Genomic DNA, 46,210 nt, shown 5'->3' with positions numbered 1-46,210 from the left:
TTCGGCAAGGCGCCCGAAGTTTACGCCAGCGAGCTGCGCCCAAGGACGACTTAACGCGTCAGCTGCAGGATCGTTGCGCAGAAACAGAGCGTCAAGTTTATCGACCGTTAAGTCGAGACAGGCCCTGTCAACGGACCTCAATGACGCCATCAGATCGCTTGCGGATGCAAATCGCTGGGAGGCAAGAAGGCGCGCATCAGCATGCACCTGGCCGTCTGGAGCCAATGCCAACCGTCCGACCTCGACATACCAGACCTCGTGGCCCCTGCGATGGGCTGCGAGTGCAAGATGTGTTGTGGTGTAGTCGGTCAATTCGGTTGCAAGGTCGTTGATGACGAAGGCGAGCCTCATAGCGAACCTCGATCGATGAGTGCCAGTAAGTCCACCCCTTCGCGCAACGCCGTTAAGCGCTTGAGTGCTTCGGGGTCTTCCAGATAGCGCGGCTTAAGCGGGCCCGGCGAGATAACACCTCGCCAGCGCAATTCCGCGACAATCTCGATATGGTCAAGGGCGACCTTTCCGAGCATCAGATCATCGAAGCTGTGGCCCTTGGCCAGATGATCGAGAATACCAAGTAGGCCGCGCAGATAGACTGCATCTTTGGTCAGTCCACCACCGCGGTGCACCCGCATCGCGATGATGAAAGCTGCTCGCCTGCCGAACCCGTGGGCGACTTGAAGTAGTCGGAAAGTTTCGAGAAAGTCTGCACCCTCGACGACACTGTCGACGGCTATGACGCGTCCGGCTAGGAGACGCATTCGCTGTTTTGTCAGTCCGCCTGAAAGATACTCTGAAACAATGGCGATACCCTCTTGCGTCTGCTCATAACCCGGCATTCCCGTATGAAATTGGGAGAGCGGTTGCTGCAGGCCGTTATAGTAGGTGAGGATATGTGTTCCGATTTCATGGTGGAGTGTTGCACTGACACGAGTCTCGGACACCTCTGCAGAATTGCCGACAAGGAAATGGCCGCGCGAGACCATCAAACCGGGAACGTCACTTCGGAGCTCAACGCGCGCTGGAAGCTCGGGCCAGTCCTGGCGATAGTGTGCGAGTTCGCGTTCGGCCAGTCCAGCAAAGCACTTGGCACTAACCATCCGACCGCCATTGCCATGCGCTTCGGGTTGTAGGGTCTTGAGCAGCCGATGAGCTAAAGCAAGAAGTCGCTCGTCCGGACGACCGAAAACCTGCTGACTTTCAAGCAGGAAGTGTGGTGTGCCTCGGTCGGCGATCATAGTGATCATACGATCAAACTCGTCGCGCTGGGCAGCAAATAGATGATACAGCGCAGGGTCTTCGATACGCTCGATCGGAACTTTGTAGAGCGCAAGTTTAAGTGCTCCTGGATCGATCGTCTGTGGGCGATAAAGAAACTCAGGAATGGCCTGGCAGCCGGCGTCTACAAATTGCTGATATGCAGCGTCGGTGTTGACCGGCGTCGCGTGAAGGAGCAGGTCAAACGAGTCACCAACTTCGGCAAGACCCTTATCGGCGACGGACACGGCTCGGGTCATGGCCCTTTGTCCCAGCTCCTCGTAGTGCGCGGGCCTATAGCGCGCCCGAGCATGGACAAAGGTGAAGAAAGCCTGTCTGAGAGCCCGCCCGAGCCGCCCCGTGAAACGTCTCAGCTCGATAGGGATGACCTTTTCGGTTTCCGGATCGCGGTAGATCGGAGGAACTTCCAGGCCGACCAAATAAGCGTTCTGCTGCTTTTCCTCCTCGGGCGAAAGTAATGGTGGCAGCCCAGGAGATGTTGCACCCGAGGAATAATTAATCCTGATCTCGGGTGCCCTATCGCGTGTTGTCGCTATTAGAGAGTGTTCAAGAGACTCGATTGTTGCTTCCGGCACACCATGACGTGCTGCAACTATGCCGAACCGCGCGGGAGCAGGGGCTTCGTCTGGTGTGACGGGCAATTCGTCTGGCGCAGACCAAAGCTCGAGCACAAGAGCGGCGCCATAAGCTTCCACAATCACATCTAACAGCCTGGTGATGAGCGCTTTCAGAAGAGGTCGATACTCCTCCGATCCGCTGCTCAAAATATAGGATGCTTGCCCCAACAAGAGCTGCTCAGTGCCCTTATCTGGTCTGGTTTCGGGACGCCGATAAACACAAAGAAAAGGTTGCGGACGATCTATATGGATACGTCCGCCGCCAGGAAGCTTCTTACGCAGAAGCTCACCGGTTTTAAGCGTCAAGACCATTTGCTCAATTTCGTCAGTTGCTAGGAGCACATCCGAGTCGATATTCAGCGGGTCCACGGAACCTCCTCGATGCAGTCAAGCGCCCCCTGAAACGCTCTAAGCAGGGCGTCGAAAGCCGCCACGTTCAAAGTGCCGGTCCATTCGTCCATGAAAATCTTCTTTACCTCAATAGCGAGGCAGCAGCCGCTACGAGGAAAATGCGTATGGATGAAACGCGCGAGATAACGTCCACGAAAGTTCACGTTCTCGCGAACGTCGAGATGCCGCCCGAGATAATCCGCCTCTTGCAAGCTTCCCATAAATCGATCCACGAGCGGCGCCCAATGAGCGCGTTCCATGCTGCCGGTGCCGACATTAATTTCTGGGTTGCGCTCTGGATCAGCCGGTGGTTGGTCCGGACCGGCGCGTCGGTGATTATAGCTATGGCAATCGAGGACGAGAAAGCGGCCTTCTCGCTTCTCAATTTCTCTCAAAAGCGGAAGTAGCATCTCATAGAACGCCGCATGCTCCACCAGCGAGCGGCGGTACATCGTCTGGGTTAGCCCGTCATTCTCTTTCCAAACGCGCAGGTTCCAGCAATCTTCGGGCTGCACGCAGATGGCTTCATTGGCGTCGCGGTTCAGATCGACCTCAAAGCGTGACCGAAAAGTTAGGATATGCGTACCACAGAGCGCGGCAATTTTTTCAGTATACGGATCCTCTTCTCGCAAGCGAGTTTGGTCGTCGATCGCGAGCGCCGATCGTAGGTCGCATCGCATCTCATGGCCAGCATGGACGGCAAGACCCACGAAGGGACCAGAGCCGGTCTCAATCTTCCACAGCTCACCTGGATGGACTATCTCGGCATCGGCATAAGAGATATCGCCCCGAGCATTGTGCTTGGGTGTTTCAGCTCTAGAATTGCTCATTTACGACAACTAGGTCCGAGTTTCTCGATGCGTATAACTTCCAACCTTTCTTCCCAATGCTCAGAGCAAAAGAAGGCGTGTCCGCCCTAAGATGTCTTTGCTCGAATTAGACCCTGTAGAGGCCCTCGAGTGCAGCGCTGTAAGTGTAGGGAGCTTCCTTGAGTGGCTGGCGCTCGGTCAAAATCTGTTCGAAATCGGAAGCCGACGCTAAGCTGCACCCTCTTGGCGGTTCTTAGCTGCGGTTTGAATGAAGCTTGGCCAAAACTTTCGCAAATCGTGAGGAAACATCGTAGCGATCTTCACGGCCGCGCCGCGGTCGACATGTTTTGACAACACATCGAGGACCGCCAGAGCGCCTTGTTCCACTTCGCTCTCTGTGGCCCGGGGCAATTCCTGCGCGATACGCGCAAGAAATGCTTCTTGGTGGCGCTCTTTGGTCGGCTTGTTCGTCGGGTCCCAGCCTTCATAGTAGAGCCCGCGCAACAGCATGGGAAGCTGCGCGCCGAGATGCGCCGCGCTCTCTGGACCAATGCGGTCACGAAGAGCATGCAGAACAGCGCGCAAGGAAACATAAGCGCGATGGCGGTCTGCGGTCTCAAGCCGATCCATTACAGCCTTGAGCCAGAGATTGGATTCTTGAACGGTTCTGTCAAAGATATCGAGGCCAGTGCTCATCAGTGTCCTCCCTTGCTGCTATAAGTAATCTCCAGGTTCGGCGCATCCGAACCGCCTCTCGTCGTCAACTCCGACTACTGCAAAGGTCGAGCCCACAAGAGAAGTGCAAGTACGATCGCCCAAACAACGCCCCAACCGATCCAAGTGATTTTGGGATGATCAGCCTGCCACTCCAGAATGCGTTTGTGGAAAGTCATTGAGATGAGCACACCGTACTGTCGAGCCAACGAGAGATCGATCAACAATTCTGACAATGAGACTTTACGAAATCAGCGCGTGATCGAAATTGCTTTGGATCAAAAGCTCAGGACGTGGCGTGTTTTTCAAGCCAAAAAAGGCTCAGATTCTGGCACCTTCGTGCGATCTTAGCGCCATATCCGGAAAGTGATGTCCACGTTCACGGTGATGTATGTGAGTGGCGCAAAAGGTCTAGTGATGGGTAACGACTGCTAGGGCAGCCCAGGCTATCGCATGGAGCTGCTCTACTGACAGGATGTGCGCTGAGCCGCGGACGTGCTCAATCCAGCACGAACGAAATCTTGGCGTTGATACGGTATTTGCTGATTTTGCCGTTCTCGACGGATGCTTCAAAGTTCTTGATGTAAATCGAACGCACGTTGCGTACGCTCTCCTGAGCTGTACTGACGGCGGACTCCGCGGCATCCTCCCAGCTCTTATCGGACTCGGCGAGGACTTCAATAACTTTGAGCATAGACATAACAACCTCTTTTGGGGGCGCAGAGCTTTAAGTGAGCTCTCTTCATGGAAGGCTCTTGATACAAGTTTGCTGTGCATTTGGCCTTGATGAGGGTCAACAAGGTTCGCTGAGACAGTCCGCTTTCGGTCAGAAGCTGACAGGAAGCTTACACAGGGTACGTCCGCTAGATGCCATTTCCTGGGGCTTCTACTTCGGCACCAGCTTGGGCCTTAGCCTTTCTTGATCTGGATCTTCTTCTCGCGCTTCTTTGCGTCGTCCGACTTGGGCAGAAGGACCGTTAGGACGCCGTCCTTGACATTTGCGGCAATCTTATCGGCTTCGACGCCATCGGGGACGCGAAACGAACGTTGAAAGGCACCGAAGCGGCGCTCTGAACGATAATAGTCTTTCTGCTTCTCTTCGGACTCCTCCCTCTTCTCGCCCTTGATGGTAAGCACGCCGTCGGCGAACTTTACGTCAATATCCTTCTCGTCCATGCCAGGAAGTTCAGCTGTAACTTGATAGTTCTCGTCGTGCTCGACGATGTCGACGGCGGGCGCCTGTCCAAAGCCAAATTCGCCGCGCCAGAAGGGTTCGGCACTGACGACGCTGCCCGGTCGCTGTCCTGAAACAGCACTGAAATCATCGAATAGTCGGTCAAATTCACGCCTTAGGCTCGCTAGCGGATCCCATGCACTGACGTGATGACGGCTTTCCTCCGGCTTTGCCGGAGCTTTTGATGATTTGTCGGCCATCTGTTGCTCCTGTGTACAATTGGAGTAGGGGAGACAAATACTCATCGCGCCATTTGTCATTGAGTTGCGTCAAAGTCCAAGGCCTTATGATTGGAGTAGCTTAGAGACTTGGTAATCAGTCTGTCTCGCAAGGCCGACCTCGTAGCAAGCAACATGATCGCTACGGGCCATTAGCTGGGACCGGAACGCGAATGAGGGGCAGGGCGGCGTTGGCCCTTACGAAACATTTTTGGCCCGTGTTTAGGATCGGCTAAGTTCCAAGCGCAGGCAACCTGCCTCCTAGTTGATAGTGAAGCCGCGCTAAACTCGATTTGGTCTTGGGTCTCTCCGGCAGCGTACTATTGCTGGAAATCCCTTTTCGTTCCGCGCCCCAGAGCTAGGCCTATGCAAAATATGCTAGTATCAGCGTCGAGGTATTTTCTGGCCTTCGGCTTTAGTGTTCTCCTAGCTGTATTGGGAGCCAACGCAGCCGATGACCAAGTCACCAGGAATGCTGCTGTTTCTATAGAGATCGACGGTGCTATTGGCCCTGCCACTGCTGACTATGTGTCGCGCAGTCTGGAAGCCGCTGCCCAGCGGAGAGCGCCTATAGTCATCCTGGAAATTGACACACCCGGCGGTCTCGACGCCTCAATGCGCGACATCAACCGTGCCATCCTTTCCTCAAAAGTTCCTGTAGTCGCTTACGTTCATCCAAGCGGGGCCCGAGCTGCGAGCGCTGGGACCTACATACTCTACGCAAGTCACATTGCAGCGATGACACCTGGAACAAACCTTGGTGCTGCGACGCCCGTATCAATTGGCGGTGGATTGCCTTTCGCCGATCGCGATGGGGATAATGCAAAGAACGGCAGCGATGAAAAAAGGCGAGTTGACAAAAAAGAGCAAGACTCCACAGCGGGCACATCTGACCCCATGAAGGCAAAGGCGGTCAACGATGCGGTCGCATATATTCGGTCACTTGCGGAGCTAAGAGGCCGCAATGCCGACTGGGCTGAAAAGGCAGTTCGTCAAGCGGAGAGCCTGTCGGCAACCGATGCACTTGAGAGCAGCGTCGTCGATATCGTCGCCACAAATATTGATAATCTTCTCGCACAGACAGATGGCCGCAGAGTCAAAATCGACACGCAAGAAGTGACTTTGAACACGAAAGGTCTGCCGACTGAATACATCGAACCCGATTGGCGCACGCGTCTGCTATCCACGATCACCAATCCAAACGTGGCGCTGGTACTGATGCTTATCGGCGTCTATGGGCTGATCTTTGAGTTCATAAATCCGGGGGCGCTGATCCCAGGAATCGTTGGAGCAATCTGCCTACTTCTCGGCCTCTACGCTCTTGCGCTACTTCCAATAAACTATGCGGGCATCGGTCTCATAATGCTTGGCATCGGGCTAATGGTGGCAGAGGCCTTCGCGCCATCATTCGGTGCTCTTGGCATCGGTGGGGCGGCAGCCTTCGTGATCGGCGCCGCCATTGTGATCGATACAGAAGTGCCAGAGTATCAGGTCTCCTGGGCCTTAATCGGCACCATGGCAGTGACTAGCCTCGTCTTAGCCGCCGCCGTGACGCGGCTCGCGATTTCCTCGTATCGACGACGGGTCGCGACCGGCATTGAGCAGATGAGCGGCGCGCTCGGAGAGGTCACGGATTGGCACGGCGATCGCGGCCATGTCATCGCCCACGGCGAACGCTGGAAGGCCATCGCTGAAGCACCTCTCAGTACGGGTCAGCCGGTACGTGTGACTGGCGTTGACGGCTTGGTGTTGAGGGTTGAGCCAACGGCCATGGGCAAAAGCTAAAGGATCCCGATATGTTTATTGATCTGTCCTTCTACGCCGTCATCGCCATTCTGGTGCTGGTCTTTCTCAGCGCGGCAATCAAGATCCTGCGCGAGTATGAACGCGGCGTGATTTTCACGCTAGGCCGGTTCACCGGCGTGAAGGGGCCGGGGCTCATAATAATCATCCCAGTCATTCAGCAAATGGTGCGGGTCGATTTAAGGACGCGCGTTCTCGATGTCCCGACTCAGGATGTAATTTCCCGTGATAATGTCTCGGTACAAGTCAATGCAGTGATCTATTTTCGGGTCATCGATCCAGAGCGCGCCACTATCCAGGTCGAGAACTTTTTGCAGGCTACAAGCCAGCTGGCGCAGACGACGCTGCGCTCGGTTCTTGGCAAACATGATCTCGACGAGATGCTCTCGGAGCGTGACAAGCTCAATAACGACATCCAGGAGATTCTAGACACGCAGACGGATGCCTGGGGCATCAAAGTGGCTAACGTTGAGATTAAGCACGTCGACATTGACCAGACCATGGTTCGTGCTATCGCTCGCCAAGCGGAAGCGGAACGGGAACGGCGCGCTAAAATTATCAATGCTGAGGGAGAGTACCAGGCGGCGCAGAAGCTACTCGACGCGGCAGAAATACTTGCCAAATGCCCCGAAGCGATGCAACTGCGCTATCTCGGCACGCTTGGGGTCATTGCCGGCGAAAAGAACTCGACAATTGTGTTCCCTTTTCCTGTTGAAGCAGGAAAGTTCCTCGCCGGCCTTGATGAGGACAAATAAAGCAGTCCGGCATAATGTCTGCCTCTAAAAATGGCGGGAACGTCAGCCATCGATGCTCGTCTGTTCGCCAAGTGTCACAAGCGAACGATGCGCCGACATGGGGCCGACGGTTTAGTTGTTTGTGCGGCTTCTTCGGGGTTGAGGTGCGAATGCTTGACAGGAATCAACGTGCAACACGATTCCAGAAGGTAATTCTGTTCACTAGGGCGATGAGTCACGATGACCGGTGCGAGAACTCTTGACCAAAGGTCGTAACATGAGCGATCGGCGCGAATTCGTCCTTCCGCTCTCCGTCCTTCGCGGCAGCGATGTCGCGTGTGTCGGTGGCAAGAACGCCTCGCTCGGTGAGATGATCGGCACGCTAGAAGAGGCGGGCATTAACGTGCCTAGGGGATTCGCGACGACTGCCGCCGCCTATTGGCATTTCATTGAATCCAACAGCTTGCAGCCTCGTATCGCGCAAGCTATCGCCATACTCGACAAAAAGCTTGGCAACCTTGCCGACGTTGGCAGGTCAATTCGTGATCTCGTTCTCGAAGCTCCACTCCCGCCGGACCTCAAGGATGCAATCTACCAGGCCTACCGCGACATGAGTGCGGACGGCGCCAGTTCGGTAGCGGTTCGGTCCAGCGCCACCGCCGAAGACTTGCCCGAGGCTAGCTTCGCGGGCCAGTTGGAGACTTATCTCAATGTCAAAGGCGAGCAAGCGCTGTTCGAGGCGTGCAAGAAGTGCTTCGCTTCCCTTTTTACTGACCGGGCCATCGCGTATCGCGAGACCCACGGCTTCGATCACATGAGTGTCGCACTCTCCGTTGGGGTGCAAACCATGGTGCGCTCCGATCTCGCGTGTTCCGGCGTGATGTTCTCTATCGATACCGAAACCGGCTTTCCCCGTTCGGTTCTCATAACCGGTGCCTGGGGCCTCGGCGAGACGGTGGTGCAAGGCATGGTCGTCCCGGACGAGCTCCAGGTGTTCAAACCTTTGCTCGACGAGCCTTCGCTCGTGCCCATCATCGAGAAGTCGCTCGGCGCCAAGCGCCGCAAGATGGTCTATGGAGCAAAGGGTGCGACCGTCCTTACTGACACCACCAAGGACGAGCGCAGTAGCTTCGTGCTCACGGACGCGGAGGCGCTGACGCTCGCTCGTTGGGCCGTGCTGATCGAGCAGCACTACGGGCGCCCCATGGATATGGAGTGGGCCAAGGACGGGGAGACTGGCAGCTTTTACATCGTGCAAGCACGTCCCGAGACCGTGCAGTCCCGACGTGAGGCCGGAGCGCTCAAGACCTTCAAGCTGAAAGAAAAGGGGAATCGCCTTGTTTCGGGGCTGGCCGTTGGCGATGCGATCGGCACTGGCAAGGTCTGCCATCTCGATAGCCCCGAAGAGATCGAGCGATTCAAACCGGGCGCGGTCTTGGTTACAAAGATAACCGATCCTGACTGGGTCCCAATCATGAAACGCGCTTCTGCAATTGTGACTGATCATGGTGGGCGAACCAGCCACGCCGCCATTGTCAGCCGCGAACTCGGCCTTCCCGCGATCGTAGGCGCAAATGGCGCTACCGAGAAGCTATCCGATGGCCAAGACGTCACGGTGTCCTGCGCCGAAGGTGATGAAGGTCAAGTCTATGACGGCATCGCCGACATCGACGTAACCGAGATCGACATCGCGAAAATCCCGAGTACGCGCACTCGGGCGATGCTCAACATCGCGAACCCCTCAGCTGCGTTTCGCTGGTGGCGCTTACCTGCCGATGGCGTTGGCCTCGCACGTATGGAGTTTATCATCTCGAACCACATCAAGGTTCATCCCATGGCCTTGATCCGCTTCGATGATATCACCGACCAAGCAGCACGCGCAGAGATCGAGCGCCTGACGGCCGGCTACGACACCAAGACGGAATACTTCGTGGACAAACTTTCGCGTGGGATCGCGCGTATAGCCGCAGCCTACTACCCCGATCCGGTTGTAGTCCGGATGAGCGACTTCAAGACGAACGAGTACGCCAAGCTACTCGGCGGTGCCGCCTTCGAGCCCAAGGAGGAAAACCCCATGATCGGCTGGCGGGGCGCGAGTCGCTACTATCATCCCGGGTATCGTGATGGCTTTGGACTGGAATGCCGTGCCATCGCCCGTGCGCGCGAAGAGATCGGCCTTTCCAATATCATCATGATGATTCCGTTCTGCCGCACGCCCGAGGAGGCTGATCGCGTCATCGAGGAGATGGGGAAGCACGGACTAAGACGCGGGCGCTCTGGGCTCAGGGTCTATGTGATGGCGGAAATTCCCTCAAACGTCGTGGTCGCCGAGGCATTCGCGCAGCGCTTCGATGGTTTCTCTATTGGCTCTAACGACCTGACGCAGCTCGTGCTCGGTATCGACCGGGACAGCGAACGATTGAGTGGCCTGTTCAATGAGCGCCATCCAGCGGTCAAAGACACCATAGCCCGGCTCTTGGCGTCATCGAAAAAGACTGGCAGCCACACCGGGATCTGCGGTCAAGCCCCGAGCGACCACCCCGAATTCGCGCGATTTCTCGTCGAGCACGGCATCGACTCGATCTCCGTAACGCCCGATAGCTTCTTGCGCGTTAAAGCGCAGATCGCGCTTGCGGAGGCTGCTCTATCGCAGAAAACGACGGGAAGATAGTCGTTTCTGACTGATTATGAACGCCGCCGCAGGCGTATGGTGCTGGCCGCATGGGCCGGTATCGACAGCAAGATCAAGCCTGCCAAGGCGAAATATCGCATGATTCCAACGAGCTCCTTGTTCCACACCGGGGCGATCTAGCGCTGAACCTGGGCTTAAGTGGGGGTGCCGCTGAGGGCTGATTGGGAGACCTTGAGGCGGCAATGGCGCGCGAGATGGCGAGGTTGCCAGAAGCCTGCTAAGGGGGCGTGCCTATCAATCGCCGGGGTGGCGAGTTACGGGCTGCAAAGCGCGGCCGTCCTAGCCTATAAGAGCGCTTGATAGCGATGAAGTAGATTTTGGGAGGAAGAGACGGATGGACCTCGCGGCCTTACACAAAGTCGCCACTGCCATGACCCAGCCGGGCAAGGGAATTCTTGCAGCGGATGAGTCGAGCGGGACGATCAAGAAACGCTTCGACGCGATCGGCGTTCAATCGACGGAAGAAAATCGGCGCGACTATCGCGAATTCCTCTTTCGGACCGAGCCGACGATGAAGGATCGGATTTCAGGCGTCATCCTGTTCGATGAGACCATCCGGCAAAAGGCCGCCGATGGGACGCCGCTGGTCAAGGTCATCGACGCGGCCGGCGCCATTCCCGGTATCAAGGTCGATGCGGGTGCAAAGCCTCTGGCTTTCTGCCCCGGCGAGACCATCACCGAAGGCCTCGACGGTTTGCGCGACCGTCTGATCGGGTACCGCGAGCTTGGCGCCAAGTTTTGCAAATGGCGCGCCGTGATGGATATCGGAAACGGTATTCCGAGCCAAGATGCGATCAATTCCAACGCCCACGCGCTGGCTCGCTATGCCGCGCTGTGCCAGGAGCAGCAGCTCGTACCGATCGTCGAGCCGGAAGTCCTGATGGATGGCGACCACACAATTGAACGCTGCGAGGCGGTCACCATGTGGACGCTGAAGACCGTGTTCATGGAGCTTTACTACGCGAAGGTGCAGCTCGAAGGCATGGTGCTCAAGCCCAACATGACGCTGCCGGGAAAGAAGTGCGCAACGCAGGTTTCCGACGCAGAAATCGCCGAGAGGACCATCCGTGTGTTGAAGGACTGCGTGCCCTCCGCGGTGCCGGGCATCGCCTTCCTGTCGGGCGGGCAGGACGATGTGGAGGCGACTGCGCGCCTGGACGCCATGAACCGCATTGGCGGCTTCCCCTGGCATCTCACCTTCTCCTACGGCCGCGCGCTGCAGCATGCCCCGCAGGTCGCCTGGTCGGGTAAGACGGAGAACGTGCCGGCAGCACAGGCCGCGTTCTCTCACCGCGCCGAGATGAATGGCCTTGCGACCCTTGGCGAGTGGAGCGCCGACATCGAGAAGAAAGCCGCATAGGTTCGGCGCAGAAAGACACGTCAGAGATAACAAGGGCGGGGGCTTGGCTCCCGTCCTTTTTCGTATCAGGCGCAACCTCCGTCCTGCGCGACGGGCGCGCGCGCGCTATGCCTCGCGCCACCGCGTCCGCCAAAGAACGCGAAAATGACCTTTTCCAGCTCCACGAGGGCCAGCAGCGCCAAGCCGATCCCGACGATCAGCAGCCCGTCGAGCGGCCCGACGGGTTCGGTCGCGAACACCTTCTGCAGAAGCGGCAGGTAGGTGAAGGCGAGCTGCGCGAGCACGGTGACCGTGACACCGGCCAGCACCGCCGGGGTCCCCAAGAGGCCGCGCCAGGTGAGCGAAGCGCCATGGATGAAGCGCACGCTGAACAGATAGGCGATCTCCATCACCACGATTGTATTGACGACCATCGTGCGCGCCATGTCGACACTCAGGCCGCGCTCCATCGCATAGAAGAAGATGCCGAAGGCGCCCAGGACAAACAGGAAGGAGACGAACAGCGTTCGCCACAGAAGCGTGCCTGAGAGCAGGGAGTCTGTCGCTTTGCGGGGCGGGCGGGTCATGGTGCCCCGCTCCGTAGGCTCGAAGGCGAGGGTGAGGCCGAGCGCCACCACGGTGACCATATTGATCCACAGAATCTGGATCGCGGTCATCGGCAGGGTGAGGTTGAAGGCGATGGCGCCGATCAGGGCGGCTCCTTCACCGCCATTGGTGGGGAGCGTCCAGGCGATGACTTTGCGGAGATTGTCATAGACCGTGCGGCCTTCGCGCACCGCCGCGACGATCGAGGCAAAATTGTCGTCTGCGAGCACGATTTCCGCCGCCTCCTTGGCGGCATCCGTGCCCTTCCGGCCCATGGCCACGCCCACATCGGCCCGCTTTAGCGCAGGGGCGTCGTTGACGCCGTCGCCGGTCATGGCGGTCACGGCCTGCTCCTGTTGCAAGGCTTTCACGAGGCGCAGCTTGTGCGAGGGGGTTGTGCGCGCGAAAACCGTTGTCGTGCGAACGACATCCGGGAGGTCGGCGTCGTCGATGTCGTCGAGTTCGATTCCCGTCAGCGTCCTTGGCTCGGGCGCAAGGGCGAGCTCGCGTGCAATGGCGGTCGCCGTGGCGGCGTGGTCGCCGGTGATCATCTTCACGCCGATGCCGGCCGTGCGGCATTCCCGGATTGCCGGGAGAACTTCCTCGCGAGGCGGGTCGATGAAGCCAACCAGCCCGATGAAGGTCGCGCCGCTCGCGATGTCCGACACGGTCAAGTCCTGCTGCCCTTTGGGGAGGCGTTTCATCGCCAGGGCCAGCATGCGTTGGCCCTGACGTGCGATCGCTTCGGTCTGGGCGTGCCAGTGTTCAGTGTCCAGTGGCGCATCCTGTCCCGGGCCAAGCTCCCGGTCGCACATGTCCAGGATCTGCTCCGGTGCGCCCTTGATGAAGGCGACGCTGGCCCCGTCTTCGTGGCCGTGATGCAGCGTCGCCATGAAGCGATGCTCCGTATCGAACGGAATCTCATCGGTCCGCGGCAATTGCTTGCGGAGGAGCGCCGGATCGAGGCCGGTCTTCATGCCGAAACAGATCAGCGCCCCTTCCATCGGGTCGCCATTGACGGTCCACTCGCCGCCGCTAAGGCGCAGTTCGGCGTCGTTACACAGGATGGCCGCGCGTGCCGCCTCCATGAGCACGCCGCACACGGCGGGATCGACGGGCGCGCCGTTGACGGTGAAGCCGCCTTGCGGCTGGTAACCCACACCCGACACGCCGAATATGCCGTCGGCGGTCAGCGCACTGCGCACTGTCATCTCGTTGCGCGTGAGCGTGCCCGTCTTGTCCGAGCAGATCACCGAGACCGACCCCAGCGTTTCCACGGCCGGTAGCCTGCGAATAATGGCGTTCAGGACGGCCATGCGCTGAACCCCGATAGCCAGCGCGATGGTCATTACCGCGGGCAGGCCCTCGGGGATCGCCGAGACGGCAAGGCCGATCACGACCATAAATGCGTCCGGCCAGGGGTAGTCGCGCACATAAACCGCGAACGCGAAGACGGCCGCGCAGACGACCAGGATGAGTACGGTGAGGAGGCGCGCGAACTGGTCCATCTGCCGTAGGAGCGGTGTGGTGAGCTTTTCGACCGTGCCAACGAGGGCGCTGATGCGGCCAAGTTCGCTTTGCGGTCCGGTGGCGACAGCAACCCCGGTCGCCGTGCCGTTGGCTATAAACGTGCCGGAAAACGCCATAGACGTTCGGTCTGCGAGCGCAGCTTTGGGCGGGACCGGGTCGATGCTCTTGTCGACGGGAAGCGACTCGCCCGTCAGCGCGGCCTCGTCGACGCGGAGATTGCGCGCCCGCACCAGCCGCAGATCCGCCGGGACGCGGGTTCCGGGTTCCAGCAGGACGAGATCGCCCGGCACAATGTCCTCGGCCGCCACGTCCAGGCGCCCCCCATCGCGAACGACCGCCGCATGAGAATCGATCATGCCGCGAATGGCTTCGAGGGCGCGTTCCGCCCGCCCCTCCTGGATAAAGCCGATGATCGCGTTGAGGACGACGACCGCGACGATGACCGCCGCGTCGACAAGATTGCCGATTACGGCGGCGAGCAGGGCGGCGGCAAGAAGCACGTAGATCAGAAGGTTATGGAACTGCAACAGAAAGCGCATGAGGGCGCTGCGTTGCTGCACATCCGGGAGACGGTTCGGGCCGTAGCGCTCCCGCCGTGCAATCGCTTCGCCAGCGCTCAGCCCACGCTGGAGGTCGACATGTTGCGCGGCCAGGACGTCGGCAGGAGCCTGCGCAAACGGCAGGCGCGCAGCGGGCGGCGGCGGATCATCGCGTTTTGCGGGCGGTCGTGCCAATGGTCCTGCCAGCTTTTCCGGAGCCCGATCTCGTCAAAGGGCAATTCACGCCTAAGGTCGTACAAAGGGGCGCGGCACGGCTCGCCCGCCGCGCTTTGCTTAGTCAACCTTACCGTGTCGCGGCCGCGTTGACTCAAATCATGCAACGCACGGTCCTCGGCTCCATTTTCCTTCTACTGCGCGGTTACGTCCGGCTCCGGTGGCATGGCCATGTCTTCGAAGTCGGCGGGCGGATCTACAGAAGCAGCGTCGTCGGCCGGTACCGGTGCTGCAGCGAGTGTCTTCGTGGTCCATTCGAGAATGTCGTGCGCCACGACCTCGAAGGCGCCGCGCAGTGCCTCGACATAGTCGCGCGGTTCTGCCCCCTTTGCCGTCGCCGTCGCCTCGAACTTCTTGGACTCAATAATGCTTCCGTCGGGCCCCTGCAACTTCGCCAGAACAACAACTGTGGCTTCCGGATCGCCGCTCGTGGAGATATCAAAGCGCCGTATATCGATAGTGAGTTGGTCGCTGTCCGGAAAGTCGCCCAAAGTGCGGGTGATGTCGTTTGAGTAGCCCGCGTTCTCGAAGGTCTCGACCAGTTTGGCCTGCACCAATATGGGCAGGCTGTCGTTCCAGCGCGGCCCCTCCAATGCAAGACTCTCCCCGGGCGCGGGCCGGGTCATGATCTTATCCGTGTTGAGCGCCAAGAGCGTCGTTGGCTCGGGAACGGTGAGCTTCCAGCTCGGCGGCGTCTTCGGCGCGGGTGGTAGGTCTTTGGCTGGCTTGAGCGAGTAGAGGAGGCCGGCAGCCTTGCCGCCCCCCGTCATGCGCTCGATGCCTGCGAGGATGCCGTCGACCTTGTCCGAGTTCCGGGCGAGCGCGTCAGTGAACGCCTCAATGTTCTCGATCGACTCTTTGAACGACGTTTGGTTCTCATCCAGGATTTGTTCGACCTGCTGAAATGCGTCGCGAGCGCTTTGCGTCCAATCGCGACCCACATTGGCCGGCGCGACCAGCGTTGCAACGCCAGTCTCCGCTGCCAGCGGCGCGTTGGATTTGCCGCCTGTCAGAGTCACGGCGACACCACCGGTCAAGCCCTGCTGCTCCACATTTACGAATGTATCCTCGCGGATAGGCGTGTCTTTCATCACCGAGATCGTCGCCAGAACTTGCTGGGGTTGGGCGGGATTGAGGCTGACGCTGGTCACCTCGCCCACGCGGATGCCGTTGAAGAGGACCGCCGATCCCACATAGAGTCCCGGCACAGAGCTTTCGAACTGAATGCGATAGGTCTCGCGTTCGCCGAAGCCGCCTTTGCTCTCCAGCCAGTAGACAAAGCCGAAGCCCGCGCCGAAGACGGCGAGGATGAAAAATCCGATCAAGGCGTAACGGGCACGGGTTTCCATCGATCAGCGTCCTTCTCGTTCGGTCACGCGTTTATTGTGTCAGCTCACGGTCCGCGAGGCTGCTGCCACGCTTCCCTTGGAAATATGTCTTCACCCAGGGGTGCTCGGATTCCAGCATGGTAGCAATCGGGCCCTCCGCGGCGAGTTTGCCGTCGGCGAGAACTGCGATCCGGTCGCATGCGGTGTAGAGGCTCTCAAGATCATGCGTCACCATAAACACGGTGATCGCCAAGGTCTGTTGGAGCGTGCGGATCAGCTCGTCGAAGTCACCGGCCGAGATCGGGTCCAGGCCCGATGTGGGCTCGTCGAGGAATACGATCTCCGGGTCGAGGGCGAGGGCACGCGCGAGCGCCGCGCGCTTGGTCATGCCGCCCGACAGTTCCGACGGGTATTTCTCGCCGTCCCGGGGCGAAAGGCCGACCATCTCAAGCTTGGCGTAGGCCATTTCGTCCATGAGACGCTGGGAGATCTCGAGGTTCTCGCGCATGGGGAACTGAATATTCTGCTTCACCGTGAGAGAGGAAAAAAGGGCGCCTTGCTGGAACAGCACGCCCCAGCGGCGCTCCAAAGCGCGCCGCTCGCTCTCGTCCACGTTGTCGAGATCCTTTCCCAGCACATCGATCGAGCCCTCACGCCGCGGGATGAGTCCGATGATGGTGCGCAACAGGACCGATTTGCCGGCGCCCGAGGCGCCGACCACGCCAAGAATCTCCGCGGGCCGCACGTCCATGTCGAGGTGGTCGAGAACGATCTGCGTGCCGAACCCCACGACGAGGTCGCGGACCTTAATGACCGGCGTTGTCTCGCTCATGTGTGGATCACATTCCAATCGAGGCAAAGAAGATCGCGAACAGGCCGTCCAGCACGATTACCATGAAGATCGATTCCACCACAGATTTGGTCGTCTGGATGCCGAGGGATTCGGCGCTTCCCTTCACGCGCAAGCCTTCGGCGCAGGCCACGAGGCCGATCACCAGCCCCATGAATGGCGCTTTGATCATGCCGACCTGAAAATGAGTGAGCGAGATCGCATCCGTCAGCCGCGCGATATAGATGTCGGGGCTCATGCCGCCATAGAGCCAGGCAACGATCCCCCCGCCATAGAGCGCGGCCATTGACCCTAAGAATGTCAGGGCGGGGAGCGCGATGACGAGAACGATGATGCGCGGCAGGACAAGTACCTCGATGGGATCGAAGCCCATCGTGCGCAGCGCGTCGATTTCCTCGCGCATCTTCATTGAGCCGAGTTCGGCGGTGTAGGAGCTGCCCGAGCGTCCCGCTACCATGATGGCAACGATCAGCACACCGATCTCGCGCAATACGAGAATGCCTACAAGATCGACGGCGTAGAGCTCGGCGCCGAATTTCCGGAAGTGGAAGATGCCCTGCTGGGCAACAATGGCGCCGATCAAAAAGGTGATCAGCGCGATAATGGGGACGGCCTGTAATGCGACCCGATCAAACTGGTGAACGGTCGAAGTGAGCCGGTATTCGCTGGGACGGAATAGCACGCGGCCCAGGGCGACGCCCGTTGCGCCAAGCATCTGCGCGAACGTATGGAAGCTACCGGCAAAGCCCGTTGTCCCGCGCCCGATCGCGGCGAAGAACGACACGATGGGATTCATGCGCCTGGTCCGCGGCGGCGGCTCGCGGTTGACCGTATGCATTTCCTCGACGAGATCGGCGCCGTGCTGGGGCAAGCCCACGACGACCGCATCGCGGCCGGCGCCGGTCCATTGGCGGGTCAGGCGCTCGAGGAGCCAGGCGCCGAACGTATCGAGTTCGCGCACGCCGCCCATATCGATGGAAACGTCGTTGGTCTTGACTGGCTTCGCGCCGGAGGTTCCACCGGCAAGCCGATTGATCTCGGTCTCAAGCTCGCCCGCGTATGGGGCGGTCCAAGACCCGCCAGCGATCAGCTCCAGCCGGTCGCCCACCAGTTTTTGGGTCAGTAACGCTTCGCCCATTGCCGTCTGCTCCTCGATCCCCGGTTCGCGCCGCCCAACCTGCCGCCCGAGAGGCCCACGAGAAGAGCCTCCGCGCTCAGTACATTATAGGGAAATGTGGAAGGCGAGGTTGGCGAATCAGCCGCTGCGGTTCAGCGCCATGGAAACGCCCCGCAGCGATGTGCCCGTCATGGAGATCGAAACGCTCTGCCGGGATTTCGTGTAGTTGATCGTCATGCTTCCGTTGACCGTGCCGGAAATCCGAATGCTGAGCCGGCCTGGAGTGACGGAGCCGGAGGCGCGCCCGGCGGCATTGAAGGTGCGCTCCTCCCAACTGCCAGAAACCTTACTACCGCTCACGCGAAGGTTGCTTCGGATGTGAACCTTGGAGGTCGGTGAGTTGCAGATAACGGAGAGCCCGAGACTAGAGCCCCCGCCCCTAAAGTAGGCGTTGCAGCTGAGGCGCTCCGAACCAGAGGTATATTTGGCTGTGCCGCTGCCGCGCCAAGAACCGAGCAGTCCGTCGACCGCGCTGGCCGAGGCTAACTGTGAAGGGGTGGACATGAACACGCCCGCAAGCGCAGTGGCGAGCAGAACGCGGGCAGCTTTGCGAATCAGAGGTATCATGGAGTCAATGTCCCCGCAGTTTTGACGTCTGAAGCAAGTCAGGATGGTGTTACCAAGTGATGTTTGGCGCAAGCCCATTGTTGACCGAAACGGGTTTCATGAAACAGTGACGTTGCGCGCAAGTGACATCGCCTCCGAAGACACTATCACGGTGAGCCGATCGCCAGCATGGTTCAATATGAATGAGGCTGGGATCGGTCGCGTTGCCCAGTCTACAGTCTCCTGCAGCAGTTGGCATCACCTTGGAGCCTTTAGAATGGTCCCGCCTAGTCCAAATATCGCCATAACCTATTGTCGGCTCTGCAATTGGATGCTTCGGGCCGCATGGATGGGGCAGGAATTTCTCTCCACTTTCGCAGAGGAGGCGGGCTCGCTCACGCTGATCCCCGATGACACCGGCGGGGTCTTCGAGGTGCGCATCGACGGGACGCTGGTCTGGTCCCGGAGCGAGCAGGGCCGGTTTCCCGAGATCACCGAACTCAAACAGATCGTACGTGATCGGATTGCCCCGGCCCACGGTCTCGGCCACGCCGACCGCAAGTCATAAGCGTTTCACAGGTCCGAGACGTCCTAAAAGTCATAGGCGTTCCAAAGGATTGCGTGGCTCCCAGGTCCGCGGCGCGGGTCTATTACACGCGAACGCCGCCTAGACCACATTGAGGCTGGGCTAGGTCACGAGTTTGTGAAGTGGGGGCGCCGGTGGGAAACGTCGCCATAGGTTCCCGGCCTTCAAACGCCTTGGCGAAAGTCCGGTTCATCACGGTACGGACTGGTTTTGGGCCCTCGCAATGCCCCCCAGCAGATGCTGTGCTGTGGGGAAATCCCCCGTTTTGTGCCTGCGAGCGTGTAGGGACCCAGCGCCCCGTGTGCTAGAGACTTTGGCAACAACCTGTTTTTAGGCAGGCTGAACGGGGGAGGGACGCATGATCGACGCGGGCGATACCGCGTGGCTGATTACAGCCACCGCATTGGTTCTTTTCATGACTTTGCCGGGACTTGCGCTGTTCTACGGCGGCCTGGTGCGCGCCGAGAACGTGCTCTCTGTGTTAATGCAGTGTTTCACCATCGCCTGTCTGATGTCGGTGCTGTGGCTGATCGCAGGCTACAGCCTGACCTTCTCAGGCGACGGTCCCTGGATCGGCGACCTCAAGAAGGTGCTGCTGCTCGGGGTGCCACGGGACGCAGTCTCGGGATCGATCCCCGAGTCGGTTTTCTTCATGTTTCAGATGACTTTTGCGATCATCACGCCAGCGCTGATGGTCGGCGCCTTTGTCGAGCGCATGCGCTTCGGCGCGGTCGTGCTGTTCTGCTCGCTGTGGCTGTTTCTTGTTTATGTGCCAGTGGCGCATTGGGTCTGGGGCGGCGGCTGGCTCGCCGAGCGAGGCGTGATGGACTTCGCCGGCGGCCTGGTGGTCCACCTGACGGCGGGCGTCTCCGCCTTGCTGCTCGCAATCGTGCTGGGTCCGCGTATGGGGTTCCCCCGCGACGTCCGTCCGCCGCACGCGCCATGGATGACAATGACCGGGGCTTGCATGTTGTGGGTGGGCTGGTTCGGCTTTAACGCAGGCAGTGCGTTGTCAGCCGGCGCCGACGCCGGCATGGCCATGCTTGTCACGCATATCTCAGCAGCAACGGCAACGCTTGTCTGGATCGTTATCGAGTCGGTGAAGTTCGGTAAGCCCAGCTTGATCGGCGCGGTGACGGGCGCCATCGCGGGGCTCGCGTCCATTACCCCGGCTTCAGGCTATGTCGGGCCCGGTGGCGCGCTGGTCATCGGATTGGTCGGCGGTGCGGTCTGCTATCTCATGGTGATCGTGGTGAAACACCGCTTCGGCATCGACGACTCCCTCGACGTGCTTGCCGTGCACGGCATCGGAGGGGCGCTCGGGATCACGCTCACCGCGGTATTCGCCGCGGCGGCGCTCGGCGGCGTCGGGCTCGCCGAGGGGCAAACCATGGGGAGCCAGGCGATCGTTCAGCTGACCGGCATTGTCGCGGTCTTGATTTGGTCTGTTGTCGTGAGCTTCTTGATCATCAAGGTCGTCCAGGCGCTTCTCGGATTGCGCGTCAGCGCCGAGGTGGAGGAGCAGGGCCTCGACCTCAACGTTCATGGCGAACGCGGCTACAACATGTGAGCGGGGACTACACATGAAATACATTATCGCAGTGATTCAGCCGAACCGGCTCGACGCCGTGCGCGATGCTCTTTCAGGCATCGGCGTGCAGGGGTTGACGGTCAGCGAGGTGCGCGGCTTCGGCCGGCAGAAGGGGCAGACCGAAATCTACCGCGGCGCCGAGTACACGATGCAATACGTGCCCAAGGTGAAGCTCGAACTGGCCGTTGACGAACCCATCGTCGACTCTGTGGTTGCGGCGATCCGCGAGGGCGCTCTGACGGGCCGGATCGGCGACGGCAAGGTCTTCGTGCTCCCGCTCGAAGGCGCCATGCGCGTGCGGACGGGCGAAATGGGCGCCGACGCGCTTTAGTGGATGGTCACGCCTTTGGCCGCTCGGCGGCCACGGCGTCAGCAACCGCGCGCAGCAAGGGCTGTTCGTTCAAGGTCTCGATCGGAATCGCGATCTTGCGGCGCCAATTGGGGTGTTCGTCGACAGTGCCGGGAAGGTTGGCCTGTTCGACGGTGCCCAGCGCGTCGTCCAGTTGCACCGCGAGGAGGCGGCACGGGGTCGCGGCCAAAAACCGGTGGATGGCCACGATGACATCATCAGGCATCTCGGCCGCCTCGGCATAGGCGGGGTGGGGCGGGAGCGCTTGCGCGCCCATCAGGGCGTCTAAGAGGCGCTTGCGATCCTGCTCGCGGTCGTGCCGTTGAAGCGCGGCTTCGCCTTCGGTGGAGCGGGCGCATTTGACCCGCCAGTCGATATCGCTGCAAACCCACCATCCGCGAAGTGTGGGCAGGTCATGGGTGGACGCGCAGACCATCGCCTCGCGACGATAGGCATGGGGCGCCCGCCAGACGCCGCCTTCCTCGCTGAAGTAGAACACCTGGTAGCTCAACAGGCCCGCGCGGACCATCGTGTCTGTAAAGCCCGGCGGGACGGTGCCCAAGTCCTCGCCGATGACGACGGTCTGGGAAATCCAGGATTCGGCGGCGATGCCTTCCAAAAGTTCACGGAAGGGATAGGCGACATAGGCGCCATCGACGGCGGTGTTGCCTTCGGGAATCCAGTAGAGCCGCTGCATGCCCATGGCGTGATCGACGCGTAGCGCGCCGGCGTGCCGCATGTTTGCGCGCAGAACCGCTTTGAAAGGTTCCAAGCGTGCTTCGGCGAGTCCCACGGGAGAAAAGGGCACGAGGCCCCAATCCTGTCCTTGCGCGCTGAACAGGTCGGGCGGGCAACCGATGCGGGCGGACCGCGCAATCTCCGGGCCGTCCTGCCAACATGCCGATCCGTCGGGCGAGATGCCGACAGCGAGATCGAGATAAAGGCCGATGCGCATGCCGGCCGCGCGTGCCCGGGCCTGAGCATCCTCCAGCTGCGTCTCGGCCGTCCATTGGAGCCAGGCGTGGAAAGCGATACGCGTCTTCGCGGCGCGGGCGAAGTCGCGCACCTCGATGTTGGCCGGATCGTGATAGGCCTCGGGCCAGGTCGTCCAGGCCGCATTGCGCCCCTGCGCGACCATGTGCTCGGACAACGTTTCGTAGAGGGCGTGGATCTCCAGAGCCTTGCCCCGCTCGTAGCAATAATGTTCGAAAAGGTCCTTGGCTTCGGCACCCCCCGCCTTCAGGAAATGTGCGAACAGTTCCTCGAGGACCGGGATCTTGGCGGCGGCGACGCCGGGATAGTCTATCAGGTCCGTCTCTCGTAGAGACTCGCATTGGGCGGCAAGCGCTGGCTTCTCAAGTTCGGCAAAGCCCGGCACCTGGTCTGGCGCGATCAAAAGCGGATTGAGAAAGCTGCGCGACGATGGACTGTACGGGCTGATGCGCGCCGGTTCGGCCAGAAACAGAGCATGCAGCGGGCTGACACCAATGAAATCGGCGCCGAGCGTTGTGGCGTATTCGGCGAGACGCGCCAGATCCTCGAAGTCGCCAATACCCCAATTGCGGGCCGAGCGCAGCGCATAGGCTTGCACGGCGAAACCCCAGGCACGGTGCTCGACCAGGAATGGCGGCCAGAACGCGGAAGCCGATAGTCCGGCGATGTCCTCCATGCGCGCAGACTTCGGCAGTTTCCCGTCGCCATCGACCGGCACGCCCATCGCCTCGAGGACCTTGGCCTTGGTTGCGTCCGGCGTCTCAACCCAGTCGCCCTGTTCTCTGGTATAGCCCTCGGCAATACCGAATCGCTTCGCCAGTTTCTCGATCCGGTCCGTCATCGGGGCTCCTAAAAGGTCAGACTGGCAACAACCGACCACGGGGGCAGGGCGCCGGCGTCGGTGTCTATGCCTGGAGGGGTTGTGAAGAAGGGTTTGCCACCCGCATTCGAAGGAATCGTGACAGGGGCATCCGACAGATTAGCGGTTAAAACCAACGCGCTGTCGTCGTCGAGGTTCCACTGAACGCTGAAGGTGAAGCCTTTGAGTGCGGTCACCGCGCCCGCATGTCCGCCGAAGGACGTCAGGTGCGGAACGACATGGGTTTTGCGGGCTTCGAGGAGTCGCTTCACCAAGGCAAAGCGCGGCGTGTCCGCGGGCTCAAGAATGCTGCGCTCGAATGTCTCGATCGCATTGGGGTTCGGGATCTCCGCTCCCGTTGCAGCGTTGGCGTACGACTCGTGGCTGCCGAAATCGGCACGCCGGCCCTTGACGACGGCCTTGGCCAGGTCGCCGCGGAAGTCTGTGAAAAACAAAAACGGTCTGGTCTCGCCGTACTCGTCGCCCATGAACAGCATCGGGATATGAGGCGCGAGCAGCAACAGCGTCAGCGCCGCATCCACAGCCTCGGGTGGGGCGAGTGAGACGAGCCTGTCACCGTGCGCGCGATTACCTGCCTGGTCGTGGTTCTGAATGTAGTTGATAAAGACCGTCGGCGGCAGATGCGCGGATGGCTCACCGCGGGCCTTGCCGCCACGAAACGCTGACACCTCGCCCTGGTAGTCGTACCCCTCCGCCATGGTCCGTGCGAGGCGCGCGACTGGCTCGTCGACGTGATCCTTATAGTAGCCGGTTTCCTCGCCGGTCAGGATCACGTGCATCGCATGGTGCCAGTCGTCGTTCCACTCCGCATCGTACAGGCGTGGGGCGCCGCTCTCATCAAATTGGAACAGCCGTGTCGTGTTCTCGTCGTCCTCGATGGTGAGGTGAATATGCCGGTCTGGAATCCGTGTACGGATCGTACGCGCGATCTCGGCGAGGACTTCTTCTTCCGCCGTGTCCTTGATGTGGTCGACCGCATCGAACCGCAAGCCGTCGCACTGGAACTCCTCGAGCCAATAGAGGGCATTGTGCAGGAAGAACTCACGCACGGGCGTACGATCGAAGGCGATGGCCGCACCCCAGGGCGTGTTCCTGTCGGCGTCGAAGAAGTCCGGGGCGTATTGGTGGAGATAGTTCCCGTCCGGGCCGAAATGATTGTAGACCACGTCCATCAGCACCATGAGTCCGCGTTCGTGGCAGGCGTCGACAAGACGCTTCAGGCCATCCGGGCCGCCATAGGCGGTATGCGGTGCATAGAGCAGAACGCCGTCGTAACCCCAGCCGCGATTGCCGCCGAATTGCGCCACCGGGAGCAGCTCGATGGCGGTGATGCCGGCGTCTACGAGGCGGTCGAGGTCGTGTGCGATACCGTCGAAGGTGCCCGCGCGCGAGAACGTGCCCGTGTGCAGCTCGTAGATGACAGCCTCCTGCCAGGGCCGTCCCTTCCTGTCAGGGCATCGCCACGCATAGGATTTTGGGTCCACTAGGCGGCTCGGCCCGTGGACGTCGGATATCTGCGCGCGGGCTGCGGGGTCGGGAACGCGCATCCCATCTTGCAGGACGAATTGATAACCGCCGCCGACCGGCACGGCATCGGTGTGCAATTCGAACCAGCCGCCGTCCGCCTTCGCCATTGGAATGGTTGCGCCCGTTTCGGTGAGCAGCGATACCGACCCTTGCGCCGGCGCCCAAAGCCTGAACCGCGCGCCATCCTCCACGATCTCCGTGCCCCAAGGGAGCGTATGGGCGAAGCGCGATGTCATCGCTCGGTCATTTCGAACAGCAGTAACCCGCTTCCGGGAATGGATGTCTTGCCCGTCGCGATCGGCGCGTCCTCCGGACGGATGAGGCCGTTTGCGGTATCGCAAAGGAGCTTCCAGTGCAAATGGCGCTTGCCGAAATAGGGGAAGATGAAGTCGATGGGATGGGAATCGGCGTTGAAGAGCAGCAGCAGGATGCTGCCGCCCCCGGCAAAGGAGGCGCCGATGCACTTGGCGACCGGATCCTCCCAATGTTCGACCTGCTGTTCCTCGCCGTCCGGCTTGAACCAGGACACATTCTTGATGCGGGGGGCGACCGGCTCGCCGTGGAGAAATTTCGGGGAGCGCAAGAGCGGCAATTGCTGCCGCAACGAAGCAAGCCCGCGCACGAACTCCAAGAACGCCTGGTCGCGATCGGAGATGTTCTGCCAATCCATCCAGGAGATCTCTCTGTCCTGACAAAAGGTGTTGTTGTTGCCGTTCTGGGTGCGGCCAATCTCATCACCCATCTGCCACATCGGCGTGCCGTGGCAGAACAAGAGGCTGGCCGCCAGCGCCCGGCGGACACGGTCGCGCTGATCCAGAATAGCCTGATCGTCGGTCGGTCCTTCGACGCCCCAATTGTAGCTATAATTATGGGAATGGCCGTCCTCGTTGTCTTCCCGGTTGGCCTCGTTGTGCTTCTCGCTATAGGAAACCACATCGTTCAGCGTGAAGCCGTCATGGGCGGCGATGAAGTTGACGCTGGCCGAGGGCTTACGGCCGCGGCGGTCGAAGATTTCCGCCGAGCCGGATATCCGACGCCCAAGTTCCGACAGCCGCCCCATGTCGCCTTTCCAAAAGGCGCGCAAACCGTCTCGCCACTGATCGTTCCATTCGGTCCAGCCCGGGGGAAACGCGCCGAGCTGGTAGCCGTCCATGCCCAGGTCCCAGGGCTCGGCAATGAGTTTCGTGCGGGACAGCACAGGATCTTGGCCGATGGCATCGAGAAACGAAGAGCTCGGGTCGAAATTGTTGCCTTTGCGGGAAAGAGCAGGGGCTAGATCGAAGCGGAAGCCGTCGACACCGCATTGCTCGACCCAGTAGCGCAAGGAATCCATCACGAGCTGCAGCACGCGGGGGTGCCCGATATCCATCGTGTTCCCGCAGCCGGTGGTGTCGTGATAGTGACGGTTGTTCTCCGCAAGCTTGTAGTATGATGCATTGTCAATGCCCCGGAAGGAGAGCGTCGGGCCGAGTTCGTTGCCTTCGGCCGTGTGATTGTAGACGACGTCGAGCAGGACCTCGATGCCCGCATCGTGCAGCTGGTCAACCGTGGTGCGGAATTCGTCGATGTCCGCGCCGGGCGACACGTAGCGTTCGGCGGGGGCGAAAAATCCGACGCTGTTATAGCCCCAATAGTTGCTGAGCCCGTGCTCCACGAGATGCCGGTCGTCGACAAAGGCATGAACCGGCAAAAGCTCGATGGCAGTCACGCCGAGCTTCACGAGATGTTCGATCACGGCGGGATGGGCGAGCGCGCCGAACGTGCCGCGCACGGCCTCGGGAATGTCCGGGTGCTGCGCCGTCATCCCCTTCACATGGGCTTCGTAGATTACGGTCTCGTGCCACGGCCGATTGGGCCTATTGTCCATGGGGAGCTCAGTGCTGCCCCTAACCACACATTTGGGCATAAAGGGCGCGCTGTCCGTCAGGCTCTTGACGAGGTCACCGCGTTTAGCACCGATCTGGTAGCCGAACAGGCTGTCGTCCCAGCGTAGCTGCCCGGCATAGGCTTTGGCATACGGATCGAGAAGCAGCTTGTTCCGGTTGAAGCGATGCCCGTATCGCGGGACGTAAGGGCCGTGAACGCGGTAGCCGTAGCGCTGACCGGGCGCGATGCCCCGGACATAGCCGTGCCAGACCTCGTCGGCATATTCGGGCAGCGTTGTGCGGTCAGTCTCCGAACCGCTTTCGTCGAACAAGCACAGATCGACCCGCGTCGCATGGGCCGAAAACAGCGCGAAGTTGACGCCTTTACCGTCAAACGTCGCGCCGAGCGGATAGGGCGCGCCGGGATCGAGTTTCAAGGACATTGGCGGTCATCCTCGGTCAGGCGGAAAACGGACGAGGCAGTCACGCGCCATCCCCATCGGTCGTGGTGTCGAGTGGTGCAACGAGCTCCAGCGCGGCGCGCAAGGGCGTGGCCAGGTAGACCGGCCGATTCGCGCCTTCATACAGAATTTCCTCGAAGAGCTTGTCCGCCAGGAACAGCGGCAGGAGTTCGCCGCCGGCGAGATGCGAGCCGCCCGTGGAGTCGTCCCTGGCCATGCCATAGGAGCGCAGGAAGCGCCGTTCGGCAAGCGAGCGCCAGTTGAGGCCGCGGGTCTCGATTTCCTCGAGCTGGGTCGCGCCGCGTTGCCGCTGCCGATCCACCGCTGTGCGCGCCGCGTAGTCGAAGGACCGCAGCATCGTGGCGATGTCGCGAGAGGCGGGGGCTTTTTGCCGCCGCTCTTCCACGGGCCGGTCGGGTTCGCCCTCGAAGTCGATGATATAGATATCGTTCGCCGAGACGAGAATTTTAGCGAGATGGTAGTCGTTGTGCAGGCGCAGCTTGTTGCCGCGCGCGATCGTCGGGACGAGCGTTTCGATTCGCCTGACCATGGCTTCGCGTAGGGTCAGGAGTTTGTCCGCGAGCTGCTGCGTTTCCACATCTGTCGTGACCGGGAGCTTGACCAGGGAGTCGAAAGCCTCCTCAGCCCGCGACACCGCGCGCTTCAGCCATTCGTCAAGGTCGTCATCGGTGACGGGTTCGGGCGCGAAGTTCGGATCGATCGCGTCGGCGGCCGCAAGGGCGCGATGAAGTTCCCCAGTCCGGCGGCCAATCGTCTCGATCAAGGTCAGGGAGTATGGAAGACCCCGGTCATCGGCGTCTCCGGACAGGGTTTCATCTTCCAATTCCCTGTCGAGTGCATCGACGACGACGGACCAGCCATCGCCCTGGTTGCGGATGTATTCCAACGCGACGGCCAGCGCGGTCGGAACGCCACCCTCATTGATGTGCTCAAGCGTGCCGAGCAGCGCTGGGCTGTTGGTGAAGCCGGACCGCGACAGGAAGTGACCCATCTCGATGCCGGGATCGATGCCGGAGCGCAGGCGCCGTGCCATTTTCAAGACGACGGAGTCGCCAAGCGTGCGCACCGTGTGGGCATGCTCGCCCGTCGCCACGCGGCGAACCTCGAGCGGCTCGGACAAGTCCAGTGTGCGTAGTTTTTCGGTTGCGCCGAACCGGAACGTGCCACCGACCGCTGGCAACGTCGCGTGCGTTCTCATGGCGGCAAGCAGTGCGCGGGGGAAGGTGTCCCCATGTGCCGCATCGAAGGCGATGCCGGACTTCGAGCCCCGCCGGATCTTTCCGAGGACATAAGGCAAGAGCGGACTGTCGTGCCCCAGGCTCTCCTCTCCCCAGGCCAATTCCAGCGGAATGAAATAGCGCTGCGCCGGTCCGTCCTCCAAGGTCACGTTGCCTAAAAGGAGCAGGAAGCTTTCGCGTTCCTCGCGCGGAATCTCGCCGAGCCGTTCGGGGGCCGCGAAGGTAATCTTTGCGTCTTTCGGGCCGAACCAGCGTTGCCGGGCGATGTAGGTCGGGAGCATCTCTCTGACGACGCGGTCGATCCGCGCGGTATCGCGCCTCTGGCTCTCCACCACCGTCCACCCTTGGCCAAGAATGAATGTCTCGAGCTCGGGCAAGGATTCGGGTTCTTGTTCCGGGAGCGCAGGCACCTGTGCCGGATCGGCGAGTATGAACCAGTAGAAGCCGTAGGCCGGCAGGGTCAGAAGATAAGGCAGCGTTCCGATCGGCGGGAAGGGGGAGGCGCCGGTCAACTCGACGGGAACCTTGCCGCGTTGGTTCGACAGATCGAGCTCTACCGCTTGGGCCGAGCGGGAGAGGTTGAACACGCAGAGGATGACCTCGCCTTCGTGCTCGCGCAAATGGGCGAGAACCTTCCGGTTCGAAGGGCGCAGGAAGGTCATGTCGCCATTGCCGAAGGCCGTATGAGTCTGGCGTACGGCAATCATGCGCTTAGTCCAGTTGAACAGGGAGCTCGCATGCTTTTGCTGCGCCTCCACGTTCACCGTCTCATAGCCGTAGATCGGGTCCATGATCGGAGGCAGGTACAGGCGCTGCGGATCGGCGCGCGAGAAACCGCCATTGCGATCGGCGGACCACTGCATGGGCGTCCGCACGCCATCACGATCGCCAAGATAGAAATTGTCGCCCATGCCCAGCTCGTCGCCGTAGTACAGTACCGGGGTGCCGGGCATGGACAGGAGCAGGCCGGTGAGCAGTTCGATCTTACGCCGGTCGTTGTCGAGGAGCGGGGCGAGCCGTCTGCGGATTCCGAGATTGAGCCGGGCCCGTTCGTCGGTCGCATAGGTCTCCCACAGATAGTCGCGCTCCGTATCGGTGACCATCTCCAGCGTCAGCTCGTCGTGATTCCGCAGAAAGATGGCCCATTGGCAATAGTCCGGGATCGGCGGGGTCTGGCTGATAATATCGGTGATCGGGTAGCGGTCTTCACGCGCAAGGCTCATGAAGATGCGCGGCATGAGCGGGAAGTGGAACGCCATGTGGCATTCGTCGCCCTCGCCGAAATAGGGGCGCGTGTCTTCGGGCCATTGATTGGCCTCGGCCAGAAGCATGCGATCCGGATAGCGTTCGTCGATCTCCGCCCGGAAACGCTTCAGGATTTCGTGGGTCTCGGGCAGGTTCTCGTTGTTGGTTCCGTCGCGCTCGATGAGATAGGGCACCGCGTCGAGCCGCAGGCCGTCGACACCCATGTCGAGCCAGAAGCGCAAGACGCGCAGGATGTCGGACAACACACGCGGATTGTCGTAGTTGAGATCGGGCTGGTGCGAATAGAAGCGGTGCCAGAAATAAGCCTGTGCCACCGGGTCCCAGGTCCAGTTCGATGTCTCCGTGTCGAGGAAGATGATCCGCGTGTCGGGGAATTTCTGGTCCGAGTCGCTCCAGACGTAATAGTCCCGCCAGACCGAGCCGTGTTTGGCTTTGCGTGCCCGCTGAAACCAGGGATGCTGGTCTGAGGTGTGGTTGACCACCAGCTCCGTGATGACCCGGATGCCGCGGTCGTGCGCCGCCGCCACGAATTGGCGGAAATCGCGCATGGTGCCGTAGGTCGGGTTGATGGAGGTGTAGTCGGCGATGTCATAGCCGTCGTCGCGCAAGGGCGAGGGATAGAATGGCAGCAGCCAGACGGCGGTGACGCCAAGGTCTTGAAGATAATCAAGTTTCTTCACGAGGCCCTCGAAATCGCCGATTCCGTCATTGTTGGCATCGAAGAACGCCTTGATGTGCAGTTCATAGATGACGGCGTTTTTGTACCAGTGCCGGTCGTTACGATCGATCATGAGGCTATGGTGATGCGGTGAGGGTTGGCGATTGAGGTTTCCGGGGCGGGCCCTGATAGATCTTCGTGCCGGTCAAGGTAAGAGGGTTCCTCCGCCGCGAATAGAGACAAAGATGGGCCGCCCGTTGGTCGTTTCGTCCCACCGGGAGGGGCCGGACGATATTGGCGGCTCGATTGGCGCTCGTGTCAGGCAGCGCCGGCCTCTTTCGGGAACAGATTGACGGGGTTCGTGTCCGACTCGGCGAACGACTGAATGAAGCTATCGCGCCAGTTGAACAGGTCGTAGGTCTCGATGCGCTGCCACAGCCGGTTGTGGCGGGCCCAGCGTTCCTGGCGCGGCATGGTCAGGGCGCGATCGACGGCCCGGGCCGTCTCCTGGATGTCGTGCGGATTGATGAGCAGCGCCTCGCGGAGCTGCTCGGCGGCGCCGGCAAAGCGCGAAAGTACCAGCACACCCGGATCCTGGGCGGCCTGCGCGGCGATGTACTCCTTCGCGACCAGGTTCATGCCGTCGTGCAAGGGGGTCACTAGTCCCACATCGCTCCGCCGGAACAAGCGGACGAGTATGTCTTGCGCGACGCCGCGATGCATATAAATGACCGGCTGCCAGCCGAGGTCGCCGAAGCGGCCATTGATACGCCCCACCAGGCGTTCGACGCTCTCGCGAATTTCTTGATAGACGGGAAGCCCCCCGCGGGTCGGCGGCGCAATCTGAACCAGCCGGACCTTGCCATGATGCTCGGGAAATTGCTCGAGCAGAACTTCGAAAGCCCGCAGGCGTTCGGGCAGGCCCTTGGTGTAATCGAGACGGTCCACGCCGATAATGGTCTTCATGTCCTCGCCTGCGTCGGGAAGGAGCGGCCCCATGGCATCATCTTCCTCGGCGAGCGATTGGAAATGACCGACGTCGATCCCAACGGGGAACACGGAGGCCAGCGTCGTCTCGCCTTGCGCGGTCACCCGGTCGCCCTGAAGCTGCTCGCCGTCCAACGAGGCGGTGACGTAGCGGCGGAAATTGTCCCGGTCCGACGTGGTTTGGAATCCAACCACATCGTAGACCATCAGTGCGTTGCCGAGACGCTTCTGGCTGGGGATCGCCGCGAAGATTTCCGGCGAGGGAAAGGGCGTGTGCAGAAAGAATCCGATTCGGGCCGTGCAGCCGCGCCCGCGCAATTCCTCGGCCAGCGGGATCAGATGATAGTCGTTGATCCAAATGATGTCGTTCGGCTGGATCAGCGGCATGAGCGCGTCCGCGAAGCGCGCGTTCACCTGGAAGTAGATCTCGCTTTGCTCCTCGTTGGACTGGGCGAGATCGAGCCGGTAGTGCAGTGCGGGCCAAAGGCAGCGATTGGCATAGCCGAAATAGTAGCCCTCCGCTTCTTTGTCCGTGAGGTCGATCGTGGCGACGGTCAATCCCGCGATGTTCTCGACGTGAGGCGGCACGGAGACGGCGTCGTCGCGCGTTTCTCCGCTCCAGCCGAACCAGACTCCCTTGGAGGCTTTGAGCGCATCCCCGAGAGCAACGGCTAGGCCGCCAGTTTGGAACTTAGCGCTAAAATCCGCGACGCGGTTGGAGACAACAACAAGGCGGCGGCTATTTTCCATCTTCTCAGGCATCAGCTTCTGACTTCACCTTGGACGGCTGGGAGCGCCATCTAGAGCGGGCGCGCGGCCGAATCATTCGTCTCTGGACTTACGTATGTAATATCCTGTGCGGATGACGCGGCCATGTCCTGCAGCCATGACCCCTGGAGTTTCACAACCTATCGATTAAGAACCTTGCAGGTCAGTTCTCGTGCGTGCCGCGATGGCTACATGATATTACACCGGAATCGTCACAAAGAGTTCGGAACATTTCGAATATTGTTCGCCGATACGTGCGGCTTGCCGCGATGCTACCAATCCGTACCGCTTTGCCTGCTTGCTTCCGATCCAACGCCTTGTCGGTGGAGAACAATGACCGAGAATTTGCCGGATGTTCAGCGCGCGAGCGCCTTTTTCTTTGATTTCGACGGGACGCTGGTCGCACTTGCGCCGCGCCCGGACCTGGTTGCCGTCGAGCCGCACGTGCGCGAGGTGCTCGACGCACTCGCTGTGCAGTTCGATGGTGCGGTCGCCGTGGTGACAGGCCGTCCCCTCGATGTGGTGGACGGATTCTTGGCGCCGGTCGCGCTTCCGATTGCGGCTGAACATGGCTCGATTCGGCGCGATTCACGCGGCGCGCTTCATATTGACGAGGGGAACGAGGAGGCGGTGGCGGCAGCCCATGCTGCGCTAGATCCCTTCGCGGAAGACAATGCCGGGCTTATCCTTGAGCGGAAGCGCTCGTCCATTGCCCTTCACTACCGCCAGCGGCCGGAGCTAGCGGCCCTGTGCGAACGCGCCGTTCAGGACGTGGTGGCCGAGAATCCTGGCCTCGTCATTCTCCCGGGCAAGATGGTGTTCGAGCTGAAACCGAAAGGTATCGACAAGGGGGAGGCCGTGCGGGCCTTTCTGGAGGAGGTCCCCTTCCAGGGACGGACGCCCATCTTTATCGGCGACGACGTCACCGACGAGCACGCTTTCGAGGTCGTCAACGCGCTGGGAGGCCTCTCCGTGAAAATCGACGAGGGGGACACGCTCGCGCATTTTAGGACCGACCGTAAGGGCTTGTTTGAGTGGCTCTTTCGGGTGGTCGACAAAGGCTAACAGGCGCCTCGACAAGGCCGTCTTACATCGAGCGGTTTCGGTTCTTATATACCATGGGCTTGCGCGAAGGGTATGGGGACCCTTCCTTCAGTCGGTTCCAGGGTGTCACAGGAGAGGTGTCACAGGACATGCTTGACGACGGACAGCGCGGCACCGCCCTCGTACAAACCTACGACGGCGACGACGCGCAAGATATTGACGAAGTGTCTTCTGCTCCTCCTGCGAAGCAGGAGTCGTGGCTGTCGGGTGTCACGCGACGCCGGGGCGCACCTGTCAAAGCACGCGAAACGCGCGTCAAACAGAAAATGGTCAAGCCGGGCCCGCTCGGCATGTTCCTCAAGCCTATCGGAATGGCGATAGGGCTGATCCTGATCGCCTATGCGGTGCTATCTTTGGGGACCACATTCTATCGCAGCTATTACCGCCATTTGGATCACACTGCCGCCGTCCATCCCGACGGGAGCTTCTTCGATATTTTAACACCCAGCCGCACCTTGCCGCCCGACGCGGTTGATCTCGTGGTCAAGGATATTGACGGCAAGTTGCATAAGGTCGTCGTGGGTCAGTCGGAGGCGGACAAGTTCGTCAACGACACGATATTGATGCTCGACGAGGAACGCGCGCGTATCAAGCGAGCAGCCCATGAGGACATGGCGCGCAGCTTCGATCTCGCGTTCCAGGATCGCGACGAGGCCATCGAGGCCTATGCTGACTGGTTCTTTGAGTGGAAGCGCTCCTACATCGTGCTGAAGGAAACCGTGGCGTCCGCGGTCGGCCGTTTCTTCGAGACCGGGAAATACGAGTCGCTCGGCGAGGCGATCGAGGCGGATGTCGACGAGTATTTTCTAAGCAACTACACGGACCAGGTCCTGAAGCCCGAACTGCGCGATCAGACGATCACCAAGGGCGTGGAGCAGGCCGTGCGCCATGCTCATGACAGCTTTCGGCGCGTGATCGCTAACACCGACATGCGGCTGCAGCTGTTTCTCGCCAAGCACACGAGCACGATGGAGGACATTCCCAAAACCACCTCCATGACCAATGTGAACTTGGATTGGGATGCACAGAAATGGAAAGCGCCGACATATCTGATGGAGGACCGCGCCTTTGACGGTGTCGTAGGTGTCGGGGCTGCCGCTGCCGGCGGCACGGTCGGTGCGTTGACGCTCGGCCGTGCGATCAACGGTATTGCAGCGCGTAGTTTTGGCCAAATGTCCACGCGTCTTGCCACGTCGCTTGCCACGCGCGCCGGGCCAGCGATGCAGGGCGCGGCGGTCGGTACCGTCGTCGAGCCTGTGGGCGGCCAGGTGATCGGCGCCGCGCTTGGCGTCGCCATCGGCATCGCCATCGACTACTTCGTCAACGAGGCGAGCGAGGCGATCAATCGCGAGAGTTTCGTTGCCGCCAACGTAGAGGCGCTCGAGGCTACGATTGACGCGTGGCAGCTGGGGCTCGATAAGAGTGTCGACGATGCTATCGACAAATGGTTCGACGATGCGAGAGCTTCCGTTGTCCTCGCGAACCGGTAGGGGCGCGGCCGGGCCGCAGACGCATTCGTTCGGATTGGGCCCGGCACGGCGCGCACGTGCCGGCTCCAGCTGGTTCACGGTACAACGGGCGCGTGCGGAAGATGCGGCCGGAACGCCGTCGGACTCCGGCACCGGCGCGTTGTCCGAATCTAAGGAAAAGGTTTGCCAGCCGTGCGATCAAGCCTCACGGAAACCGGTTCTTGCAGGTCCGGTCCGCCGGACCCGGCTCTCGCGGGCCTGGCAGGTGGCCGAGGCTGCTTTGGCTGAAGCCGCATCGTCCGAGGCCGAGGCTTCCCCCACTGAGTTGGCGGCGTCCAGGTTCGAAGCGGCGTTCCGAGAAACGAACGAAGAGAAAGACAAGGACTTTTCAACGATGGATAATAACGTCAAGGCAATCGCGCGCCCGGCGGCGAGCCGCTCCTTGCGCGAGGCGATTGGCAAGGCAAGGCTCGAGGAAGCCGAACGGCTCGATCGCACCGCGTACCATCGCGATGGTGAGATTGCACGGCTGGAGCTCTTGAAGGCTGAGCTGGATGTGGTGTTTGCTGACATTCCAAGTCACGACGATCGCTTCAACTTGGCGCTGGTTCCGAGCCGCCCGGCGCGCCTTTGGGTCGATCTCTTCACCTATGTCACGGTCGATGAGGGCACGAATGCCTATCTTTTCATGCGCAACAGCGAGAACGGACGCCGCACGCTGTTTCGCGCGACCAACGTGGTCGAGGCGGCGGACCGCATCACCGACTATGTCGCCGGAGAGATTGTGCGCCGGGAGCGTATGGACGCGGCGTTGGTTCAGCCCGGCATTCGGCCTCAGGGTGCCTACTTGGAGCCAAATCCTCGGCTCAATACGCGTATGGTGGTCTTGGGCTTCATCGTCGGATTGCTGACAGGCGCGGTTGGGTTGGTCGCCGCGGTTTGGCTCAGCACGACCTAAGCACGCGTTTCTCGCATTCCAAGACCTGGCCATCCTTCGTGGCGGCGCGGCCGGTCATCTCCACATGCCACCCGTTTCCGGCGCGTTCAATGGCGTATTCATTGTAACGCGCGGCGGGGACCCTGCCGTCCACCGCTTCGGACGCGGACGGAACCCCTACGACAATTGCAGGACCGCTGATCGTTTCGCAGTCCAGGACGCTCTGTTCGTGGTTGTGGCCATGGAGCACGAGTTCGGCGCCATGGTCCCGCAGGATTTCTTGAACCTCGTGTGCATCCCGCAGGGCGCGCCGCCAGCTGGTCTGTCCCGGTAGCGGCGGGTGATGGATCAGGACGACGCGGCAAAGACCTTTCTGGCCGAGCCGGTCGAGGATGTCGGTGAGCGCGCGGCGCTGCGCCGAGCCAAGCCAACCGGCGGCCACAAGCGGCGCGGTTGGTACGGCCGATGACAGGGCGATGAGGGCGATGTCGCCGTACTGCCGCACAAAGGGAAAACCGCTGGGCGGAGTCTCAAAGAGCGCGCTACCGGCCTCGTTGGCCTCCATGAAGGGGCGCCAAAGGGCCGTGGCCTTGTCGGGATGGAGCCGCACATAGGCGTCGTGATTTCCGGGAATGACTGTGACGTCGTCCGGCGCCCCGAGCTGCCAGAGCCAATCGGCCGCGGGCGGGAATTCCTGCGGGAGGGCCAGATTGGTGAGGTCGCCCGTCACCGCGATGTGGTCAGGGCCGCGCTCTTTCAAATCGTCCGCGAGGAGGTCGAGGATTTCGCGCTTGTGCACGAACTTTCTCCCCCGGTGCCAGTTTACATAGCCAAGGAGCCGTTTGGACAGGAGCTGGCGCCGCCTCACCTTCGGCAGGGGGCTCAAGTGAATGTCGGAGACGTGGGCGAGGGTGAACACGCGCTGGGCCTCATTGGCGCTCATGCGCTCTGCCTATTGCAAAAAGCCGCTGCCGCCAAGAGAGCGTTCCGCACATCGCGGTGGACCGCCGCAGCACGCTGACTTCTGGACAAGGACCGATTGGTACCGTCATGGTGCGGCTCCATTTCATCACGATGACGGCGGAGATTTTGTGGTTGGGCAAGAACGGACCACGTAGCAAGCGCCTGTCCCGGGTTGTCTCGGCGGCGTTCCGGCCCATCTGGCGCATGAGCCGCGGCATGACGTTGGGCTCTCAGGGCGCCGTGATCGACGAAACGGGTCGCGTTCTTCTCGTGCGGCATAGCTATCGGGCAGGTTGGTTTTTTCCGGGCGGTGGCGTTGAATGGGGCGAGACGCTGGAGGATGCGCTCGCGCGCGAACTCGAAGAAGAGGTCGGCGTAACGCTGACGGGGCCGCCAAGCTTGCACGGGATGTTCTCGAACAACGCGAATTTTCCCGGCGATCACATCGCTCTTTATCTGGTGCGCGACTGGAAGCGAAACAGCGAGTACCGGCAAAGGGGCGAGATCGCAGAGACCGGAATGTTCGGCTTGGACGATTTGCCCGAGCCCTTGGACCCGGGAACAGGCAGGCGTCTTGCGGAGATCTTCGGCAGCGCGCCGCTCAGTCCCAGATGGTCCAGCTAGACAGGATATGTGGTCCTGCGAGACGAGCGTTGTGCGGTGGCCGCGCTATTCGTCGCCCGTCATCAATTTCTTGGTGATCTTCGCAACGTGGTGGCCCTGGAAACTCGCCAGGTTTAGTTCCTTTTGCGAGGGCGTCCGGGAGCCGTCGGGCGCGGAGATTGTGCCCGCGCCGTAAGGAGAGCCGCCCCTGACCTCGCTGATGTCCGGCAGGTCCGGCGCGGAATAGGGCAGGCCCACGACGACCATGCCGTGATGAATGAGTGTGTGGTGGACGGACACAATCGTCGTCTCGTTGCCGCCGCCTGTGGAGGTGGAGGTGAAGACGCTGCCGACCTTGCCGATCAGGGCCCCCGCCGCCCAGAGCGGACCGGTTTGATCGAAGAAGTAGCGCATTTGCGAGGTCATGTTGCCGAAGCGCGTGGGTGTGCCGAGGATGATGCCGTCGTACTCGGCGAGCTCGGCCGGCTCGGCGACTGGCGCGGGCTGTTCGACCTTCATGCCGGCTGCCGCCATGACGTCGTCAGGCATCAGCTCGGGAACGCGCTTCACAGTCACCCGAATGTCTTCAACGGCCCGCACGCCGTGCGCAATCGCGTATGCCAGGGTCTCTGTATGCCCATAGGATGAATGATAGAGAACGAGCAGCTTCGCCTTGTCTGCCATGAGTAACCCCGCTTAACCTTCGGATCGTGCGTTTGCGCCCCGCCTTGCCAGAGCCGAAGTCTAGCAATTCCAACGCTATACCGTGAGCCGATAACACTTAGTGAACTTGGGGCCGTTCGTAAACGTGCCGAGCGCTCTAGTTCCTCAATGGGGCTGGACCTCTTGGCGCCGTCCGTGATAAGGCCAGCGCCCATGATGTGGACGAGCAAGACCATAAAGCCTCTTCAGCGACGACGAGCAAGCGCCCGCTTTACGCGGAACGCCTGACCCTCGCCGCCGCCTCGTCCTTAACTCACGCAAGTCAGTTGGTCACGTTTGGCGCCCCGGTAGGGATTTTCCCTTCACCCTTGTTCTTGGTGCCAACGCTATGATGCCGTTTGAAATTCACCCCGAAACCGAAGCCGACATTCCGGCGCTCAATGCTCTTTCCGCAACGGCTTTTGGTCCCGGCCGGTTCGTGCGCAGTGCCTATCGCGTGCGCGAGGGCATCGCGCCCGTGTCTGGGCTCAGTCTGACGGCCTGGTGCGAGGGCCGGGTGGCGGGCGGCGTCCGGTTCACAGCCATTTGTGTCGGCGATCACGACGGGGGGCTGTTGCTCGGCCCGCTCGTGGTCGATCCGGCGCTGACGGGAAAGGGGTGCGGCAAAGCGCTGCTGGAGGAAGGGTTGGCGCGCGCGCGGGAAGCGGGATTCGGCTTCGTCCTGCTTGTTGGGGACATGCCCTATTACGGTCGCTTCGGCTTCAAGCCATCGGCACAAGGCGCGATCACCCTTCCGGGGCCTGTCGATCCGGCGCGCCTGTTGGGTGTGGAACTCGTCGAGGGCACGCTGGATGGCGCGGCCGGCCAAGTCAGGGCGTACGAGTCAGAATAAATGAGTTCCAGCCCGACGGACGGCGCTTAGCGGCCCTCGCGGTACCAGGCCGCGGCCAGGAGACCAAGCAGCAGAGCCAATGCCAGGAAGCCGCTGAAGAGCGGGAATAGGCGCACGCCCTTCACGTGATAGGCGTCCCGTTTATGGAGGCCCAGCCAGTCCGTGCCGTGCATGACATGGCCACTGCGGATCATGGCAAGACGGGGAAGATCACCCCCATCGGCGTCCTCGAGACCCATCCAGAATGCGCCGCCGCCCGTGCCCTCAAGGACCGGTGCTAGCGGTTCGCTGGACGCGGTGACGGCTGCGAACTCGCGAGTATTGGCCTTGCCAACGGTGGCGAGGCCTGCAAGGGCTCCGGACGCCACGCGATAGACGCCGTGTTCGTCGACTTGCAGCACCTTGCGCCATAGGCCGCGCTCGCCCTTATCGAGCTCAATGCTCATCTCCTCGCCCGACGGCGCGGTGACAATGATGGGGTCGACCTCGTCCTCGATGGAGCGCCGTTCTATAATGAGATTTTGGCCCTTGCTCGAGGCTTTCAAGGTTTCCTGCTCCAGTTCCGGCTCCTTCATCAGCCAGTGCGCCAGGCGCCGCAGCAGCTCCGAATAGGGGCCGCCGCCATCATAGCCGCGTGCCCAGAGCCAGGCCTGATCGGAGAGCAGCACCGCGACGCGGCCCGTGCCGCGCTCGCCGATGACCAGCAGAGGCCGCCCGTCGACACCCTTCATCAGTACGTCTGCATCGCGCGGGGACACGTCGACCACGCGGAACCAGCGGCCCCAGGTCGGGTCGGTCCCATCGGTGCCGCCACCACGGGCGCCCGCGAGGTCGCCGGTCACCGGGTGTTTGGCGCCAAGGTCTGACAGGGCCGGCCGGTAGGGCTTCTCGATCACACGTCCGGAGGGGGCCGCGGGCAGAATCTCGCCGAGCGGGGTGCGATAGAGACTCAAGGGCGATGCGTAGTCGTCGCCGGAGGACACCAGCACCGCGCCGCCGCGCTCTACATAGCGCGCGACATTTTCAAGATAGAGCAGTGGCAGCACGCCCCGGCGCTGATAGCGGTCGAAGATGATCAGGTCGAACTGATCGAGCTTCTCCTGAAACAGCTCGCGAGTCGGGAAGGCGATCAGCGAAAGCTGGTTAATCGGTGTGCCGTCCTGCTTCTCCGGCGGACGCAGGATCGTGAAATGCACGAGGTCCACGGACGCATCGGACTTCAACATATTGCGCCAGGTGCGTTCGCCAGCATGGGGCTCGCCCGAGACGAGAAGCACACGCAAATTCTCGCGCACGCCTTCGACGGTGAGAAGTGTCCGGTTGTTGATCGCGGTCAGTTCTCCGGGCGCGCCGTCGACTTCGATCTCCACGATATTCGGGCCGGCATGGTCAATCTCGACAGGAATCTCGACAGGGTCGCCCACGCGCACCGTCTGCGTGCGTGGTGCCTTACCTTGACGGGTCACGGTCAGCGTGGCGATGTCGTCTTCGCGGGGCTTTGACTCGCTGACTTTGACTTCGATCGTCTGGTTGCTGCCGACAATGCCGAACCGTGGCGCCGCGGTGACTTCGAGCCTGCGGTCGAATTCGTCTTCCTTGCCGGTCAACAGGGCGTGTACGGGTGCATCAAAGCCAAGGGCCGCTACCTTGTCGGGCACGTCGTGGACTTGGCCGTCCGTGATCATGACGACGCCCGCCATGCGGTCCGGCGGAATGTCGGCCAGGGCCTGGCCTAAATCGGTGAAGAGCATCGTGCCATCGCGCTCGATGTCTCCCGAAGCCGAGCTGGAGCGAACGAAGCGCGTTTCAAGCTTCGGGACTTCCTTGAGACTCTCTTCGAGCGCCTTGCGGAGTTCGGCGGTGCGGCCGGTGCGGCCCGCCAGTGTCTGGCTCTGGCTGTCGTCCACCACCACGGTGACGATATCGTTGAGCGGTTCGCGATCTTCCCGTTTCAGGTGCGGATTGGCGAGCGCCAGAAGGAGTGCTGCGAAGGTGAGAAGCCGCAGCACGGCGCCGCGCCGTGCGCGCCAGAACAGCAGCGCCAGGAGCACGGCCCCGATGGCGGCGATCACCCAAAGGGCGGGCCAGGGCACGAAGGGGATAAAAGTGATGGACCAGTTCAACATCTACTGACCCAACCTTTCGAGGAGGGCAGGCACGTGGACCTGGTCCGCCTTGTAATTGCCGGTGAGGGCGTACATCACCAGATTAACGCCCGCGCGGAATGCCATTTCTCGCTGCAACTCGCCGCCGGGCACGACGGGATAGAGCGGGCGGTTGGCCTCGTCGAGCGCCCAGGCGCTGGCTAAGTCGTTAGACGTGATGACCACGGAGCTCACGCCATCCGTGCGGCGGGACCGGGCGTTGCGCTCCGTCTCGTCCGAGGGCTCGGCCTCGACCCAAAGCGAACCGCCGTCCCAGCGGCCGGGAAAGCTGTTCATCAAATAGAACGACCGGGTCAGCACATGATTGCCGGGCACGGGCTCGAGCGCCGGAATGTCGAGCTGGCCGATCAGCCGGGTCAGCGCCTTGCCCTGGCTGCCGCCATAGGCCACGCGTTCCTGATCGCGGGTGTCGAAGACGATCATGCCACCTTGCTTCATATAGGCGTCGATCTTGGCGAGCGTTTTATCGGACAGAGGTTCGGCGTCCTCGCGCACCGGCCAGTAAAGAACCGGGAAGAAAGACAGGTCGTCGTTCTCGATGTCGACGCCCATCGGCGCGCCCGGCTCAAGCGCCGTGCGGGCGCCGATCACCTTGCTCAGGCCCATGAGGCCGTCCTCGCTGGTGCGGTCGATCTCCCCATCGCCCGAGAGCACATAGGCGAGGCGTGTCTTGAGTGTGGCCTGTAGCGCAAAATCGTCGGCGTTCGTGTCGGATGCCGTTGCGGCCGCATTGGTGTCGGACTCCGCCGCAATTGCTTCTTGCGGCGAGGCCGTGGCCGCGAGCAGTACTGCGAGGGCGATTGCCGCCGTGGCTTTATGGTGCCTGCGGAAGCCGAGGCCCGCGCTCAAAGCGAGCACCGCAAGAATGTCGAGCGCGAATATGCCGAGCGCCGCCAGATACAGCCAAGGCTCCAGGGCGAAGGGCTTCTTCAACGTATAGAAGCTGACCGTGCTGGCGCCCTCGACATCGGGGAGCGGCAAGAGCTTGGTGTTCGTCTTAACGATGTTGAGCGCGCGGGCTTGGCCGGACGGGCCGTAATAGCCTGGCGGATGATCGGGGCCGGCGACCGTCTTGTCGAACCCGTCGGGCGCGATCGGCGCCGCGCTCAAGGGCGGCGGGACGAGCTGACCAAATCCATCGAGCACTTGAACCGGGGCGAGCGCTGTCGTCGCCGAACTGCGCAAGGTGCTGGCCGCTTCATCGCCCGCCTCGCCGTTCTCATCGTTCGCGGCACCGACCTGGCTCGGCCCAAGGGTCATGGTCCGGCGGAGCATCTGCACAAAGAGGCCGGACAGCGGCAGGTTCGACCAGTCGGAATTCGCAGTCACATGGAACAGAACGATCCAGCCATCTCCTTGCCGCTTGGCTGTGACGAGCGGTGTCCCATCTACAAGGGTCGCCCATACTTCGGCGTCCATGGCGACGGCCGGGTCAGCCAACACCTGCCGGTTCACGCGGACATCCTCTGGAGTGTCGAGACCGCTGAACGGGCTCGCGTCCTCAAAGGGCGAAAGCTGTTGCGGGGTGCCCCAGGACAGGGCGCCACCCAGAGAACGGCCGCCGCGCCGCAGAGCTGCGGGTAGCAGTTCGTCGCCGCCTTGCTCGAGCCGGGGCCCGGCGAAACGAATCAGCATGCCGCCCTTGTCGAGCCAAGTCTCAAGCTCTTCCTGCGTGGCCGGCACGAGCTTACCGATATCGGCCAGTACGATGGTCGACACGCGCTGCTTCTCGATCAGATTGTTGACGGCGGTCGCGATATTGCGCTCGGTTGGTGTGATCACTTCCGAATAGGGCGACAGGGCGCGTTCCACATAATAGAGCGGCGACAGAAGCCGCTGGGCTTCCTCGCGAGATTCGCCCGAAACGATACCGACGCGATGCCACTGCGATTGCGCGTCCAGCAAGTGCACGGCGCCGGCGGAGCGCTGTCCTTTGATCTGAAGGCGCGCCACCTGGTTGCGGATCTCAAGCGGCAGGTTGAAGGGAGCGATGGCTTCCGTCTCGCCGGTTTTGATCGCGAAGGGTGCTTCGCCAAGCGGTTCTCCGCGTGCCGTCAGTGCACGGATGCTTCCCGACTGAGGGCCTTCCGCGCCGCTCACGACCCGGCCGGCAAGAACGCCGCCTTCGGCGCGCGCGTGTCCGACACCCAAGGGAGCTTCCTGAGCACCAGGTTTTAGGACGGTGAGACTGCCACCCTCGGCGATTTTCCCGAGCTTGTCCGCAAACTGTTCGGCATGGCCGTAGTCCAGGCCGTCGCTAAACCACATGACACTGTATCCGGATGTTGTTTTCAGAGCCTCGTCCAACGACGCGGCCAATGTCTCCCGGTCCGGTGCGAACGGTTGGGGCACGAGTCCGGTAATGCGTTCGCGGACCGCGTCCGCAGGCAGCGGTTCGCCTATCTCGTCGGCTGAAGCCGTCGGCACGATCAAGACGTTGCGGCCGCTACGATCGGCGCGGTCGATGGCGGCCTCAATGGCTTCGCGCCGTGCGTTCCAGTGCGCCGCGGAGGCCCAACCATTGTCGACCACGACAAGGAGCGTTCCTTCCCCTGCGAAGCGTCCCTCATCCGGATTGATGACGGGACGCGCAAGCGCCAGTATCAACAAGGCGGCCAGCAGCATCCGCATCAGGGTCAGCCACCAGGGGCTACGCGCCGGTGTCTCTTCGGTGGGCTTCAGCTCTTTCAACAGACGCGTCGGCGGGAACTCGACGAGCTTTGGGCTCGGTGGGGTAAATCGCAGCAGCCACCAGATCGCGGGCAGGGCTGCCAGCGCCAGCAAGATCCAAGGCTGCATGAAGCCGATGGGGCCGAGCGTCATCATGAGCCGGCACCTGTTTCCGTAGCTGCAGGCTCGGTGGCGCCGCGCCCGGCACGGTAACGGTAGTCGCGGTCCTGGCCGGAGAGCTGGCCGTGAATCGCCAGGAGCACTTCCTCGGCGGGTCTATCGGTGTGATGCAGGACGAAGGACCAGCCGAGCTGCCGCGCCACCTCTTGAAGGTCGAGGCGATGGCGCTCCATCCGCTTCTGGTATTTGTCGCGCAGATCCTCCGCGCGGCCGGCGATCATTGTTGCGCCGCCTTCGGAGGCCTCGAACTCAGTGCGCCCCGAATAGGGCAGGGTCTCTTCGGCGGGATCGAGAATTTGAACCAGATGTCCGCGCACACCCTGGCTGGCGATTTGATGGAAACGCGCAACGGTGTCTTCGATAGGCTCGAGAAAATCCGAAAACAGAATGCACTCGGAAAAGCGATTGAGGCGCGCGGGCGGCGGTAGGCTATCGTCCGCCGTTTCGCCGAGAAGGACCTCGGCCATCTTGCGGCTGGCAAAGCGGCCTGTGGAGGGAACCCGGCCCATGAGCCCGATCCGTTCGCCGGCGCGTGCCAAAAGCTCGGTGAGCGCGAGCGCCAGAATGACCGCACGGCTTTCCTTCGAGGTCTTTGACAGGAACGACTTGAAACGCATCGAGGGCGACAGGTCTAGCCAGAGCCAGACCGTATGGGCTGCTTCCCATTCACGTTCGCGGACGAAGAGCCGGTCGGAGCTCGCGGAGCGGCGCCAGTCGATCGCCGCCACGGAGTCGTTGACGTCGAAATGCCGGAACTGCCAGAAGGTTTCGCCAGGCCCGGGGCGGCGGCGTCCGTGGGTGCCGTGCGTTACGGTATGAGCGACCCGGCGCGCCTCGACGAGCAGCGAGGGCATCCGCGCCGCAAGCCCGTGGGCTTCGGCCTCTTCCGCCAAAAACGGTTGAAGCGCTGCGCGTTCGTTTGCCAAGGTAAGCCTACTTCAGCGGCTCGATGAGCCTTGCCATCATATCGCTCATTTCGATACCTTCCGCGCGGGCGGCGAAAGTCAGCGACATACGGTGTTTCAAGACAGGCTCGGCGAGGTCGATCACGTCGTCGACGGACGGCGCGAGGCGTCCCTCCATCATCGCTTTCGCGCGCACGGCCAGCATCAGCGCCTGACTGGCGCGCGGGCCGGGGCCCCAGGCAATCATCTCGTCCAATGTCTGATCGATGCCGGTGCCGGGGCGGGCGGAGCGGACGAGTTGCAGAATGGCGTCTACGACCTGATCGCCCACGGGAAGCTGGCGCACCAGCCGCTGGGCGACCATCAACTCCTCGGCCGTCAGGATCGTCTTGAGCTTGCGCTCTTCCGTGCCGGTGGTGGCGAACAGCATGCGCCGCTCGGCGTCGGCGTCGGGGTAGGAGACGTCGATCTGCAACAGGAAGCGGTCGAGCTGGGCTTCGGGCAACGGATAGGTGCCTTCCTGCTCCAGCGGATTCTGCGTTGCGAGCACATGGAAGGGCAGCGGCACGTCATGGCGGACGCCGGCCATTGTGACATGGTGCTCCTGCATCGCCTGCAGCAGGGCCGACTGAGTCTTGGGGCTGGCGCGGTTGATCTCGTCCGCCATCAGGAGCTGGGTAAAGATCGGCCCTTTGACGAAGCGAAAGTCGCGCTTGCCGTTCGCGTCTTCTTCCAAGACTTCCGAGCCGACAATGTCGGACGGCATCAGGTCCGGCGTGAACTGGATTCGCTTGTTCTCAAGTCCGAGCACGGCGCCGAGTGTCTCGACAAGGCTCGTCTTCGCAAGGCCCGGCACACCGATGAGGAGGGCATGTCCCCCGGACAGCAGCGTCACCAGCGCCAAGTCGATGACGCGCTCCTGGCCGAAGATGACGGTCCCGGTTGCGTCGCGTACATCCTGGATTTTGCTTCCAATTTCATCGAGTCGGTCGACGAGCTGAGTTTCGGATTCAAGTGTGGTCATGACTGTCTTATCTATGCTTCCGTTTTGCTCAATCCACAGGGTGGCGAAAAAATAGGGCTAAAGTCGTATGAAAGCAGAACACATTGTCCGGCAAACGGATCACAATCCCTTGTTCGTCTGTTTTAAGTTCTTTGTTGCGAACACTAGGTCGTTTTTGGCTGAATACGGCAATGCCTGACAAGAACACCACGCGACTGGTAGCATCTGACAGTGATGGCGGCAAACGAGCCGGGCCATCATTGCCAAAGCTTAATGTTTGCGGCGATATCGGCCTGAAAATCATGCGCGACGGCACGTGGTTCTATGAAGGCTCGCCCATTGGCCGTAAACCCTTGGTGAAGCTCTTTTCCACTGTGCTGCGGCGTGAAGAGGACGGATTTTACCTCGTCACGCGAGTGGAGAAGGTGCCCATCGAGGTCGAGGGCGAGCCGTTCATCGCGGTCGCGATGACCCGGGACGGTGAGGGGTCCGACCAGCGCCTGACCTTCACCACCAATGTCGACGACGAGGTGACGGCGGGTCCTGCACATGCCATCGGATTTCGCGCCGAACCCGAAGGCGGGCAGGCGCCATTCGTGGATGTGCGAGACGGGCTGCGGGCGCAGCTTTCGCGCGCGGTCTATTACGAGCTAGCCGATATGACGGTGGAGACAGAGGCGGGGCCGGGCGTGTGGAGTGACGGCGCGTTTTTTCCGTTCCCTATGGATGAGTAAGAAAGAAGGATGCGCGATGCCGGTGCAAGCGGCCGAGGGAAAGCGCGCTCGCATTGTGCGCATCGCGCCGCTAAGCTCCCGCACCAAAGGCGCATGA

The 46,210-nt window shown here is 61.4% G+C and carries 34 protein-coding genes and 1 pseudogene; 13 read left to right on the top strand and 22 right to left on the bottom strand.

Going from position 1 to position 46,210, the window contains the following annotated elements; translation table 11 throughout:
* The 6 genes and pseudogenes from WBQ77_RS00210 to WBQ77_RS00185 all read right to left on the bottom strand — a co-directional run.
* Positions 1-351: pseudogene (locus WBQ77_RS00210) on the bottom strand (glutathione synthase); the annotation flags it as partial.
* Positions 348-2,261 carry a flavohemoglobin expression-modulating QEGLA motif protein gene (locus WBQ77_RS00205; protein WP_424058383.1) on the bottom strand — a complete coding sequence of 638 codons (1,914 nt, stop codon included), beginning with the start codon at positions 2,259-2,261 and terminating at the stop codon, positions 348-350. The gene WBQ77_RS00205 and the pseudogene WBQ77_RS00210, both read right to left, overlap by 4 nt.
* A complete protein-coding gene (locus WBQ77_RS00200; protein ID WP_424058381.1) occupies positions 2,249-2,992 on the bottom strand; it encodes an N-formylglutamate amidohydrolase in 744 nt (247 codons plus the stop codon). Before WBQ77_RS00200 ends, WBQ77_RS00205 begins: the two co-directional genes overlap by 13 nt.
* Before the next feature lie 327 nt (positions 2,993-3,319).
* Positions 3,320-3,787 (bottom strand): DUF2267 domain-containing protein, encoded by a 468-nt coding sequence (locus WBQ77_RS00195; protein WP_424058380.1) that lies wholly within the window; start codon positions 3,785-3,787, stop codon positions 3,320-3,322.
* Between the two features lie 517 nt (positions 3,788-4,304).
* Complete coding sequence (locus tag WBQ77_RS00190; RefSeq protein WP_424042540.1) at positions 4,305-4,505, bottom strand: dodecin family protein; 201 nt, start codon at positions 4,503-4,505, stop codon at positions 4,305-4,307.
* Between the two features lie 209 nt (positions 4,506-4,714).
* Positions 4,715-5,239 carry an Hsp20/alpha crystallin family protein gene (locus WBQ77_RS00185; RefSeq protein ID WP_424058378.1) on the bottom strand — a complete coding sequence of 175 codons (525 nt, stop codon included), beginning with the start codon at positions 5,237-5,239 and terminating at the stop codon, positions 4,715-4,717.
* Between the two features lie 384 nt (positions 5,240-5,623).
* Between WBQ77_RS00185 and WBQ77_RS00180 the strand changes: the two genes are divergently transcribed.
* The 4 genes from WBQ77_RS00180 (at position 5,624) to WBQ77_RS00165 (ending at position 11,846) form a co-directional block, all read left to right on the top strand.
* Entirely contained in the window at positions 5,624-7,042 is a 1,419-nt protein-coding gene (locus tag WBQ77_RS00180) for an NfeD family protein (protein WP_424058376.1), read from the top strand.
* Positions 7,043-7,053: 11 nt separating this feature from the next.
* On the top strand, positions 7,054-7,815 hold the full coding sequence (locus tag WBQ77_RS00175; RefSeq protein ID WP_424044273.1) for a slipin family protein: 762 nt from the start codon (positions 7,054-7,056) through the stop codon (positions 7,813-7,815).
* A gap of 256 nt (positions 7,816-8,071) precedes the next feature.
* Complete coding sequence (gene ppsA, locus WBQ77_RS00170) at positions 8,072-10,465, top strand: phosphoenolpyruvate synthase (protein WP_424058375.1); 2,394 nt, start codon at positions 8,072-8,074, stop codon at positions 10,463-10,465.
* Positions 10,466-10,820: 355 nt separating this feature from the next.
* Positions 10,821-11,846 carry a class I fructose-bisphosphate aldolase gene (locus WBQ77_RS00165; protein WP_424044269.1) on the top strand — a complete coding sequence of 342 codons (1,026 nt, stop codon included), beginning with the start codon at positions 10,821-10,823 and terminating at the stop codon, positions 11,844-11,846.
* A 65-nt stretch (positions 11,847-11,911) separates the two neighbouring features.
* On the opposite strand, the gene WBQ77_RS00160 is transcribed toward WBQ77_RS00165, so the two are convergent.
* The 5 genes from WBQ77_RS00160 to WBQ77_RS00140 all read right to left on the bottom strand — a co-directional run bounded on the left by WBQ77_RS00160 (position 11,912) and on the right by WBQ77_RS00140 (position 18,656).
* A complete protein-coding gene (locus WBQ77_RS00160; protein ID WP_424044267.1) occupies positions 11,912-14,695 on the bottom strand; it encodes an HAD-IC family P-type ATPase in 2,784 nt (927 codons plus the stop codon).
* 173 nt (positions 14,696-14,868) lie between these two features.
* Entirely contained in the window at positions 14,869-16,083 is a 1,215-nt protein-coding gene (locus tag WBQ77_RS00155; RefSeq protein WP_424044265.1) for an ABC-type transport auxiliary lipoprotein family protein, read from the bottom strand.
* A gap of 31 nt (positions 16,084-16,114) precedes the next feature.
* Positions 16,115-16,894: an ABC transporter ATP-binding protein gene (locus WBQ77_RS00150; RefSeq protein ID WP_424044263.1), complete on the bottom strand. Its 780-nt coding sequence runs from the start codon at positions 16,892-16,894 to the stop codon at positions 16,115-16,117.
* Between the two features lie 7 nt (positions 16,895-16,901).
* Positions 16,902-18,050, bottom strand: a complete 1,149-nt coding sequence (locus WBQ77_RS00145; protein WP_424045390.1) for an ABC transporter permease — start codon at positions 18,048-18,050, stop codon at positions 16,902-16,904.
* A 117-nt stretch (positions 18,051-18,167) separates the two neighbouring features.
* Positions 18,168-18,656, bottom strand: a complete 489-nt coding sequence (locus WBQ77_RS00140; RefSeq protein ID WP_424045389.1) for a hypothetical protein — start codon at positions 18,654-18,656, stop codon at positions 18,168-18,170.
* A 43-nt stretch (positions 18,657-18,699) separates the two neighbouring features.
* Here WBQ77_RS00140 and WBQ77_RS00135 point away from each other — a divergent pair, with 43 nt between their 5' ends.
* From WBQ77_RS00135 to WBQ77_RS00125, 3 genes are all read left to right on the top strand, one after another.
* Positions 18,700-19,203, top strand: a complete 504-nt coding sequence (locus WBQ77_RS00135) for a SelT/SelW/SelH family protein (RefSeq protein WP_424058374.1) — start codon at positions 18,700-18,702, stop codon at positions 19,201-19,203.
* Between the two features lie 376 nt (positions 19,204-19,579).
* Positions 19,580-20,791 carry an ammonium transporter gene (locus tag WBQ77_RS00130; protein WP_424045387.1) on the top strand — a complete coding sequence of 404 codons (1,212 nt, stop codon included), beginning with the start codon at positions 19,580-19,582 and terminating at the stop codon, positions 20,789-20,791.
* Between the two features lie 13 nt (positions 20,792-20,804).
* A complete protein-coding gene (locus WBQ77_RS00125; protein WP_424045386.1) occupies positions 20,805-21,143 on the top strand; it encodes a P-II family nitrogen regulator in 339 nt (112 codons plus the stop codon).
* A 7-nt stretch (positions 21,144-21,150) separates the two neighbouring features.
* Here WBQ77_RS00125 and malQ read toward each other — a convergent pair whose 3' ends face one another.
* From malQ to WBQ77_RS00100, 5 genes are all read right to left on the bottom strand, one after another.
* Positions 21,151-22,995 (bottom strand): 4-alpha-glucanotransferase, encoded by a 1,845-nt coding sequence (malQ, locus tag WBQ77_RS00120; RefSeq protein WP_424058372.1) that lies wholly within the window; start codon positions 22,993-22,995, stop codon positions 21,151-21,153.
* Positions 22,996-23,003: 8 nt separating this feature from the next.
* A complete protein-coding gene (treZ, locus tag WBQ77_RS00115; protein ID WP_424058370.1) occupies positions 23,004-24,797 on the bottom strand; it encodes a malto-oligosyltrehalose trehalohydrolase in 1,794 nt (597 codons plus the stop codon).
* Positions 24,794-26,869 carry a glycogen debranching protein GlgX gene (glgX, locus tag WBQ77_RS00110; RefSeq protein ID WP_424058368.1) on the bottom strand — a complete coding sequence of 692 codons (2,076 nt, stop codon included), beginning with the start codon at positions 26,867-26,869 and terminating at the stop codon, positions 24,794-24,796. Before glgX ends, treZ begins: the two co-directional genes overlap by 4 nt.
* 40 nt (positions 26,870-26,909) lie before the next feature.
* Entirely contained in the window at positions 26,910-30,203 is a 3,294-nt protein-coding gene (gene treS, locus WBQ77_RS00105; RefSeq protein ID WP_424045382.1) for a maltose alpha-D-glucosyltransferase, read from the bottom strand.
* A 185-nt stretch (positions 30,204-30,388) separates the two neighbouring features.
* A complete protein-coding gene (locus WBQ77_RS00100) occupies positions 30,389-31,819 on the bottom strand; it encodes an alpha,alpha-trehalose-phosphate synthase (UDP-forming) (protein ID WP_424058366.1) in 1,431 nt (476 codons plus the stop codon).
* 339 nt (positions 31,820-32,158) lie between these two features.
* Here WBQ77_RS00100 and otsB point away from each other — a divergent pair, with 339 nt between their 5' ends.
* From otsB to WBQ77_RS00085, 3 genes are all read left to right on the top strand, one after another.
* A complete protein-coding gene (gene otsB, locus WBQ77_RS00095; RefSeq protein ID WP_424045380.1) occupies positions 32,159-32,890 on the top strand; it encodes a trehalose-phosphatase in 732 nt (243 codons plus the stop codon).
* A 128-nt stretch (positions 32,891-33,018) separates the two neighbouring features.
* A complete protein-coding gene (locus WBQ77_RS00090; protein WP_424058364.1) occupies positions 33,019-34,419 on the top strand; it encodes a hypothetical protein in 1,401 nt (466 codons plus the stop codon).
* Entirely contained in the window at positions 34,400-35,356 is a 957-nt protein-coding gene (locus WBQ77_RS00085; RefSeq protein ID WP_424058362.1) for a hypothetical protein, read from the top strand. Before WBQ77_RS00090 ends, WBQ77_RS00085 begins: the two co-directional genes overlap by 20 nt.
* Here the strand turns inward: WBQ77_RS00085 and WBQ77_RS00080 are convergent.
* The gene (locus tag WBQ77_RS00080) at positions 35,343-36,278 is read right to left on the bottom strand and encodes a metallophosphoesterase family protein (protein ID WP_424058360.1); all 936 of its coding nucleotides are present in this window, start codon (positions 36,276-36,278) and stop codon (positions 35,343-35,345) included. The two genes, WBQ77_RS00085 and WBQ77_RS00080, sit on opposite strands and share 14 nt — an antisense overlap.
* Positions 36,279-36,385: 107 nt before the next feature.
* Between WBQ77_RS00080 and WBQ77_RS00075 the strand changes: the two genes are divergently transcribed.
* Positions 36,386-36,922: an NUDIX domain-containing protein gene (locus WBQ77_RS00075; RefSeq protein ID WP_424058358.1), complete on the top strand. Its 537-nt coding sequence runs from the start codon at positions 36,386-36,388 to the stop codon at positions 36,920-36,922.
* A 45-nt stretch (positions 36,923-36,967) separates the two neighbouring features.
* Here WBQ77_RS00075 and wrbA read toward each other — a convergent pair whose 3' ends face one another.
* A complete protein-coding gene (gene wrbA / locus WBQ77_RS00070; RefSeq protein ID WP_424045375.1) occupies positions 36,968-37,585 on the bottom strand; it encodes an NAD(P)H:quinone oxidoreductase in 618 nt (205 codons plus the stop codon).
* Between the two features lie 367 nt (positions 37,586-37,952).
* On the opposite strand from wrbA, the gene WBQ77_RS00065 reads away from it, so the two are divergent.
* Complete coding sequence (locus WBQ77_RS00065) at positions 37,953-38,456, top strand: GNAT family N-acetyltransferase (protein ID WP_424058356.1); 504 nt, start codon at positions 37,953-37,955, stop codon at positions 38,454-38,456.
* Between the two features lie 26 nt (positions 38,457-38,482).
* Here WBQ77_RS00065 and WBQ77_RS00060 read toward each other — a convergent pair whose 3' ends face one another.
* Genes WBQ77_RS00060 through WBQ77_RS00045 form a run of 4 tightly spaced genes read right to left on the bottom strand, consistent with a single transcriptional unit; the run spans position 38,483 to position 45,400 of the window.
* Complete coding sequence (locus WBQ77_RS00060; protein WP_424058385.1) at positions 38,483-40,579, bottom strand: hypothetical protein; 2,097 nt, start codon at positions 40,577-40,579, stop codon at positions 38,483-38,485.
* A 3-nt stretch (positions 40,580-40,582) separates the two neighbouring features.
* The gene (locus tag WBQ77_RS00055; protein ID WP_424058355.1) at positions 40,583-43,447 is read right to left on the bottom strand and encodes a DUF4159 domain-containing protein; all 2,865 of its coding nucleotides are present in this window, start codon (positions 43,445-43,447) and stop codon (positions 40,583-40,585) included.
* Positions 43,444-44,397, bottom strand: coding sequence for a DUF58 domain-containing protein (locus WBQ77_RS00050; RefSeq protein WP_424058354.1), 954 nt, complete (start codon positions 44,395-44,397; stop codon positions 43,444-43,446). The genes WBQ77_RS00055 and WBQ77_RS00050 overlap by 4 nt, the downstream gene beginning before the upstream one ends.
* A gap of 7 nt (positions 44,398-44,404) precedes the next feature.
* Positions 44,405-45,400, bottom strand: a complete 996-nt coding sequence (locus tag WBQ77_RS00045; protein WP_424045243.1) for an AAA family ATPase — start codon at positions 45,398-45,400, stop codon at positions 44,405-44,407.
* A gap of 239 nt (positions 45,401-45,639) precedes the next feature.
* Between WBQ77_RS00045 and WBQ77_RS00040 the strand changes: the two genes are divergently transcribed.
* Positions 45,640-46,113 (top strand): DUF1285 domain-containing protein, encoded by a 474-nt coding sequence (locus WBQ77_RS00040; RefSeq protein WP_424058352.1) that lies wholly within the window; start codon positions 45,640-45,642, stop codon positions 46,111-46,113.
* Positions 46,114-46,210 lie beyond the last annotated feature (97 nt).

Origin of the sequence: Methyloceanibacter sp. (genome assembly GCF_049590335.1) — a bacterium.
Taxonomy (GTDB): Bacteria; Pseudomonadota; Alphaproteobacteria; order Rhizobiales; family Methyloligellaceae; genus Methyloceanibacter.
Note: the sequence above shows the minus strand (reverse complement) of the source record. Positions and strands in the feature narration are given on the sequence as shown.

Excerpts from the sequence above, each read along its gene's own strand:
- WBQ77_RS00195 (WP_424058380.1), bottom strand. The coding sequence starts at position 3,787 with ATGAGCACTGGCCTCGATATCTTTGACAGAACCGTTCAAGAATCCAAT.
- WBQ77_RS00045 (WP_424045243.1), bottom strand. The coding sequence starts at position 45,400 with ATGACCACACTTGAATCCGAAACTCAGCTCGTCGACCGACTCGATGAA.
- WBQ77_RS00190 (WP_424042540.1), bottom strand. The coding sequence starts at position 4,505 with ATGTCTATGCTCAAAGTTATTGAAGTCCTCGCCGAGTCCGATAAGAGC.
- WBQ77_RS00065 (WP_424058356.1), top strand. The coding sequence starts at position 37,953 with ATGATGCCGTTTGAAATTCACCCCGAAACCGAAGCCGACATTCCGGCG.
- WBQ77_RS00165 (WP_424044269.1), top strand. The coding sequence starts at position 10,821 with ATGGACCTCGCGGCCTTACACAAAGTCGCCACTGCCATGACCCAGCCG.
- WBQ77_RS00155 (WP_424044265.1), bottom strand. The coding sequence starts at position 16,083 with ATGGAAACCCGTGCCCGTTACGCCTTGATCGGATTTTTCATCCTCGCC.
- WBQ77_RS00130 (WP_424045387.1), top strand. The coding sequence starts at position 19,580 with ATGATCGACGCGGGCGATACCGCGTGGCTGATTACAGCCACCGCATTG.
- treZ (WP_424058370.1), bottom strand. The coding sequence starts at position 24,797 with ATGACATCGCGCTTCGCCCATACGCTCCCTTGGGGCACGGAGATCGTG.
- WBQ77_RS00080 (WP_424058360.1), bottom strand. The coding sequence starts at position 36,278 with ATGAGCGCCAATGAGGCCCAGCGCGTGTTCACCCTCGCCCACGTCTCC.
- wrbA (WP_424045375.1), bottom strand. The coding sequence starts at position 37,585 with ATGGCAGACAAGGCGAAGCTGCTCGTTCTCTATCATTCATCCTATGGG.
- WBQ77_RS00125 (WP_424045386.1), top strand. The coding sequence starts at position 20,805 with ATGAAATACATTATCGCAGTGATTCAGCCGAACCGGCTCGACGCCGTG.
- WBQ77_RS00180 (WP_424058376.1), top strand. The coding sequence starts at position 5,624 with ATGCAAAATATGCTAGTATCAGCGTCGAGGTATTTTCTGGCCTTCGGC.
- treS (WP_424045382.1), bottom strand. The coding sequence starts at position 30,203 with ATGATCGATCGTAACGACCGGCACTGGTACAAAAACGCCGTCATCTAT.
- WBQ77_RS00150 (WP_424044263.1), bottom strand. The coding sequence starts at position 16,894 with ATGAGCGAGACAACGCCGGTCATTAAGGTCCGCGACCTCGTCGTGGGG.
- WBQ77_RS00075 (WP_424058358.1), top strand. The coding sequence starts at position 36,386 with ATGGTGCGGCTCCATTTCATCACGATGACGGCGGAGATTTTGTGGTTG.
- WBQ77_RS00100 (WP_424058366.1), bottom strand. The coding sequence starts at position 31,819 with ATGCCTGAGAAGATGGAAAATAGCCGCCGCCTTGTTGTTGTCTCCAAC.
- WBQ77_RS00055 (WP_424058355.1), bottom strand. The coding sequence starts at position 43,447 with ATGATGACGCTCGGCCCCATCGGCTTCATGCAGCCTTGGATCTTGCTG.
- glgX (WP_424058368.1), bottom strand. The coding sequence starts at position 26,869 with ATGTCCTTGAAACTCGATCCCGGCGCGCCCTATCCGCTCGGCGCGACG.
- otsB (WP_424045380.1), top strand. The coding sequence starts at position 32,159 with ATGACCGAGAATTTGCCGGATGTTCAGCGCGCGAGCGCCTTTTTCTTT.
- WBQ77_RS00145 (WP_424045390.1), bottom strand. The coding sequence starts at position 18,050 with ATGGGCGAAGCGTTACTGACCCAAAAACTGGTGGGCGACCGGCTGGAG.
- WBQ77_RS00135 (WP_424058374.1), top strand. The coding sequence starts at position 18,700 with ATGGTGTTACCAAGTGATGTTTGGCGCAAGCCCATTGTTGACCGAAAC.
- WBQ77_RS00175 (WP_424044273.1), top strand. The coding sequence starts at position 7,054 with ATGTTTATTGATCTGTCCTTCTACGCCGTCATCGCCATTCTGGTGCTG.
- ppsA (WP_424058375.1), top strand. The coding sequence starts at position 8,072 with ATGAGCGATCGGCGCGAATTCGTCCTTCCGCTCTCCGTCCTTCGCGGC.
- malQ (WP_424058372.1), bottom strand. The coding sequence starts at position 22,995 with ATGACGGACCGGATCGAGAAACTGGCGAAGCGATTCGGTATTGCCGAG.
- WBQ77_RS00090 (WP_424058364.1), top strand. The coding sequence starts at position 33,019 with ATGCTTGACGACGGACAGCGCGGCACCGCCCTCGTACAAACCTACGAC.
- WBQ77_RS00185 (WP_424058378.1), bottom strand. The coding sequence starts at position 5,239 with ATGGCCGACAAATCATCAAAAGCTCCGGCAAAGCCGGAGGAAAGCCGT.
- WBQ77_RS00140 (WP_424045389.1), bottom strand. The coding sequence starts at position 18,656 with ATGATACCTCTGATTCGCAAAGCTGCCCGCGTTCTGCTCGCCACTGCG.